Annotated in this window: 57 protein-coding genes and 2 pseudogenes (1 of these 59 running past the window's edge); 39 read left to right on the forward strand and 20 right to left on the reverse strand. The window is 43.5% G+C overall.

The annotated features are described in order from the left end of the window. Positions 1–279: 279 nt before the first annotated feature. The 5 genes from HGG78_RS19295 to hemC form a co-directional block, all read right to left on the reverse strand. A complete protein-coding gene (locus tag HGG78_RS19295) occupies positions 280–606 on the reverse strand; it encodes a helix-turn-helix domain-containing protein (RefSeq protein ID WP_172533169.1) in 327 nt (108 codons plus the stop codon). Between the two features lie 200 nt (positions 607–806). Then, entirely contained in the window at positions 807–1,994 is a 1,188-nt protein-coding gene (locus HGG78_RS13145) for a heme biosynthesis protein HemY (RefSeq protein WP_172533170.1), read from the reverse strand. Further along, positions 1,994–3,184 (reverse strand): uroporphyrinogen-III C-methyltransferase, encoded by a 1,191-nt coding sequence (locus HGG78_RS13150; protein WP_172533171.1) that lies wholly within the window; start codon positions 3,182–3,184, stop codon positions 1,994–1,996. Before HGG78_RS13150 ends, HGG78_RS13145 begins: the two co-directional genes overlap by 1 nt. After that, positions 3,174–3,929 carry a uroporphyrinogen-III synthase gene (locus HGG78_RS13155; protein WP_172533172.1) on the reverse strand — a complete coding sequence of 252 codons (756 nt, stop codon included), beginning with the start codon at positions 3,927–3,929 and terminating at the stop codon, positions 3,174–3,176. Before HGG78_RS13155 ends, HGG78_RS13150 begins: the two co-directional genes overlap by 11 nt. A 3-nt stretch (positions 3,930–3,932) precedes the next feature. Then, complete coding sequence (gene hemC / locus HGG78_RS13160) at positions 3,933–4,871, reverse strand: hydroxymethylbilane synthase (RefSeq protein WP_053311404.1); 939 nt, start codon at positions 4,869–4,871, stop codon at positions 3,933–3,935. A gap of 350 nt (positions 4,872–5,221) precedes the next feature. Here hemC and HGG78_RS13165 point away from each other — a divergent pair, with 350 nt between their 5' ends. Then, positions 5,222–7,750 carry a class I adenylate cyclase gene (locus HGG78_RS13165; protein ID WP_053311405.1) on the forward strand — a complete coding sequence of 843 codons (2,529 nt, stop codon included), beginning with the start codon at positions 5,222–5,224 and terminating at the stop codon, positions 7,748–7,750. Between the two features lie 104 nt (positions 7,751–7,854). Here HGG78_RS13165 and cyaY read toward each other — a convergent pair whose 3' ends face one another. Beyond that, the gene (gene cyaY / locus HGG78_RS13170; protein ID WP_053311406.1) at positions 7,855–8,169 is read right to left on the reverse strand and encodes an iron donor protein CyaY; all 315 of its coding nucleotides are present in this window, start codon (positions 8,167–8,169) and stop codon (positions 7,855–7,857) included. Positions 8,170–8,244: 75 nt separating this feature from the next. On the opposite strand from cyaY, the gene lptM reads away from it, so the two are divergent. The 6 genes from lptM to yigB are packed head-to-tail and all read left to right on the forward strand — an operon-like array spanning position 8,245 to position 12,829. Then, the gene (gene lptM / locus HGG78_RS19300) at positions 8,245–8,364 is read left to right on the forward strand and encodes an LPS translocon maturation chaperone LptM (RefSeq protein WP_412072892.1); all 120 of its coding nucleotides are present in this window, start codon (positions 8,245–8,247) and stop codon (positions 8,362–8,364) included. Between the two features lie 29 nt (positions 8,365–8,393). Next, positions 8,394–9,647 carry a diaminopimelate decarboxylase gene (gene lysA, locus HGG78_RS13180; protein ID WP_168523778.1) on the forward strand — a complete coding sequence of 418 codons (1,254 nt, stop codon included), beginning with the start codon at positions 8,394–8,396 and terminating at the stop codon, positions 9,645–9,647. 11 nt (positions 9,648–9,658) lie between these two features. Beyond that, entirely contained in the window at positions 9,659–10,489 is an 831-nt protein-coding gene (gene dapF, locus HGG78_RS13185) for a diaminopimelate epimerase (RefSeq protein ID WP_053311408.1), read from the forward strand. A 14-nt stretch (positions 10,490–10,503) separates the two neighbouring features. Next, positions 10,504–11,208: a DUF484 family protein gene (locus HGG78_RS13190; RefSeq protein WP_053311409.1), complete on the forward strand. Its 705-nt coding sequence runs from the start codon at positions 10,504–10,506 to the stop codon at positions 11,206–11,208. Next, the gene (gene xerC / locus HGG78_RS13195; protein WP_053311410.1) at positions 11,180–12,112 is read left to right on the forward strand and encodes a tyrosine recombinase XerC; all 933 of its coding nucleotides are present in this window, start codon (positions 11,180–11,182) and stop codon (positions 12,110–12,112) included. The genes HGG78_RS13190 and xerC overlap by 29 nt, the downstream gene beginning before the upstream one ends. Before the next feature lie 3 nt (positions 12,113–12,115). Continuing rightward, a complete protein-coding gene (gene yigB, locus HGG78_RS13200) occupies positions 12,116–12,829 on the forward strand; it encodes a 5-amino-6-(5-phospho-D-ribitylamino)uracil phosphatase YigB (RefSeq protein ID WP_172533173.1) in 714 nt (237 codons plus the stop codon). Here yigB and HGG78_RS13205 read toward each other — a convergent pair. The 4 genes from HGG78_RS13205 to HGG78_RS13220 all read right to left on the reverse strand — a co-directional run bounded on the left by HGG78_RS13205 (position 12,815) and on the right by HGG78_RS13220 (position 16,590). Next, complete coding sequence (locus HGG78_RS13205) at positions 12,815–13,420, reverse strand: tRNA-uridine aminocarboxypropyltransferase (protein ID WP_053311412.1); 606 nt, start codon at positions 13,418–13,420, stop codon at positions 12,815–12,817. The genes yigB and HGG78_RS13205 overlap by 15 nt on opposite strands. A gap of 3 nt (positions 13,421–13,423) precedes the next feature. After that, on the reverse strand, positions 13,424–14,446 hold the full coding sequence (locus tag HGG78_RS13210; RefSeq protein ID WP_172533174.1) for a COG3650 family protein: 1,023 nt from the start codon (positions 14,444–14,446) through the stop codon (positions 13,424–13,426). Positions 14,447–14,625: 179 nt separating this feature from the next. Next, positions 14,626–15,453, reverse strand: a complete 828-nt coding sequence (locus HGG78_RS13215) for a Cof-type HAD-IIB family hydrolase (protein WP_172533175.1) — start codon at positions 15,451–15,453, stop codon at positions 14,626–14,628. A gap of 138 nt (positions 15,454–15,591) precedes the next feature. Next, positions 15,592–16,590: an alpha/beta fold hydrolase gene (locus tag HGG78_RS13220; RefSeq protein WP_172533176.1), complete on the reverse strand. Its 999-nt coding sequence runs from the start codon at positions 16,588–16,590 to the stop codon at positions 15,592–15,594. Between the two features lie 72 nt (positions 16,591–16,662). On the opposite strand from HGG78_RS13220, the gene rhtB reads away from it, so the two are divergent. The 7 genes from rhtB to HGG78_RS13255 all read left to right on the forward strand — a co-directional run bounded on the left by rhtB (position 16,663) and on the right by HGG78_RS13255 (position 22,888). Then, a complete protein-coding gene (gene rhtB, locus HGG78_RS13225; protein WP_172533177.1) occupies positions 16,663–17,280 on the forward strand; it encodes a homoserine/homoserine lactone efflux protein in 618 nt (205 codons plus the stop codon). Positions 17,281–17,314: 34 nt separating this feature from the next. Continuing rightward, a complete protein-coding gene (locus HGG78_RS13230; protein ID WP_172533178.1) occupies positions 17,315–18,541 on the forward strand; it encodes an EAL and HDOD domain-containing protein in 1,227 nt (408 codons plus the stop codon). A gap of 93 nt (positions 18,542–18,634) precedes the next feature. Continuing rightward, on the forward strand, positions 18,635–18,970 hold the full coding sequence (locus HGG78_RS13235) for a metalloregulator ArsR/SmtB family transcription factor (RefSeq protein ID WP_053311418.1): 336 nt from the start codon (positions 18,635–18,637) through the stop codon (positions 18,968–18,970). A gap of 15 nt (positions 18,971–18,985) precedes the next feature. Then, the gene (locus HGG78_RS13240; protein ID WP_172533179.1) at positions 18,986–19,987 is read left to right on the forward strand and encodes an ArsJ-associated glyceraldehyde-3-phosphate dehydrogenase; all 1,002 of its coding nucleotides are present in this window, start codon (positions 18,986–18,988) and stop codon (positions 19,985–19,987) included. Between the two features lie 10 nt (positions 19,988–19,997). Next, positions 19,998–20,492 (forward strand): cyclin-dependent kinase inhibitor 3 family protein, encoded by a 495-nt coding sequence (locus HGG78_RS13245; protein ID WP_053311420.1) that lies wholly within the window; start codon positions 19,998–20,000, stop codon positions 20,490–20,492. Between the two features lie 74 nt (positions 20,493–20,566). Next, positions 20,567–21,784 (forward strand): organoarsenical effux MFS transporter ArsJ, encoded by a 1,218-nt coding sequence (gene arsJ / locus HGG78_RS13250; RefSeq protein ID WP_172533180.1) that lies wholly within the window; start codon positions 20,567–20,569, stop codon positions 21,782–21,784. 90 nt (positions 21,785–21,874) lie between these two features. Next, a complete protein-coding gene (locus tag HGG78_RS13255; RefSeq protein ID WP_053311422.1) occupies positions 21,875–22,888 on the forward strand; it encodes an acyltransferase in 1,014 nt (337 codons plus the stop codon). Here the strand turns inward: HGG78_RS13255 and HGG78_RS13260 are convergent. Further along, positions 22,885–23,214 carry a DUF2500 domain-containing protein gene (locus HGG78_RS13260; protein WP_053311423.1) on the reverse strand — a complete coding sequence of 110 codons (330 nt, stop codon included), beginning with the start codon at positions 23,212–23,214 and terminating at the stop codon, positions 22,885–22,887. The two genes, HGG78_RS13255 and HGG78_RS13260, sit on opposite strands and share 4 nt — an antisense overlap. Positions 23,215–23,432: 218 nt before the next feature. On the opposite strand from HGG78_RS13260, the gene HGG78_RS13265 reads away from it, so the two are divergent. The 3 genes from HGG78_RS13265 (at position 23,433) to HGG78_RS13275 (ending at position 26,016) form a co-directional block, all read left to right on the forward strand. Beyond that, the gene (locus HGG78_RS13265; RefSeq protein WP_172533181.1) at positions 23,433–23,801 is read left to right on the forward strand and encodes a DUF4145 domain-containing protein; all 369 of its coding nucleotides are present in this window, start codon (positions 23,433–23,435) and stop codon (positions 23,799–23,801) included. A gap of 912 nt (positions 23,802–24,713) precedes the next feature. Then, entirely contained in the window at positions 24,714–25,337 is a 624-nt protein-coding gene (locus HGG78_RS13270; protein WP_172533182.1) for a lysoplasmalogenase, read from the forward strand. 91 nt (positions 25,338–25,428) lie between these two features. Then, on the forward strand, positions 25,429–26,016 hold the full coding sequence (locus HGG78_RS13275) for a YhgN family NAAT transporter (RefSeq protein WP_053311426.1): 588 nt from the start codon (positions 25,429–25,431) through the stop codon (positions 26,014–26,016). 86 nt (positions 26,017–26,102) lie between these two features. On the opposite strand, the gene HGG78_RS13280 is transcribed toward HGG78_RS13275, so the two are convergent. Next, positions 26,103–26,369: a DUF1145 domain-containing protein gene (locus HGG78_RS13280; RefSeq protein ID WP_168523750.1), complete on the reverse strand. Its 267-nt coding sequence runs from the start codon at positions 26,367–26,369 to the stop codon at positions 26,103–26,105. After that, the gene (gene rsmD / locus HGG78_RS13285) at positions 26,366–26,965 is read right to left on the reverse strand and encodes a 16S rRNA (guanine(966)-N(2))-methyltransferase RsmD (RefSeq protein ID WP_172533183.1); all 600 of its coding nucleotides are present in this window, start codon (positions 26,963–26,965) and stop codon (positions 26,366–26,368) included. Before rsmD ends, HGG78_RS13280 begins: the two co-directional genes overlap by 4 nt. Positions 26,966–27,171: 206 nt before the next feature. On the opposite strand from rsmD, the gene ftsY reads away from it, so the two are divergent. From ftsY to glpG, 6 genes are all read left to right on the forward strand, one after another. After that, positions 27,172–28,419 (forward strand): signal recognition particle-docking protein FtsY, encoded by a 1,248-nt coding sequence (gene ftsY, locus HGG78_RS13290; RefSeq protein ID WP_172533184.1) that lies wholly within the window; start codon positions 27,172–27,174, stop codon positions 28,417–28,419. 62 nt (positions 28,420–28,481) lie between these two features. After that, on the forward strand, positions 28,482–29,156 hold the full coding sequence (ftsE, locus tag HGG78_RS13295) for a cell division ATP-binding protein FtsE (RefSeq protein ID WP_053311430.1): 675 nt from the start codon (positions 28,482–28,484) through the stop codon (positions 29,154–29,156). Further along, complete coding sequence (gene ftsX / locus HGG78_RS13300; protein ID WP_172533185.1) at positions 29,146–30,114, forward strand: permease-like cell division protein FtsX; 969 nt, start codon at positions 29,146–29,148, stop codon at positions 30,112–30,114. The genes ftsE and ftsX overlap by 11 nt, the downstream gene beginning before the upstream one ends. A 176-nt stretch (positions 30,115–30,290) precedes the next feature. Beyond that, entirely contained in the window at positions 30,291–31,148 is an 858-nt protein-coding gene (rpoH, locus tag HGG78_RS13305; protein WP_053311432.1) for an RNA polymerase sigma factor RpoH, read from the forward strand. 399 nt (positions 31,149–31,547) lie between these two features. After that, positions 31,548–31,868, forward strand: coding sequence for a thiosulfate sulfurtransferase GlpE (glpE, locus tag HGG78_RS13310; protein WP_053311433.1), 321 nt, complete (start codon positions 31,548–31,550; stop codon positions 31,866–31,868). Positions 31,869–31,882: 14 nt separating this feature from the next. Then, positions 31,883–32,716, forward strand: a complete 834-nt coding sequence (glpG, locus tag HGG78_RS13315) for a rhomboid family intramembrane serine protease GlpG (RefSeq protein ID WP_172533186.1) — start codon at positions 31,883–31,885, stop codon at positions 32,714–32,716. Between the two features lie 50 nt (positions 32,717–32,766). On the opposite strand, the gene HGG78_RS13320 is transcribed toward glpG, so the two are convergent. Continuing rightward, entirely contained in the window at positions 32,767–33,174 is a 408-nt protein-coding gene (locus tag HGG78_RS13320) for a flagellar basal body-associated protein FliL (RefSeq protein ID WP_053311435.1), read from the reverse strand. A gap of 250 nt (positions 33,175–33,424) precedes the next feature. Here HGG78_RS13320 and HGG78_RS13325 point away from each other — a divergent pair, with 250 nt between their 5' ends. Both HGG78_RS13325 and ubiA read left to right on the forward strand, forming a co-directional pair. Continuing rightward, positions 33,425–33,976, forward strand: coding sequence for a chorismate lyase (locus tag HGG78_RS13325; protein WP_171980617.1), 552 nt, complete (start codon positions 33,425–33,427; stop codon positions 33,974–33,976). Then, positions 33,976–34,830, forward strand: a complete 855-nt coding sequence (ubiA, locus tag HGG78_RS13330; RefSeq protein ID WP_172533187.1) for a 4-hydroxybenzoate octaprenyltransferase — start codon at positions 33,976–33,978, stop codon at positions 34,828–34,830. Before HGG78_RS13325 ends, ubiA begins: the two co-directional genes overlap by 1 nt. Before the next feature lie 66 nt (positions 34,831–34,896). Here the strand turns inward: ubiA and plsB are convergent, their stop codons facing one another. Next, positions 34,897–37,323: a glycerol-3-phosphate 1-O-acyltransferase PlsB gene (gene plsB / locus HGG78_RS13335; protein ID WP_053311438.1), complete on the reverse strand. Its 2,427-nt coding sequence runs from the start codon at positions 37,321–37,323 to the stop codon at positions 34,897–34,899. A 327-nt stretch (positions 37,324–37,650) separates the two neighbouring features. Between plsB and lexA the strand changes: the two genes are divergently transcribed. The 3 genes from lexA to dinF all read left to right on the forward strand — a co-directional run bounded on the left by lexA (position 37,651) and on the right by dinF (position 40,616). Then, positions 37,651–38,268 (forward strand): transcriptional repressor LexA, encoded by a 618-nt coding sequence (lexA, locus tag HGG78_RS13340; protein ID WP_053311439.1) that lies wholly within the window; start codon positions 37,651–37,653, stop codon positions 38,266–38,268. 99 nt (positions 38,269–38,367) lie between these two features. Further along, positions 38,368–39,183 (forward strand): class I SAM-dependent methyltransferase, encoded by an 816-nt coding sequence (locus HGG78_RS13345; RefSeq protein WP_172533188.1) that lies wholly within the window; start codon positions 38,368–38,370, stop codon positions 39,181–39,183. An 89-nt stretch (positions 39,184–39,272) separates the two neighbouring features. Further along, positions 39,273–40,616, forward strand: a complete 1,344-nt coding sequence (gene dinF, locus HGG78_RS13350) for an MATE family efflux transporter DinF (protein ID WP_171980622.1) — start codon at positions 39,273–39,275, stop codon at positions 40,614–40,616. A 122-nt stretch (positions 40,617–40,738) separates the two neighbouring features. On the opposite strand, the gene sthA is transcribed toward dinF, so the two are convergent. Next, entirely contained in the window at positions 40,739–42,139 is a 1,401-nt protein-coding gene (gene sthA, locus HGG78_RS13355) for a Si-specific NAD(P)(+) transhydrogenase (protein WP_053311442.1), read from the reverse strand. 283 nt (positions 42,140–42,422) lie between these two features. Here sthA and fabR point away from each other — a divergent pair, with 283 nt between their 5' ends. From fabR to HGG78_RS13370, 3 genes are all read left to right on the forward strand, one after another. Next, positions 42,423–43,064 (forward strand): HTH-type transcriptional repressor FabR, encoded by a 642-nt coding sequence (fabR, locus tag HGG78_RS13360; RefSeq protein WP_053311443.1) that lies wholly within the window; start codon positions 42,423–42,425, stop codon positions 43,062–43,064. After that, on the forward strand, positions 43,064–43,441 hold the full coding sequence (locus tag HGG78_RS13365) for a YijD family membrane protein (protein ID WP_172533189.1): 378 nt from the start codon (positions 43,064–43,066) through the stop codon (positions 43,439–43,441). The genes fabR and HGG78_RS13365 overlap by 1 nt, the downstream gene beginning before the upstream one ends. A 439-nt stretch (positions 43,442–43,880) precedes the next feature. Further along, positions 43,881–44,447 carry a YSC84-related protein gene (locus HGG78_RS13370; protein ID WP_168523726.1) on the forward strand — a complete coding sequence of 189 codons (567 nt, stop codon included), beginning with the start codon at positions 43,881–43,883 and terminating at the stop codon, positions 44,445–44,447. A gap of 163 nt (positions 44,448–44,610) precedes the next feature. Here HGG78_RS13370 and HGG78_RS18960 read toward each other — a convergent pair. Next, positions 44,611–44,810 (reverse strand): annotated as a pseudogene (locus HGG78_RS18960) (ISAs1 family transposase); the annotation flags it as partial. Between the two features lie 7 nt (positions 44,811–44,817). Here HGG78_RS18960 and HGG78_RS18965 point away from each other — a divergent pair. Beyond that, positions 44,818–44,963 (forward strand): annotated as a pseudogene (locus tag HGG78_RS18965) (tyrosine-type recombinase/integrase); the annotation flags it as partial. Positions 44,964–44,981: 18 nt separating this feature from the next. On the opposite strand, the gene HGG78_RS13375 reads toward HGG78_RS18965, so the two are convergent. Beyond that, positions 44,982–46,559, reverse strand: a complete 1,578-nt coding sequence (locus HGG78_RS13375) for a BCCT family transporter (RefSeq protein ID WP_172533190.1) — start codon at positions 46,557–46,559, stop codon at positions 44,982–44,984. A 647-nt stretch (positions 46,560–47,206) separates the two neighbouring features. Between HGG78_RS13375 and dhaR the strand changes: the two genes are divergently transcribed. Next, positions 47,207–49,141, forward strand: a complete 1,935-nt coding sequence (gene dhaR, locus HGG78_RS13380; RefSeq protein WP_172533191.1) for a dihydroxyacetone kinase operon transcriptional regulator DhaR — start codon at positions 47,207–47,209, stop codon at positions 49,139–49,141. Between the two features lie 33 nt (positions 49,142–49,174). Here the strand turns inward: dhaR and dhaL are convergent, their stop codons facing one another. Both dhaL and HGG78_RS13390 read right to left on the reverse strand, forming a co-directional pair. Beyond that, a complete protein-coding gene (dhaL, locus tag HGG78_RS13385) occupies positions 49,175–49,816 on the reverse strand; it encodes a dihydroxyacetone kinase subunit DhaL (RefSeq protein ID WP_172533192.1) in 642 nt (213 codons plus the stop codon). A gap of 22 nt (positions 49,817–49,838) precedes the next feature. Then, positions 49,839–50,897, reverse strand: a complete 1,059-nt coding sequence (locus tag HGG78_RS13390) for a dihydroxyacetone kinase subunit DhaK (RefSeq protein ID WP_172533193.1) — start codon at positions 50,895–50,897, stop codon at positions 49,839–49,841. A gap of 310 nt (positions 50,898–51,207) precedes the next feature. On the opposite strand from HGG78_RS13390, the gene HGG78_RS13395 reads away from it, so the two are divergent. The 6 genes from HGG78_RS13395 to HGG78_RS13420 all read left to right on the forward strand — a co-directional run. Beyond that, complete coding sequence (locus tag HGG78_RS13395; protein WP_172533194.1) at positions 51,208–52,290, forward strand: glycerol dehydrogenase; 1,083 nt, start codon at positions 51,208–51,210, stop codon at positions 52,288–52,290. Between the two features lie 56 nt (positions 52,291–52,346). Then, the gene (locus HGG78_RS13400) at positions 52,347–53,975 is read left to right on the forward strand and encodes a dihydroxyacetone kinase subunit DhaK (RefSeq protein WP_172533195.1); all 1,629 of its coding nucleotides are present in this window, start codon (positions 52,347–52,349) and stop codon (positions 53,973–53,975) included. Between the two features lie 154 nt (positions 53,976–54,129). Further along, positions 54,130–55,437, forward strand: a complete 1,308-nt coding sequence (locus tag HGG78_RS13405; protein WP_172533196.1) for an MFS transporter — start codon at positions 54,130–54,132, stop codon at positions 55,435–55,437. Between the two features lie 77 nt (positions 55,438–55,514). Beyond that, complete coding sequence (locus HGG78_RS13410; RefSeq protein ID WP_216835591.1) at positions 55,515–56,660, forward strand: zinc-binding dehydrogenase; 1,146 nt, start codon at positions 55,515–55,517, stop codon at positions 56,658–56,660. A 49-nt stretch (positions 56,661–56,709) separates the two neighbouring features. Next, positions 56,710–57,534, forward strand: coding sequence for a hypothetical protein (locus HGG78_RS13415; protein ID WP_172533197.1), 825 nt, complete (start codon positions 56,710–56,712; stop codon positions 57,532–57,534). A 93-nt stretch (positions 57,535–57,627) separates the two neighbouring features. Further along, positions 57,628–57,671, forward strand: the beginning of a protein-coding gene (locus HGG78_RS13420) for a DeoR family transcriptional regulator (RefSeq protein ID WP_172533198.1). 667 nt of this gene lie beyond the right edge of the window; the window shows 44 of its 711 coding nt (coding positions 1–44); it begins with the start codon at positions 57,628–57,630; the stop codon falls past the right edge of the window.

The following is a 57,671-nucleotide window of genomic DNA, read 5'->3' on the forward strand; positions in this document are numbered from 1 at the left end:
TGTTAGGCACGAACTACCACATTTAAATTATTGAAAGTTATACTAAATATTGAATGGTTAATCAAACTTGAAAACCGGCAACCGTTAATAGCGGTTCTAGGGTTCAAATCCCTATCTCTCCGCCACTATTAAAAAGCCCGCTGATATTCAGCGGGCTTTTTGCTTTTTTGATTCAGCAGTAAGAGAGGGTCCATATAGGTATCAAGGATCGTTTCGAATTTGAATTTTTTAAAATCGTCCAGTATTTCCTGAGATTACTTAGGGTGTTTAGAGCGGGAGTTATCCGTGAAAAGCCCATATGGTCGGGCAGATAATAGATGGAGTCTGGGTGGCATTGCTTGCCAAATTCTTGCACGATCTAAGCGCATCAGTCAGTCGTACACCTTGTGTATTATGAGCTTTGTCTTTGATTCGTTGGCTCCATTGTTTTCTTTGAACAGAAGTTAAAAACGGTGCCATTCCGGTTCTTGGCTTTCCCAACAGTCCTGCCAAGCCTTCCTCCTGAAAGGTTTGAACCCACTTATTGACACTGCTGCCGCTCACCTTTAGAAATTTAGCGATTTGAGTGCGAGAGCGTCTACCTTTGAAATGAGCAAGGGCCAGCAATCTCTCTCATCTGAATGGATTTTTGCTGACTAGTAAGCTTTTTGATGTCGATATTTTGGGGTGGTTTGCTGCATATAAATCCGCACATTGAATAACCTTAATCAGATTATGTTTTACTTAGATTACTCTTACTTAAAGTGATTGATATAAAAAAGCCGATGCTTTGGCATCGGCTTTCAGTTTCGCTCTGCTTAAATGAATTAAGCCTGCTCAGGTTTCAGTAAGCTTAACGCTTTGCGAGAAACTTCTGCTGCCGCTTTCGGGTAGTTTTGTTTCTCTAAACTATCAGCAAGGTAGGCGTAATCAGAAATATTGGTTCGGATAGACAAGGCTTTTTCTAGGTGCTCTTGTGCTTGTGACCATTTTTGTTCGCGCATATAAAATTGAGCGAGAGAGCTATGAGCTTCTGCATTATTACCATCTTTCCTAATGGCTTCTTGCAGAAGCAATATAGCAGGATGACTATCAAGCAAGTTCAGCTCTGCCAGTAATGCATACATTTCTGACGATGGGTGTTTCTTTAGGGTTTCTTTGATGATGGTATAGGCTTCTGAATCGGCTTTTCTTTGAATCAGCAGTTTAACAAAGCACTGAGTTAAGTTGGGTTCAGCTTTGGTTTTTCTCGGAAGTTTATTCCAGTGATTGATCAACCCTTCACTGCCTTGCTGTTGAGCGATATCTGACATTAATCCTGCTTGTGCTTTTTGGGTGAGCAGAGCTAATTCTTGATCGTCTAATTGTTTCGCTTTATGAAGTTTTGGCAGCAAAGTGAGAAGCGGCTGCCATTGATGGAGGTTCAGGTACGTCGTTTTTAGGAGATTAAGCACAATCGTATTGTTAGCATGCTGTTCTTCTAGCGCCGCCAAGGTTACGAGTGCTTTATCGTATTCTTCTTGCCTAACTTGCTGTTTTGCTCGGGTGAGTTCGACAGCGAGGCTTGAGTTTTCTTGCTGACTGGCTAAGTTTAAATAGTGATCACGCTTAGCGGTGTCACCGATACCATGCGCTGCTTCAGAGGCAACAAGATAGCAGAGTAAAGGCATATCATGGTGGTTTGCCCAGCGAGTGACTTTTTTCTCTGCTTGTTTCCAGTCACCTTCAAGAAGTTTTATGATGCCTTGATTGGTATAACGACGAGAGCGTTTCAGTTTACGCACGCTGAACCAATTCCAAGTTGTTGAGCTTGCGTACATCGCTTTTTTCAATAGGTATTCTAGACCGAATAACCCAGCTAAAGCTGCGATTATGAAGATAACTAAAGTTGTGACGCTCATCTCTATAGTTTTGTTCGCAATAGAGATGAGCACATAACCTTGCTGACCTGAGTATTGAGTACCAACAAATAGACCCGCCCCTAAAATCGCAAAGAGGAAAATGATACGAAACATTATTTTTCCTCCGTAATGACGGATGAAACTTCACGGCGCAGACGTTCAGTGATGATATCTGCCAGTTTGTTTTGAGTTTCAAATTTTACAGGGTATTCAACTTGTATGCTCTGCTTACTTAGTTGCAATACCGTATCGTTGAACTGTTTGACGGCGTTGTCATTTTGGTTAAAGAAAGTGGCTGACCATTTGTCTGCGGTGGTTAATGCTGTGGTATAGATCTCTTGCTGTTCGACGTATACCGCTTTGATTGCTGTCTCTAATTTGGCTTTTAGATTTTCTTTTAAATAAAAGTGCTGTTGTGGTGACAGCAAAGGCACGACGTTGCCATCACGAGTTCGGAAGGTAATAAAGTTTTCCGAGAACTCTTTGAGGGAAGTCAGCAGGTTATTTTGCCAATCATTGATGTTTTCTGAGACGTGAGCGACTGGTTCTTGTTGTGCTTCAGGCAAAATGGCGTTCGCTAGAGGTAGTGCATCGACTTGTTGTTGCAAGCTAGTCAAACGTAAAACTAACCCTTCTCGGTCAACAAGAGGTATAACTTTCAGTTTCGTGATGTCATTAGCCATCGCTTTACGCAAAGGAACCAAACTAGGGTCATTTAATGCCGCAATACGTTGGTCTGCACTTTCCATTAGTTGGGTTGCGCTGACAACATCATGCTCTAGAAATAGTTTACGTCCAGCTAGTTTGACCAAGTAGTCTGCTTCGGCAAGTAGCCAATCATTAGGACGACGACCTTTAATATCAGCGACTGCCAACTGCAAGCTCTCAATACTTTTTTGTTGTTGAGCTAAAGAAACTTCTGCTTTATGGGTCGCTTCTGCCGCTTGAGCTATAGTGTCTTGCTTTACTTGGTTGAGTTCAGTTTCTACATTGCGTTGAGTCTGGGTCAGTTGTGTTTTTAACGCTGCAATTTCTGCTTGATAGAGGGCGTCTTTCTGCTGCATTTGAAAGACAATGCCACCGCTAAAAATAACCGATAGAACAATGGCAACAGCGGCCAGTTTCACTCCTCGCTTGCCCTGTTTCTCTTCATTTTGTGTCGGTTGAGTGCTAGTAAGAGGAGGCGATGTTTCTACTTTGGATGAGTCAACATTAGTGGCCGCATCTTTGTCTGGAGAAGAAGATGCTGATGAGGTTAGTTTATCTTCAGGTTCAATATGCGGGTTCTTATTTTTACTTGTCATGCTTAGAGTCCTGTTTATGTTGGCTAAGAGTAGCCACGAGTTCGGTATTGGATGCGCTTTTTACGTTAGTGACACAACTAAACCCCATGAGTAGTGCCGCTTGTCGAATGCGCTCACTGGGGACAAAAAGATGTAAATTAAATAACCATGGCAATGCAATTTCAGACATTTGAGTAACCAAAAACTCTAACTGTTCACCACTGGTTACGACTAATTGGTGAACATTTTGCTGTTGCCAAATTTGAGCGTGTTGGTTGGCCGAGAAAGCCAGCATAGTGCGCTGATACACTTCTTTATAGGTCACCTTTGCACCACGCTCAGTCAACGTATTGTGGAGCAGTTCTCTTCCACCATTACCACGTAAAATCATGATCTTAAGACCTGATATTGACTGTAATAGCGGCATTTCGAGGAGATGCTCACTATCACTCACCGCGGGGTAGTGTACTTTTTGTTGGCTTAGTTTGCTCAAAACATGTGCAGTTTTTTGACCAACGGCAAGGTATCTTGCTTCATTTGGCCAAAAAGATCTGTGATCTTGCAAAAATTGGTGGCTAAATGTGACTGCATGTTGGCTGACCGCGATAATGATGTCGCAGTTGTGAATGTCTGGCAGTAAAAGTGGGAGATCAACTCCCGCTTGAATTTGAATAAGCGGATGGTGTATAGCAGAAATGCCGACCTCCGCGAGCTGTTGGCATAGTTCAAGCCCTTGAATTTCAGGACGAGTGACCAGCACTGCCATGATTTATTCGTGCTCGCAGTAGAGTTTGGTGAGAATTTCTCGAGCTCCTTCATTAAGGAGTTGCTCTGCCAGTGAAATACCTAGTTTTTCAGCATCAGAACGATGGCCTCTAATTTCACCACGTACAATTTTGGAACCATCAGGTTCGCCAACTAAGGCTCTCAGCCATAGTTGGTCACCATCCAGCAGCGCATAGCTACCAATCGGAACTTGGCAACCACCCTCTAGGGTTAAGTTCATCGCTCGCTCACATAAGACGCGATCTGCCGTGTCTTTGTGGTTTAATGGCTCTAGCAGTGTTTTCAAGCGTTGATCATCGATACGACATTCGATACCAACGGCACCTTGACCAACAGCAGGTAGTGATTGTTCTGGTTCGATGAAGCTACGAATACGTTGTTCCAGCTTTAATCGTTTCAAACCGGCGGCAGCAAGAATAATAGCGTCGTATTCTCCAGCATCTAATTTTCCTAAGCGAGTGCCTACATTGCCACGCAATTCTTTGATGACAAGGTCTGGGCGAGCTTCTTTTATCTGACATTGGCGACGTAGGCTACATGTCCCTACGATGGCTCCTTGTGGCAATTCATCAATATTGTTGTAGCCATTGGAAACAAAGGCATCACGAGGGTCTTCACGCTCGCATATCGTGATTAGTCCTAATCCTTCAGGGAAATCGACGGGGACATCTTTCATTGAATGAACGGCAAGGTCGGCACGACCTTCAAGCATCGCGACTTCGAGTTCTTTAACAAAAAGCCCTTTACCGCCAACTTTAGCTAAAGGCGTATCCAAAATGATGTCGCCTTTGGTTACCATGGTCACCAATTCCACCTCTAAGCCGGGATGAGCTGCTTGTAGCGCATCTTTAACATAATAAGCTTGCCATAAGGCGAGTGGACTTTTACGAGTGGCAATTCGAATAGGTGTACTGTGATTCATGATAATCCCGCATGAAAGAAATGAAGGGCTTAATCCTACCATCCCATACTAGAAAGGTTTACTACTAGATCGCATCAGTGAAAAATTGCTAATGACATAGCATAGATTGGGTAAAATAGTGTGATTTAGCTCTCCTTTATATAATGGGCTATTATTACAAAGTCTAGATAGCAACGACACTGTAGCGAGTCACTGAAAGTAGAGTGGTCAATAGAGGTAGCTTTGGTGTGATATGCGCCGAGATTACTTTACCAAAACAAAAGAAAGTGTTAAATTGATCACGTTTTTTCGGCGCTTTAGAATAAAAGATAATCAAGGCGCTTATTAATGTTTCAACCAAGGAATCAACCTTGCAGGCTTACACAAAGACGTTAATCAAACGATTAGATAATCTTAACCAGCAACGAACTGATCGTGCGCTGGCTCTTATGGATTTGCAAAGTCAGCGTGTATTCCATTTTATCCCCGCTTTATTTCACTTTAATCACCCGGTTATTCCTGGCTATTACGATGCTAACGTCCCTTATGGCATACATAACTTCGAACTCAATGATGTTCAGCGCCAACTGATTGAAGATACCGAGCTAACGTTAGGTCAATCATTAAAAACCTCACAAACCCCGGCCATTCTTGGTTTGTATACGATGGGAAGTACCTCTTCGATCGGTCAAAGTACATCCAGTGATTTAGATATTTGGGTTTGTGTCTCATCAGAGATGAGTTGCGATGAACGTGAAAGCTTAAGTAATAAATGCTTATTGATTACCGATTGGGCGAAAAGCCAAGGGGTTGAAGCTAACTTTTTTTTGATGGATGAAAAGCGTTTTCGCAGTAATCACTCCGAGCAAATGACGGGTGAAAACTGTGGCTCTTCGCAGCATCTTTTATTGTTGGATGAGTTTTATCGCTCGGCTGTGCGTCTTGCTGGTAAGCGTTTACTGTGGCAAATTGTGCCGCCTGAAATGGAAGAGTGCTACGACGAATACGTCAATCAGTTGTGTAGTAAAGCTTACATTAACTGCGAAGAATGGATTGATTTTGGTAAGCTCAATCGCATTCCGGCCGAAGAATATTTCGGCGCTAATCTTTGGCAACTGTATAAAAGTATCGACTCGCCCTACAAGTCGGTACTGAAAGCTATTTTGCTTGAGGCGTATTCGTGGGAGTACCCACATACTCAATTACTCAGTATTGATACCAAACGCCGTTTTTTCGCTCACGAGCCTGATCTTTATAGCATGGATGCCTACTATTTGATGCTCGAAAAAGTGACGCGTTACCTCGAACGCATTGGTGACTCCGCTCGTCTTGATTTAGTCCGTCGCTGTTTTTATCTCAAAACACATGAAAAATTATCGCGTGAGCCGGGTATCGGTTCTGTGGCATGGCGTCGTGAAGCGCTAGGTCACATGATTAAACAATGGAATTGGTCTGAGTCGGTGGTACAAGAGTTAGATAACCGCCGCAACTGGAAAGTCGCACAAGTTAAAGTAGTGCACCATGCTCTGCTTGATGCCTTAATGCTGAGTTATCGAAACTTGATTCAGTTTGCACGCCGCAATGACATTACTTCTGCTATCAGTCCACAAGATATCTCTATTTTAGCGCGTAAATTGTATGCGGTATTCGAAGTATTGCCGGGTAAGGTTACGCTGCTGAACCCACAAATTTCTCCAGATCTCCATGAGCCAGACCTCTCCTTCATTGAGGTTCGTGAAGGCCGAACTAACAAAGCTGGTTGGTATCTCTACAAGCAGCCATTAGTTGCTCATCGCCTTATTGGTCAGCCTTTTTTAGAGCATAATGAATACTTGAGTAAGTTGGTTTCTTGGGCATTTTTTAATGGTTTGATCACCGAGTCGACACGTTTGCATTCCGTGGTGCGTGATGCTCATTTGGATATAGACAAGTTCTACCAAATGGTCAGCGATTTACGTAATACCTTTTCGTTACGCAAACGTCGTCCAACGATGCAAGCGTTGGCTAGCCCTTGTGAAATAAGCCAATTGGCAATGTTTATTAACTTTGAAAATGATCCGACCGCAGAATTGAGTGGTAAGTCGTTAAAAGTTGATTTGAAAAATATTGATATTTTCAGCTTCGGCTCAGAACAAAAAAGTTTAGTGGGCAGTGTTGATTTAGTGTATCGTAATTCATGGCACGAAGTGCGTACGCTGCATTTTACTGGTGAAACCGCAATGCTTGATGCGTTGAAAACGGTGCTTGGAAAAATGCACCAAGATGCACTTCCACCGGAATCTGTTGATGTTTTTTGTTACAGTAAAAACTTACGTGGCGTGATGCGTAATATGGTGTACCAATTGCTCGCAGAGTGCATTGAGTTACGCTTAAAACCAGTTGAGCAAGAAAAACGTCGTCGTTTTAAAGCATTGCGCATTGGGGACCAAATGTATGGTTTGTTCTTCGAACGTCGCGGTGTATCGGTACAGAAATTAGAAAACTCGGTCGATTTTTATCGCAGTATTTCAACCAACAAGCTAAAAGGCTCACCACTGTTAATGCTCGATCGCGATCAAGATTATCAGCTCCCTGAAGTGGTTGATGGTTTTGCCAGCGAAGGTTTGGTGCAGTTCTTCTTTGAAGATACTGACAAAGGCTTCAACATTTATGTACTAGATGAGTCTAATCAAATTGAAGTGTATCACCAGTTTAGTGGTGAGAAAGATGAGATGATTGCCAGCGTAAATGGTTTCTATACTTCAGTGCTAGATGATAACAAGCTATCGGCTAAGTTCATTAATTTCAATTTGCCTCAGTATTATCAGATAGTACATCCTGAAGACGGCGAAAGTTATGTTGTCCCTTATCGTAATGATTCAGCTCTTTACTCTCGCCCTTCTAAAGCGGTTAATGCTTAACAGTGATTGAACCAAGCTACCGTTGAAATAGCGCAACTTGGTTCCTTCTTATTTAGATTCCAACGCCTATTTAACGATAGCGCTCTCAACTAGATAGAACCTTATCATCGCCACTCGATACTTTCACCAGCGTGTTTTTCACACTCTTGTTTGACCATCGCAACCAATTCCAAGCCAGTTTTTGAGCAGATCCATTGGCCATCTTGCAGTTTGAAATGAAACCCACCTGATTTAGACGCAAGCCAGATTTCATGCATCGGCTCTTGGCGGTTAATGATGATTTGGCTACGGTCATCAAATTCTAACGTCATGACATTGCCAGACGTTTCGTAATCGATGTCTGCGCCAGCATCATCGATAGCTTGTTCAATAATTTCGAGCTGCTCATCGACTTGTTGATGAAATTCAGTATCGTTCATCCTATCTATCCTATTGCTTTTCCTGATTGTGGTGCGATTATAGGGGGCATTGAATCAATAATCACGATATGCAAAATGAAAAAATCAATCACTGCACTATTTATGTTGTCAGTCCTTGCATTGGCAGGCTGTGGTCAAACCGGCCCATTGTATATGCCAGATGAACCGACGCAGAATGAACAACCTCAGCCATAGTGGTTGATTTAGATTAAGGGAAACTAATTTTGGATTACTTCAATTATCAGGACGATGGCCAACTTTGGGCTGAAAATGTCTCACTCTCTCATTTGGCTGAGCAATTTGGCACGCCGTTGTATGTCTATTCACGTGCGACGTTAGAGCGTCATTGGCATGCTTTTGATGAGTCAGTCGGTGAGCACCCACATTTGGTGTGTTATGCCGTAAAAGCAAACTCGAATTTAGGTGTGCTGAATACTTTGGCGCGTTTAGGCTCTGGCTTCGATATTGTATCGGGTGGGGAACTCGAACGTGTTGTGGCTGCCGGTGGTGACCCATCTAAAGTAGTCTTTTCGGGTGTCGGTAAAACCGAAGCGGAAATGAAGCGTGCGCTAGAACTGAAGATTAAATGTTTTAATGTTGAATCTGAACCAGAGCTGGAACGCCTCAATAAAGTGGCAGGAGAGCTTGGTGTGAAAGCGCCGATTTCTCTGCGTATTAATCCTGATGTTGATGCGCAAACTCACCCTTATATCTCAACTGGTTTACGTGATAATAAATTTGGTATTGCCTTTGACCGCGCGCCAGATGTTTACCGCTTGGCGCAGAGTTTAGAAAACCTCAGCATACATGGTATTGATTGCCATATCGGTTCTCAATTGACAGCGATTGCGCCATTCATTGATGCAACTGACCGCCTGTTGGCATTGATTGATGACCTTAAGCACCAAGGCATCAACATCAAACATTTAGATGTCGGTGGTGGCTTAGGGGTTGTGTATCGTGATGAACTGCCTCCTCAACCATCTGACTACGCCAAAGCTTTGCTTGCCCGTTTAGAAAATCATCAAGATTTAGAACTGATTTTTGAGCCTGGCCGAGCGATTGCTGCTAATGCGGGCGTGCTGCTGACTCGAGTTGAATTTCTCAAACATACCGAACACAAAAACTTTGCCATTATTGATGCTGCAATGAATGATTTAATGCGCCCTGCGCTGTACCAAGCTTGGCAAGATATTGTTCCTGTTGCACCGCGTCAGGGTGAAGCTTCAACCTATGATCTCGTTGGGCCTATCTGCGAAACGGGGGACTTTTTAGGTAAAGACCGTTCTTTAGTCCTTGCTGAAGGTGATTTGTTAGCAGTTCGCTCTGCAGGGGCTTATGGTTTTGTGATGTCTTCAAACTACAATACACGTACTCGCGTAGCGGAAGTGATGGTTGATGGTTCACAGCATCATCTAGTTCGCCAGCGTGAAGAACTATCGAGCCTATGGGCATTAGAGAGTATTTTGCCGGAGTAAATTGAAGCACTATGCATTTCCATTTTTCTAAAATGCACGGTTTGGGTAATGACTTCATGGTTGTTGATTGCATTACACAAAACGTTTTCTTTTCCCCTGATTTGATCCGCCGTTTGGCGGATCGTCATACAGGTGTGGGTTTTGATCAGCTTTTAGTGGTTGAAGCCCCTTATGACCCCGAAAGTGATTTCCACTATCGTATTTTTAATGCCGATGGTAGTGAAGTTGAACAGTGTGGTAATGGGGCTCGATGCTTCGCACGTTTTGTTCGTATGAAAGGGCTGACCAATAAATACAGCATTGGAGTGACGACCAAAAAAGGCAAGATGATTCTAAATATTGAAGAGGATGACCAGATCACCGTCAATATGGGGATCCCTGAGTTTGAGCCAAATAAAATCCCATTCCGCGCTAAGCAAGCAGAGAAGACCTATATTATACGAGTAGAAGATAAAACTATTTTCTGCGGCGCAGTGAGTATGGGCAATCCGCACGTAGTAACCGTGGTCGATGATGTTGCTACTGCTGATGTAGAAACACTAGGTCCGCTACTTGAATCTCATGAACGTTTTCCAGAACGCGTGAATGCTGGCTTTATGCAAATTGTTAACCGCAATGAAGTTAAACTGCGAGTTTATGAGCGCGGCGCGGGTGAAACGCAAGCCTGTGGTAGTGGTGCGTGTGGTGCTGTGGCGGTAGGTATTGTTCAAGGGTTATTAGCTGAAGAGGTCAAGGTACACCTACCGGGTGGTTCATTGCATATTCAGTGGCAAGGTCCAGGCAAGCCGCTATATATGACGGGGCCTGCAACCCATGTGTTTGATGGCCAAGTGTCTTGTTAAGTTAAGGAATTGTTTTGTCGCAAGTTGAAGCGGATGTACTTACAGCTGAAATCGTAGCGGAGTACTTACGAGATCACCCTGATTTTTTCCTCCATCGTTCAGAGTTGGTTGATCGACTTTCTTTACCGCACCATCAACAAGGTGCAGTCTCTTTGGTGCATGTGCAGCTTAATCGTCAGCGTCAGCGTATCGAAGAATTAGAAGAAGAGATCACCGCTTTTATGTCTCTAGCGGCCAATAATGACCGCACTTTTCATGAATTTATGGATCTTCAAGAGCAGATCCTAAAATGCAGTGATATGACGCAAGTGGTAAAAGCGATTGAAAATAAAGCGCAAGCATTAGGCTTGTTAGCTTATGTGCGTTTACTGGCTTCTCCTCAAGCGGATTACCAAATCACACAGGAACAATGGCAGCGTTTTTCAACCAACCATTTCAACGGTAAGGCGGCGTATTTGGGCCGGATGAGAAAGGTTGATCGCCAAGCGTTATTTGGTGATGAAACGCTAGCACCAGAAATGGGTTCTTATGTGGTACTACCATTAACCAAAGCGTCACCGCAAGGTATTTTGGCTTTCGCCAGTGAAGATGGCGGTCATTTCCAACCGAGTATGGATACGCTTTTCCTGCGTCACTTGGCGTTAGTTTTATCTCACCTAATTGATACTCTACCTTGGCAGCCTATTGAGCATGAGCGAATCAGTCATACCTCTGTCTAACGGCTTGCAGCAGCCTTTGAATCGCTTCTATGAATATCTACGAAGTGAGAAAGGGCTGAGCTTGCACACGCAACGTAATTACAAGCAGCAACTTGAAACGATGGCGCAGCACCTAATGCAAATGGGGCTAAAAAATTGGCAGCAGGTTGATGCAGCTTGGGTGCGCCAATTAGCCAGTAAAGGCATGCGAGAAGGCATGAAAGCCAGTAGTTTGGCGACGCGTCTATCTTCATTACGCAGCTTTTTTGATTTTTTGATTTTACGTGGAGAGATCACTGCTAACCCGGCTAAAGGTGTATCGGCTCCGCGCAAAAAGCGTCCATTACCGAAAAACTTAGATGTCGATGAAGTTGCACAACTTTTGGAAGTGAATGCTGATGATCCGCTGTCAGTGCGTGATCGCGCCATGATGGAGCTGATGTACGGGGCTGGCTTGCGTTTAGCTGAATTGGTGAGTATTAATGTCAAGGATATTAACCTTAGCCAAGGTGAAATTCGAGTAGTTGGTAAAGGTGACAAAGAGCGTAAAGCTCCATTTGCTGGCAAAGCAAAAGAGTGGGTCGCGAAGTGGCTAAAGTTACGAGCTCAGTTGGCTAATAGTGATGAAAAAGCGCTGTTTGTTTCTAAACTAGGTGTCAGAATCTCTCACCGCAATGTACAAAAGCGTATGGCGGAGTGGGGACAGAAACAGGCGGTATCTAGTCATATCAGCCCGCATAAGTTACGTCACTCGTTTGCGACTCATATGTTGGAATCAAGCAATAATCTTCGAGCGGTGCAAGAGCTGCTTGGTCATGAAAATATCTCGACCACACAAATATACACGCATTTGGATTTTCAACATCTTGCTCAAGCGTATGACCAAGCGCACCCCAGAGCAAGAAAAAAGAAACAAGACGAGTAACTCATGCATTTTTATCGCAGTATTGGGCCAATTAAAGCAATGAGCTTTGATTTAGATGACACGCTCTATGATAACCGTCCAGTGATACGCCACGTCGAGCAGCAAATGGTGTTATGGCTACATAGTCATCATCCGCTGTCGGCCACACGTTCTTTAGCATGGTGGCAGCAACTCAAATTGCGCTTAGTTCAACAGCAACCTTTGCTGCACCATGATGTTACTCAATGGCGTTTTAAGCAGATTGAACAAGGTTTGATTGAGCTAGGTTATAGTTCGGAACAAGCGCTTGAGGCGGCAAATGCTGCGATTGAAGAAGTATTACGCTTGCGAAACCTTGTGGCGGTGCCGCAAGAGACTCACCGCGTGATGACGGAGTTAGCTAAGCGCATGCCGCTGGTGGCGATCACCAATGGTAATGTGGATCCGCACCGTATCGGTTTGGGTGACTATTTCGAACTGATTTTAAAAGCTGGGCCGGATGGTTTTGCCAAGCCTCATCCTGAATTGTTTGATAAAGCGCGTATCCATTTGGCATTGCCAGCAAACTCAATTTTGCACGTCGGTGATCATTTAGTGACTGATGTGCAAGGCGCGAAATGCAATGGTTTTCAAGCTTGTTGGTACAATGACCAAGGCAATACCTTGCTTGCCAACCGCAAGGCAAAAATCTTACCGGATATTGAAATCAACCAATTGAGTTCGTTACTGTTGCTTTAATGCATGGCCGCTTTTGTCGGCCTGATAAACCTTCATGTAGTAAGCAAAAAAATCTCTCAGTGTGTCAGCATTCGTTGTTTCATTGATATGGTTAAGCAGTTCAAGCCCCACTTCCAAAGTACATAAATTCCCTTCACTTTGGTTACGCCTTAATGTGTAGAGTGACTGGTGATGAGGCGTGAGGTGTACGTGTGGTAACGCTGACAACCAAGGGCTTTTATTGATCATCTTCTTCGCTTCTTGCCAGGTGCCATCAAGAATAATAAACAATGTGTTTTCAATGTTTGCCGAAGACTGACATTGTTGTTCGTCGAGTGGTTTGCTGTATGGTGATGGGAAGATGAGCACAGGCGTGAGTCGTTCGCTTTCAATGAGTATTTGTAATGACTCTGCGGGCGATACACGGCTCCACACATGCACAGAAGCCTGCGGCAAGCTGCACAAGAGTAGCTTGCCAGTATTGGTTGCTCTGCGTTGTTCATTTTCATGCATCAATAATGCAACGCGTAGCTTACTATCGAGTCTCGGATAAGCTTGGCAAACACATTGATGCACGAAACCGCAGCGCGAACAGGGTAATTGGGAATTCATTGATTACTGCGCTGGATCTTCAGTAAACAGCGTTAATCCACCATTACTGATGGGGTAAATAATGTCGCCCACCTTTTCTTTTTCTGCATGGATCTGATTGCCATTACGAGTAAAAATGCGTTCCGCAAGTAGGTATTGTCGCTGATGACGAGTCATCACAACGTGCACTTGTTTATCATTAAGCTGCTGCCAGAATCCTTTTTCAACCATAGATGGGTCACCATTGTTGTAGTCGTAGCTGGTGGTTGCAGAATGGTCAGCATTTAGCTGTAAGCTTACGCTAAAGTTATTGTTTTGCGTTGACGCGGCTTGGTAAACGCCAACCCATTGCAGGGTTGGGTCGCTATTGCCTAACGTCGCACAGCCTTTATAGGTTTTGCCGTCCAGAGTTAAGCTAGAACGCCATCCATAAAAACTATCACTCATCCCATCGTTACAAGCTTGTTGCTTAAGTTGCAGTGAGCCATTTTCAAACTGGTAGTCACGTTGTTGTGCAGATAGTTGGCGTTGAGTGACCGGTAGTTGCTGTTTTTCACCGCTAATGGTTTGAAAAATAACGGTATTGCTATCAAAGCTAGCAGACCATGACGGCTCATTACCGAAAGCTCGTGTTGGTTTGAGTGGTTGGTTGCAACGTTTAGGATTTTCAGCACTGAGTAGATTAATGCTCTTTACTTCTAAGCGTGCATTGTAGTCAGCATCTAATCCGATTTGTTTTGGGGCTGCTAAATAACCTACGACTTCACCGTACATTGATTGGTAGGGTGAACGAGATAATAGTAAGGCTTGTTTAGCTTGCTCTGGGGTTAAAGCCAACCAATACTGTTGGTTGCTGCCGCAAGGCGTAAACGTTCGGGCTTCATGACCGACCACGATTTCACCACGCATCACAAAGGTTTGTGGTGTTATAGTGCTTGGCTTGTCGAGTGTCGCGCTGGTTGTTGCTTCAACAGAAGCTTGTTGCATTGAGCAAGCCTGCAGTGCCAGAGCTGACAATAATAGGATAGGGGTGTTAAACGCCTTCATTGAATACCGTCCTTAAGACAAACAGATAGGACCATATTATGGCACATTGGGTGCTTAGAACTGAACTTAAGCCCACGTTAATTAACAGTCAGCGAACAAAACCTTGGTTTTGGTTGGTATTCGCTACTGCGTTGTGGGCTTCAAGCGGCGCACTCTAGAGAGCATGCAAACGTTGATGATTAGAATAAATGTTCACGCAGATAATGAGCGACAGCATCTTCAGCGTTACTGCCAATAACGGTATTGTTTGGCAGTGCTTTCATCACTTTTGGATGCGATGTATTCATCACTAGCCCTTTGCCTGCCATGGATAGCATTTCGACATCATTCATGCCGTCGCCAAAAGCGATGCAGTTGTCGAGGGTACAACCAAGCGATTCAGCTACCACTTTAAGCGCATCACCTTTTGACACTTCGGCCGCCATGACTTCCAAGCACCAAGGGGTTGAGAAAGCAACGTTGAGCTTATCACCAAATTTTTCGTTCAGACGGTCTTCAAATTGAGTGAGTAGCTCATGATCTTTGCTTGGGTGTGTAAAGAAAACTTTCGCAATGCCATCGGTAGGGGCATGGTCTATATCAAATACTTGATAGTTAAAACCACTCTCTTTATGGAAATTACGCAGGGTTTCGTCTTCTTTATTCAATAGCCAAGATTCATTTCGATAGATATGGACATAGATTTGTGAGTCTTGTTTAACAACGTCAATTATCGCTTGAACGAGATCTTGTGGAACATTCTTGCTGTACATTAAGTTGTCGTTTTGGTCATGCACGCGAGCACCATTTGAGGTGATCATATAAGCGGGGATGCCCGCTAACTGACGAATACCTGCTACATCCACGTGGTGACGACCGGTTGCAAAGATAAAGGTAAAGCCTTTTTGGTGCAGCTCTTTCAGTGTTTGCTTTGTAAAGTCGCTCAACTGATGATTTGGGGCAAGCAGAGTCCCGTCGAGATCGGAAGCGACAATGTGAATAGCGTTATCTTTGCGTTCGGTGGTCATAAAACCCTCATTATCATGGTTATTTTGGTTTGTTCGCTCTGGTCATGGACAAACCTTTAGGTTGCCTAGTCTACGCCATATTAAAGAGGAAAAAGAGGGTAAAACTGCAAATTGAAATTTCCCCATTTCCCCCACCATTTAGGCTTTGCTTTCTATCTGCTGAAACAGTTCAAATATTGCATCAAGAGCCTGGTTTCTGTAGTTATCTTTCTCAAAAAGTAGCTCATGTTTAGCCTCATTAATGGTAACTAATTGGCTATCTGGGTTGGTTTTTGCCAATTTAGTCGCAAAGCGAATTTGATCGGCATTACTGACTATGGTGTCTTGCCCAGCTTGTAGAATTAAAGTCGGTAGTTTTACTTGTCGAGTGAGTAACTGGCATTGTTTGGCTGCCATCAATCCTTGCCATACCCAGCGCGTCGTTGGGCCACCGATTTTCAGCTCTGGTTTGTGTTCATACAGCTCTCTAAACCAACGGTAGCGCACTTCACTTTGTGTTAAGGGATTCATTTCAAAAGGCTTCGGAGTATAAGCCTGATAACCTGGAGCGTAGGTTGGTTTCGAGTAGATTGCTGTTAACACTTGGCTCAGTTGCATTGCCACTGGGCGTAACTGCCAAGGCATATTGACGCCAAACATCGGGGCGCTGAGCGCCATGGCGTCGAAATTATGTTCGGGATGTGTTTGCACATATCGTGTTGCGACGGCTCCCCCCATGGAATGAGCCACAATAAAACGATGCGAATAACGGCTAAGATCAAAATATTGGATCAGATGGTGCAAGTCTTGGACATAGTCATCGAATTCCTCGACATAGCCCATTTGTGGGTTGTCGATTAGGCGTTGAGAAAGCCCTTGGCCACGATGGTCAAAGGAATAAATGTCGTACCCTTGTTGGAAAAGATCATAAAACAGCTCTTGATACTTCCAACATGACTCAATTCTACCGTTCACCACCACAATCGCTTTCGAGTGCTCGGATGAGGTGAACTTGCAGCAATAAATTTTTGTTTTATCAAAAGATTTGATGAAATCTTCTTCTTTAGAATGCCAGAAGTCGGCGATCGTGGTATTGATCACTTGCTCAAAAGATGACTCTTGAGTATAAGGTGGAGTGTTTGGACTCGTCTGATTCATAGATATTCTTTATTGGACAGATTCGAGGGATAATTTATTTACGCTAGATTAGTCTAGTCGAGAGGAATTGCAATGGATACTCATGTTTGGCTCGCTTATGTGCTGACCGCGATTGTGTTTAGTTTGGCGCCCGGTTCGGGCACAGTCAATTCCATTAGCAACGGGCTTAGTTATGGTACTCGCAAATCTCTGGCGGCGATTGTTGGTTTGCAGATAGGGCTAGCGTTCCATATTATTTTGGTTGGCGCGGGAATCGGTGCGTTAGTAGCACAATCAGCGTTGGCATTTAGCATCATCAAGTGGGTTGGTGTGGCTTATTTGGTTTGGCTTGGTATCCAAAAATGGCGAGATCATTCCAGTTTAGTGACCAGTGCTGCCGAACAAGCACTGTCGAGTGGCTCCTTATTGCGTCGTGCGGTATTGATTAACTTGACCAATCCCAAATCGATTGTCTTTTTAGTGGCACTTTTTCCTCAATTTATTGACCCAAGCAAAGATCAACTGACTCAGCTACTTGCATTGGGTGTTACCACTGTGGTGATTGATTCTATTGTGATGTTGGGTTACACCTCATTAGCGGCTCAGATGGGACGTTTTATTCGTTCTGATCGCGTTATGAGTAAAATCAATAAAGTGTTCGGGTCAATGTTTGTTGGGTGCGGTGCGTTACTTGCTGCGGCGAAGTCTTAACGTGTTGCTACTTACTCAAGTCGTCGTTAGTTAGATGTATTATACCTACGTAGCTCGACAACCGATTCTCAACGCGAAGCAACACACGCTTGGTTATGAACTCCTATTTCGAGACGGAGAAAATAATGCTTTCCCTGCTCATATTGAGTCAAATCGTGCCACTTATCGTCTGATTGTTGAAAACTTCCTCTCTGTTGGGATGAATCCTGCAATTGCCAAATCGCGTTGTTTCATCAATTTCCCCTATAAGAGTTTAATTCGTCGTCTGCCACTGACCTTGCCAAGAGATCAAATCGTGGTTGAAGTGTTGGAAACTTGTGCTCCAAGTGATGAGTTATTGGATGTGATTAAAGATCTTTATAAGCGCGGTTATATTGTGGCGTTGGATGATTTTGTGTATTCGCATGAATGGGAACGATTCCTACCTTATGTGCACATCGTTAAACTCGATATTATGGCGCTGGGCTTGGAAGAAGCGTGCGAATTTGTTCGTAAGCGGATTGCAGAGGGAAGTAAGCGACGTTTTTTGGCAGAGCGAGTAGAAACGGAGCATGAATTTAATGTTACGCGCTCCGCCGGGTTTACTTTTTTCCAAGGCTATTTTTTCAGTAAGCCACAGATCATTAAGCAGCGTTACGTTAGCCCCGAGCAAATTATCGCGTTAGAGCTGTTTCGTGAAGTGTGTAAACCTGACGTCGATTTTGAGCGAATTGAGTGCATTATGTCGCAAGATGTTGCGTTGTCATACAAACTGCTCAGATTTGTTAATACCATGTCGGATCGCCTCTCGATGCCGATTTCCTCTTTTCGTCAGGCTCTGGTTTACCTTGGTCAAGACCGGTTGAAAACGTTTGTTTCATTGGCCGTGGCTTCGTTCGTTTCATCTAAGAAGCCGAAAGAGTTGTATAACTTATCGTTGCAGCGAGCTCAGTTTTGTCAGTTAATGGCAAGCCATCACTCGCTATACGAATACCGTGAACAGGCTTTTTTGATCGGTCTTTTTTCAGTACTGGATGCTCTGTTAGATATCTCTATTGAAGAGCTTGTTGAACAATTACCGCTTTCTGACGCGGTGAAAATAGCCCTGCAAAGGCGTGAAGGTCCTATTGGTGAGCTGTTAGCGCTAGAAGAGTGCTTTGAACAAGCCGATTGGCAAGGTGTGGAAGCGCATTGTGATGCGCTTGGTTTGGAGTTCGGCGTTGTCAGTGACGAATTGTCTGCCGCGTTGCGTTGGAGCCAAGATGTGAATCGCTTAATTTAAACGTGAATTTTTTATGACATGAAGAGCACGCGCCTTGACGCGTGTTTTTTTATTTCTAATATATATGGATATGCGTATGTGTGAGATTAAAACATGTTGCCTCATCAGTTTTTTAAAATGTTGTCCGATGAAACCCGCCTGCGGTGCTTGTTGCTTATTGCCCGTGAGGGACGTTTATGTGTGTGCGAGTTAACGGGCGCCCTGCAACAAAGCCAACCGAAGATATCACGCCACTTAGCCCTACTTCGTCAATCTGGGGTGCTGGTGGATGAGCGCCATGGGCAGTGGGTCTATTACCAAGTATCCAATCAATTACCTGGTTGGTTGCGTAAAGTAATTGAAGGACTTAAAAATTCAAATTGTCTGCAGCAGCAATATGCTGCTGACAGCCAACGTTTACAGACAGAAACTCAGCGGCCATGTGCCTGAACAAGAGAGATAATCATGACGATTAAAGTAGGAATTAATGGATTCGGCCGTATCGGTCGTTTGGCAATGCGCGCCGCGTTTGATTGGTCAGAAATAGAATTTGTACAGATCAACGATGTCGCTGGTGATGCTAAGACCTTGGCTCATTTGCTCGAATTTGACTCTGTACAAGGGCGTTGGCAGCATGCAGTTAGTGCAGAAGAAGAGATGATTATCATCAATGGTCAACGCATTAAAACGACTCAAGAGCGTGAAATTGCCAGTGTTGATTGGTCGGGATGTGATGTCGTTATTGAGGCGACAGGCGTGCACCGTAGCCGCTCTTTTTTGAATCAGTATCTTGAGCAGGGAGTAAAGCGAGTGGTCGTTTCTGCGCCTGTTAAAGAGGAGGGTATTGCCAATATTGTTGTCGGGGTCAATGACCATATTTTTGATCCACAGCTGCATCGTATTGTCACGGCGGCTTCTTGCACAACGAATTGTATTGCCCCGATTGTTAAAGTGATTCATGAGCAACTAGGCATTGAGCAATCTTCATTTACGACTATTCATAACCTAACCAACACACAAACTATTTTGGATGCGCCGCATAAAGATTTACGCCGCGCTCGTGCTTGTGGTACCAGTTTAATTCCGACTACCACAGGCAGCGCGACTGCCATTGTCGAAATATTTCCAGAACTGGAAGGAAAAATTAATGGTCACGCGGTACGTGTGCCGCTGGCGAATGCCTCGTTGACCGATATTATCTTTGATGTCAAAAGAGACACCACAGCGGAAGAAGTCAATGCACTGCTGAAAGTAGCAGCACAAGGTGAACTGCAAGGTATTCTTGGTTATGAAGAACGTCCATTAGTGTCGATTGACTATAAAGGCGATCAACGCTCAACCATTGTCGATGCACTGTCAACGATGGTGGTAGGTAAACGCATGGTGAAGATCTACGCGTGGTATGACAATGAAATGGGCTACGCAACGCGCACCGCAGAGCTGGTCCGTAATGTTGGCTTGGTATAGGGAGCTAGAAATGACACATCCAACTTGGGAATTAGCGGTTGATGAAGCGGCATTAATCCTTACACCATGTCCGGGCACGAAGGGCGTAAGCTTGGAAACATCACTGCGTCAGCTAAAAGCGCAAGGGGTAGCCGCGCTTGTGACGGCAATCAATACTAGTGAAATGCAAGAGAAAGGCGTGCTAGCGTTAGGTGAAATGACCCAAGCGCTTGATATGCAGTGGTTCCATCTACCTATTGAAGATGATTGTGCCCCTGATGCTGACTTTGCCTCTCAATGGGCAAGCATTGGACCACAATTGCAGTCACTGTTGGACAACAAGCAAAAAATTGCGCTGCACTGCATGGGAGGCTCTGGTCGAACTGGGTTACTCGCTGCTCATCTTTTGTTAGATCGTGGTTGGGATATCAATACGATCATTGAACGTGTTCAAGTGCTGCGTCCGGGGGCTTTTACCAAGCCAGTTCAATGTGACTATATCCAGGCTGTTGCTCAATCTGCCTAATATGATGAGCTTTGGGACTATGATGTTCTCAAAGCTCATTAACCTCTCCTTTCAATGCTTACAGTGGCTATCTTATGTTTTCAACATTGGAAAAAAGTATCCGACAATACATTTTAGTGACGTTTAATTATTGGAACTTCACACTAACAGATGGTGCTTTACGCATGCTGGTGGTGCTGTATTTTCACGACTTGGGTTACGGCACACTCGCCATCGCTTCTCTGTTTCTGTTTTATGAGTTTTTTGGTGTTGTGACTAACTTGATCGGTGGTTGGCTAGGAGCACGTTTAGGCTTGAATAAAACCATGAACATCGGTTTGCTGATGCAGATTGTTGCGTTGAGTATGTTGGCGGTTCCCAATGAGTGGTTAACCATTGTGTGGGTAATGGCGGCGCAAGCACTCTCAGGCATTGCGAAAGATCTCAATAAAATGAGTGCCAAAAGTGCCATCAAAACGTTGGTGCCTGATGATCAGCAAGGCGCATTATATAAATGGGTCGCCATCCTAACTGGCTCTAAAAATGCGTTGAAAGGGGTTGGTTTCTTCCTTGGTGGAGTACTGCTGTCTTTGTTTGGCTTCCAATATTCAGTGATTTTAATGGCTAGTATGCTTGGTTTGGTGTTGATTGGTAGTTTAATTGGACTCGATACCGATCTTGGCAAAGCGAAAAACAAACCAAAATTTAGCCAGCTTTTTTCTAAATCAGACTCAGTAAATATTTTATCTGCGGCGCGCTTATTCTTATTTGGTGCTCGTGATGTTTGGTTTGTGGTGGCTTTGCCTGTTTATCTTGGCACTGTGTTTGGTTGGGACCATTTGTGGGTAGGTGGCTTTCTTGCTGCGTGGGTAATTGGTTACGGTATGGTACAAAGTATTGCACCGCGCATAACAGGAAAAGCGCAAGGAAAAGTACCGGATGGCAGCGCGGCTGTCAGGTGGGTTGGTTTACTTGCCGTAATCACAGCTTTGATTGCCTATTGTGTACAAATAGGTTGGCAGCCGCAGTGGGTGATTGTCATCGGGCTGATGTTGTTTGGTGCTGTTTTTGCGGTTAACTCTTCGCTCCACTCTTATTTGATTGTCAGTTATGCCAAAGGTGATGGCGTGTCACTGGATGTTGGATTCTATTACATGGCCAATGCCATGGGGCGCCTAATTGGCACTATTCTTTCAGGCTACGTGTTTCAAGTGGCTGGGTTGGCAGCGTGTTTATGGGTATCATTTGCTTTTCTTGCCATCACGACCTTAATTTCTTTCAAATTACCTAAAGCTTCATTACAAACGGTTTAATACTTTTTAACTTAAATTTGACGCAGTGCTTCGCTGCGTCTTTATTTTTATTGCTATAGTCAGACAAGTTTCTTTTCAAATGAGTAGCTTATGAGACAGCGTGTCCTTTTTTTTGATCTTCTCCGTTGTGTGGCAGCGGTTGCTGTTATTGGCATTCATGTTCTGGCTCCTTATCGTCAGCAATTTGGTGATATTCCTTTTGAGCAGTGGCTGACCGCGATTACTGTTAATAGCGTTAGCCGTTGGGCTGTTCCGGTATTCATTCTTATTTCCGGTGCATTAATGCTCAGTGATCGACGCCCTTTTGATGCGAAATATTATGTAAAGCGACGTTTAGGCAAAGTGTTACTGCCATTTTTAATTTGGTCGTTGTTTTACGCTTATTTGTCCGGCTGGAGTGCTGACGGGTTTAATGCTCAAGTGGTGAAAGATGTATTGATCCATAGCCCTGAGCATGCGACTTACTACCATCTTGGCTTTTTCTACTACTTTATTCCGCTCTATTTTGTGATTCCATTTCTGCAAGTCTTGGTGAGACGAGTAGATGATAAAGCCTTGTATGCGTTGGTCGGTGTATGGTTACTTACGACCACCTTATTCCTGTTCGGGATTGATGGCCCCTGGAGTCATGAACTGTGGTTGTTTTCGGGTTACTTGCCTTTAGGTTATATCCTTTATCAAAAAGTGCCGTTAAATCGTCTATCGGTCGCAACGGCCACGCTACTTGGAGGCATTGCTCTATTTGCGACGATATGGATGGTGACGAGCCATAGCATTGCGGCTGGTGAGTATACGATAGGACGCTGGCTTTCTTATAAAACGCTAAATGTGGTGTTAGCTGCCAGCATGGTCTTTATGCTGTGCCGTTATTTTGGTGAGGGGTTATCTGCCCGTACAAATCAAGTGGTGAGTTTTATCAGTCAATACAGCTTGGGCATTTATATTTTACATCCGATTTTCTTATGGCCCGTGAAGGCATATGGATGGGATCAAGGGCATCCAGCTTGGGTTATTCCGTTGTGGATTATCGTCAGTGGTGCGGGATCACTCGCTGTCAGCTGGCTTGTTTCCCGTTCGGCTAAAACGCGTTGGCTACTCCCTTAGCGTTTGAGAGCAAAGTGTAGAAATTTATGACCGCAATAGGTCAGCGTCCCTTGGTCGCCTGGGTTTAATGCATGGTAATAATGTACGCCAACTTGGAATTCTCGTTTAGGGCCTATTTTGCCTTTCTGGACATAAATCCAGAACTCTTGGTCTTCTTCACCGGGGCGAGGGTGGGGGATAGCAATGGATTGTTTGTCGATTATGGTGACATTGGCTGTACGCTCGGGAGCATTCTCACCTTGCATGTGACGACGATAAAAATGGTTAAATGCCCAAGCTGCTGCAATGGCCAGTAAAGCTACTGTGATGATCAAGAAAAATGGCATGATGCACTCCTTAGGGATGAAGTCACTATTTTAACGAGCAACATATATTAAAGAGTTATAAGTCTCAGCAAAGCGTGATCTAGAATTGTTTAGAGAATTTTTTTTCGGCTGATATCACACTTTATTGGCAGGTTAGCCAACTAAAATGAGTCATAACCCTTCGAAAAAGTATGATACAGATAGTTAAGCTCCACTATGATTGGCAAAGGAGGGCGGTCATGTCTGATATTGAACAAGTTGTACTGCGAACGCGTAAATTAGAAACCTTACTAAGAGAGCAGTACCACGCCAACGGTAAAGGCCTTCACCAGTTGATCACTAGTTGTGAAGAGCGTTTGCCACACGATGTGATTAGTAAGCTGCGTTATATTGCGACAATTCGTAATAAGGTGGTACACGAAGAGGGGTACCAATTAGATAATCGTACAGAGTTTTTGAATGTTTGTGGAGAGTGTGAGAAGGAGTTGACCCCGCGGAGTGGCCGTTTTATTTGGCGTGTTGCGATTTCATTGATGACTCTGATTACACTTGCTGCATTGGCGTTTTACTACATGCATTGGGAAGTTTTATCTAAACATTTACAATGAGATAGTTAAAAATTTGATAAAAAAATGGGGATGCATGTGCATCCCCATTTTTTGTATTCAGTACTTAGTACATCATCGGCAGTGTCATTAGTCCAACGATAACTGCGATCATTACAAGTCCCTGTTTTTGAGATGAAGAAATCATAACACTGCTCCTTTAAATTAGTGAATTCATCTTATGTCTTTTACAATAGCACTACTTTAGTGGCTTGATCAACATCAATTTGATGAAGTATCTAAAAATATAACTAAAAGTGGCTTGTATTGACCTATATTGGCTATGTTTAGTTATGTTTTTGAAGTGGTTGTATAGTGTGCTTGTTGGGTTTTATTTAACCTTTTGTTTTTTTATCTTATTGTTTTTGATTGATTTTTAAAGTTTGAATTATTGTTATTGGTATGGTTTTTTCTGGTTTTGGTGCTTGGGGGATCTCGCTCTGTCAAAGTTTGGTGAATTCTCATTTTCTGAGAAAAAATGAATGGTTTTTTAGTGGTGGATGTATTGCTATCTGGTTAGCACGGTATTTATTGATATTAATCTCATGATTATCGCTTTGATTTTGCTTCTGGTTGGGTTGTGTGGTTTTATGATGGCTTGTTTTTTATAGTTATATGTTTTTATTTGATTTTTTATTTCTAATTTAAAAATTATGGTCAGTGATATGTGCGTTTTTTGGTTGGTGTTTCTTTTTAAATTCAATAAAAAACAGTGTTTTCTATGGTGGGGTGGTGCTGGACTGCAAAAGTGTATGTTGTTGGATAAGTATTAGTCAGGGGCTTATTATTTATCTGTTTTAAACAACGCGAAGTGAATCCGTGGATTCGCTATCAAGATCCAACTTTTGTAGTCATATGCTGGACTTCAACGACCACATCCCTACACTGGCGGCAGATTCATAAAGGGGTAATGACATGTGGAGCTGGCTCTCCGTTGCTTTGTCAGGATTCATCAGTATTTCTGCACTTGAAAGTAACAACATAAAACAAGCGGTAATGTTTAAAACATTCAGTATGTTGCTGTTGGTTGTTATCTTATTGAGCCAAACAAGCCAGTTATCTTCTCCGATTTTATGGATTAGTCTCGGTTTATGCGTATCCGCATTCGCTGATAGTTTGCATGTACTACAGCGCTACCCAAGAGTGTGTTTTGCCACCTTTCTTTTAGCGCAACTGATGTACAGCAAAGCATTTTGGTTACAACTCTCAGGAGTGATGGTGTGGTGGTTACCCGCATTGCTGATTGCAGCCAGTATCGTTGCCTTTTTTCTACTGCTTCCTCAAATTGATACATTAATTTTTCCCGTTGCTATTATGGGGTTGATGTTAATCCAATTGGCGTGGGCTTCCGGTGAGCTATGGTTACAAGCTCATACCGTAGGGGCTTTGTGCGGATTTGTGGGTAGCTTAGTGCTAATACTGTCAGCCCTTTTGTTAGCTATTCATGATTACCGTCGTCCTCTGCCATTTGGCCGCTATTTAATTTCGGGCAGCTATCTGTTGGCTCAAGCTTTGATCACCGCATCTGTGGTTTTATAAACGTTAAACACCTCTGGCTGTGACTAGCATCGAAATCTGTAAATTAGGCTGATATACTGCGCCAACTTTGAACTAATGAGAGTTGTGCGAGATGGAAATTCTATCGGCTGCAACCATGCTATTTTTAATCATGGACCCACTTGGCAATTTGCCGATCATGCTATCGATATTGAAGCATCTCGATCCAAAGCGCCGTCGAGTGGTCCTAATTCGTGAGCTTTTCTTTGCACTGATTATTTTGATGCTGTTTCTCTTTGCTGGGAAAAGCATTATGGGCTTTTTGCACGTGCAACCTGAAACCTTGAGCATCTCTGGTGGTATTATTTTATTTATCATCTCAATTAAGATGATTTTCCCAAGCGCAGGCAGCATCACCGGTTTGGCTGCGGGTGAGGAGCCGTTTATCGTGCCGATGGCAATACCAATGATTGCAGGGCCTTCTGTTATTGCCGCGCTGCTTTTACTCTCGACTCAGCATCCCGATAAATTATTAGAGCTCTCTGGCGCGGTACTGCTAGCATGGGGCGGAACCTTCCTCATTCTTATGTTCTATAACTTCTTCCATAAGGTATTAGGTGAGCGAGGGCTGAAAGCGGTAGAGCGGTTAATGGGGCTGCTGTTGGTAATGATTTCGACCCAAATGTTCCTCAATGGCGTGAAAAGCTATATGGGTATGTAGGAAAAAGAATATCGTTAAACTTACCAATGAAAAAAGCCGCACAACTGGCAAGCAGTGTGCGGCTTTTTCCTTTTTATAGCGAGGGGTTACATCATGTGTTTACGGCGAATATCGAGCAGTGAGAAGACTCCAAACACAAGAATTGACCATTTCTCCCAACGGCTCATGTTTATCTTGTCACCGAATGCGCCAATAAAAATCAGCATTTGCAGGCCATGCATGATGAATAAAAATGCCGTCATAATATAAAGCGCAATGGCCGCTTTCCCTGGAAATGGCATAAAAATATTAAGTAATAAAATAAACCAAACAAAAGCAATGGCCGCTTTTGCTAATACGAGTAACACTTTCATTCGGATGTCCTTTCAAAGAGTCGATAGCTCACTTGGCCTGCCGTTTTTTCACGGTGTAGGCGCCAATTGTTTGGGATGCCATCAAGAGGAAGTTCTTTTTCAGTTTCAATATAGATCATTGCATCGTCTGCAAGCCAGCCGTTTTGCTCCAAAAGTGTTACGGTTTCATTCAGTAAACCTTGGCGAAATGGAGGGTCGATAAAGATGATATGTTGAGGTGTGCCAACTTGTTGCAGAAACGTCAGCGCATCGCTATTCACCACTTGCACGTTTGAGGCGCTGAGCGCAGCGATATTTTGCTGAATTTGTTTAAAAGCGGTCGGATTGAGCTCAATCAGTGTCACTGATTCCGCTTGTCTGGATGCAGCTTCAAACCCGAGTCCACCGGAGCCGGCAAATAAATCGAGACATTTTGCACCAGGAACTTCTTGTGCCAACCAATTAAATAGCGTCTCTTTGACGCGATCAGTCGTTGGGCGAAGTCCTTGGGCGTCATGAACTGGCAGTTTACGACCTCTCCATAAACCACTAATAATGCGAACAAAGCCGGTGGATGGCTTATTTTGTGATGAGTTTTGCTGGCGACGTCTTACCATAGATTTTTTGACCGCTAATAAAGTGATACTATGTCCAGTCTACCCACCAAGATGGGTGTTGGCATAGCCATTGAATTTTAATAATGACAAAGTTTACCAAGCTAATTGGAAAGTTTTCACTGCTTTGTCATTTTTCTTTTTCTTAAGAGAGATAATTGTTTAAGAAAAAGGTCGTAGTTAGTTTAGTAAATCTAGGATATCCCCAGATGACGGAAAAAAAGAAACGCGGATTACTCTCTTGGCTAGGTTTTGGTGAAGAAGAATCAAGCAAACCAACCACTGCAAAAGAGCAAACGGAAGATCAATCTGTAGTTGAAGAAACAGTGGTTGAACATGCAGAAACAGCAGAAATTGAAGAAACAGTCGTTGCTGAGGTAATGCATGAGTCTGACACTGTTTTAGCAGAAGCAGAAGCAGAAGCAGAAGCAGAAGCAGAAGCAGAAGCAGAAGCAGAAGCAGAAGCAGAAGCAGAAGCAGAAGCAGAAGCAGAAGCAGAAGCAGAAGTTCGAGTTCAAGAGCAAGAAAAGCCAAGCGAAAGCTTTTTCGCTCGTTTAAAGCGTAGTTTGACTCGTACTAAAGCCAATATAGGCGCCGGTTTTTTTGGCCTCTTTAAAGGCAAAAAAATTGATGACGATCTTTTTGAAGAGTTAGAAGAGCAGTTATTGATCGCCGATGTGGGTATGGACACCACGCTTAAAATTATTAATAACCTAACAGAGAAAGCATCTCGCCAAGCATTAAAAGACGGTGAAGCACTGTATGGTTTACTCAAAGATGAAATGGCAGATATTCTGGCTAAAGTCGAGCAGCCGTTGGTGGTTGATAGCAGTAAAACGCCCTATGTCATTTTGATGGTCGGGGTAAATGGTGTCGGTAAAACGACGACCATCGGTAAGCTTGCCAAGCAATTTCAAGCACAAGGTAAGAAAGTCATGCTGGCTGCGGGAGACACTTTCCGCGCCGCTGCGGTAGAGCAGTTGCAAGTGTGGGGTGAGCGCAATAATGTGCCCGTCATCGCGCAGCATACTGGCGCAGATAGTGCGTCTGTTATTTATGATGCGATCGAGGCTGCCAAAGCGCGTGGTGTTGATGTGGTTATCGCTGATACCGCGGGTCGTTTGCAAAACAAGAGCAACCTAATGGAAGAGTTGCGTAAAATTGTGCGAGTAATGAAGAAAATTGATGATTCCGCTCCGCACGAAATTATGCTGACCTTAGATGCCGCGACTGGGCAGAATGCCATTAGCCAAGCCAAATTATTTAGTGAGGTGGCTCCGGTGACAGGCATTACTTTGACTAAACTTGATGGCACCGCAAAGGGTGGCGTTATTTTTGCCTTAGCGAACCAGTTTGAAATTCCTATTCGCTTCATTGGTGTTGGAGAAGGGATCGATGATCTGCGTCCATTCGAAACGCAGCAATTTATCGAGGCGCTATTTAGCCGCGAAGAATAAGATCGTTAAGGTGCTCCTTGAGCACCTCATTAACCAATAAGGCACTGGTAGGGGAATAGCGAGTGATTAGATTTCAACAAGTGAGCAAAGCGTATCGCGGCGGCCGTCAGGCACTGCAAAAAGTTGATTTTCACTTACGTCGTGGAGAAATGGCATTTTTAGGTGGTCATTCGGGCGCAGGGAAAAGTACTTTGCTGAAGCTAATTTGTGCTATCGAACGTCCAACCGATGGGCGGATAAGCTTTAACGGCCACGATATCACGCGCATTCCAAACCAAGATATTCCATTTTTACGCCGTAATATTGGGATCGTGTTTCAAGATCATCGTTTACTGATGGACAGAACCGTCTTTGATAATGTGGCGTTGCCAATGCGAATTGAATCGATCTCTGAAAGTGAGATTAAACGCCGCGTATCGGCTGCCTTGGATAAAACCGATTTACTTGACAAAGCACGTTGCTTGCCGAGTCAGCTTTCTGGCGGCGAGCAGCAACGCGTTGGTATCGCAAGAGCGGTCGTTAACCGCCCAACATTATTACTCGCTGACGAACCGACCGGAAACTTAGATCCCGAACTTTCTAATCGAGTGCTTAAACTGTTTGAAGAATTTAACCGTGCTGGTGTCTCTATTATTTTGGCAACACACGATATTAGCTTAGTGAATACACGTCCTCAATACCGTCATTTAGAGCTTAATCAAGGATTTTTAAGCGAGGTAGAAGACTATGGCAATTAAGCCAAACAATAAGAAGAATGCGAAAGTGCGTGAGCCAAAACGCGTGAAAACCGATAGTTTTTTCACGGTTCATTTTAAGCAAGCTAAAGCCTCATTTTCATCATTATGGCTACGACCACTCGGTAATATCCTTACCTTGGCTGTAATTTCAATGGCTTTGGCAATGCCAGCATGTATGTACCTATTAAGCAAAAATATTGCCTCTGTTGCGAGCAATGTAACTAGCCCTTCACAAATAAGTGTTTACCTACAAGAAAACACACCAGAAGCTCGGATCATGGTGTTGAAGGATGAGCTAGAAAGCTTAGCGGATATCGCTAGTGTTGAGTATATTTCTTCGCAGCAAGGGCTGGCTGACCTTAGCCAATATGCTGGTTTTGAACAGGCAATAAGCTTATTGGATGATTACGCTTTACCTGGCGTATTGATTATTACCCCTGACGTTGAGCTGCAAGGTCAAATCAAAGCTTTGGCGCAAAAAATACAGACTGAGCAAGACGTAACCGATGTGCGTTTAGATGAAGATTGGCTTGCAAGACTAGATGCAATCCGTGCTTTAGCGACCGTGATCGTTGCTAGCTTATCTGTTTTGATGTTGGGGTCAGTATTTTTGATCGTTGGTAATACATTGCGTTTTAATGTACAGGCCAATAAAGATGAAATCCAAACTATGAAGCTGATTGGAGCCACTGATGGATACATATTACGTCCCTATCTGTACTCAGGGATGTGGTTTGGTTTATTAGGGGCGTGTGCCGCTTGGTTGTTAACCGCTTTCATTACAGTCCTGCTAAACGGCGCGGTGGAAGATCTTGCGTTGCTTTATGACAGCAGTTTTCGCCTAATTGGACTGAGTTGGGATGAATCTTTGTTACTACTTATGCTTGGCACCTTCTTAGGCTGCATTGCTGCAAAAGTTTCTGCTAAGCGCCATTTAAAAGAAATTGAACCAGTTTAGTCGAAGGGGGTCAAAAAAATGGTTAATAACTATGACTTGCCCATACATAGCGGGCTTGTATAGACGATTTGTTTATGCATAATAGCTTCCCCCTGCTTGATTCTTGTTCATTTTGGGTTCAAGATTGGCGGGTTAAAACATCCATTACTCCAGATCAGATATTGATGAGGAATTGAATGACAAACCAAACGTATACAATGGCTCTCGTTTCACAAGATAGCTTAGACAGCTACATTCGTTCAGTGAACAGCTACCCAATGCTGACGCAGGAAGAGGAGCAGTCACTCGCAGAGCGATTACATTACAAAGGTGAAATTGAAGCCGCGAAAGGGTTGATCTTATCGCACCTTCGATTCGTCGTTCACGTTGCTCGTGGTTATTCTGGTTACGGTCTGCCAATGGCTGATCTTGTACAAGAAGGCAATATCGGTTTGATGAAAGCGGTGAAGCGTTTCAACCCTGAAGTCGGGGTCAGATTGGTTTCATTTGCTGTGCATTGGATCAAAGCCGAAATCCACGAATACGTGCTACGTAATTGGCGTATTGTGAAAATTGCCACAACGAAAGCGCAGCGCAAATTGTTCTTTAACCTACGTAAGTCTAAAAAACGCTTAGGTTGGTTCAATAACAGTGAAGTAGAAACTGTTGCTCGTGAGCTAGGGGTTGCCCCTGCTGAAGTGCGTGAAATGGAATCTCGCTTAGCCGCACAAGATCCGACATTTGAAATGTCGGCTGACGATGATGACTCAGGTGCTTCTTACAGTGCACCAATGCTTTATCTTGAAGATAAGCACTCAGATCTAGCTGAAAATGTTGAAGCGGCGAATTGGGAACACCACACCAATAATCGTTTAAGTTTAGCATTAGCAAGCTTAGACGAGCGGAGTCAACATATTGTACGTTCGCGTTGGTTAGATGATCAAAAAGCGACACTGCAAGAGTTGGCAGAAGAGTATGGCGTTTCAGCTGAGCGTATTCGTCAGCTTGAAAAGAACGCAATGAAGAAGTTGAAAGAGGCTGTTGGCGAATTCTAACTTCTTAACGCGATAAGAGTTATTTGAAGGCCGAGATCTTTATGATCTCGGTTTTTTTATGTCCGATCGAAAATAAGTGACACAATTTATCGTTATGAGTTGTGGATAACTCTGTGACAAAATTATTTGCGAGCTGTCATCAAGTCGTTTAAATCAAGGCTTGAACAGCGTTTTATGTTTGGGGATATGTATTACGTTACACACAGAAAAGTAAGGATCATCACTACATGTTGTGGATCAATTTTCACTTTGCTACTTTATCAACGTAATCCACAAGATTATCCACAAATGGCGATAAAGTGTTCAGTGGTGGATAACCTTATAAAGGCTGTGTACTTGATCAATATTGTATAGGTTACAATGAGTGTCTAAAAACAATGCGGATAGAAAGAGAAAGTGATGGATAAATTTCAACATATTGATGCTCATGGAGCACAAGCTTTAATTGAACAAAATAATGCGAAATTGGTGGATATTCGTGATACGCAGTCGTTTACAGTGGCACATGCCCAAAGTGCTTTCCACTTAACCAATGACACTATGGTGGCTTTCATGAACGATACTGAATTTGAGCAGCCAGTTTTAGTGATGTGTTACCACGGTATTAGTAGCCAAGGAGCTGCGCAGTATCTGGTTAACCAAGGTTTTGAACAGGTGTATAGTGTTGATGGTGGATTTGAAGCTTGGCATCGCGCCAACTTACCAATAGTAACCAACTAGGACAATACAAATATATGTTAAGGCTGATCACTCTCAACAACCCCAGAATGGCGCAAGCTTTTATTGATTACATGGCATCTCGACGTATCGAGATCCAAATGATGCCAGAGGGGAGTGGTCAGTTTGTATTATGGCTGCTAGACGACCAATACCAAGTTGAAACGGAAGCTGAGCTGACACAATTTTTGCAAAATCCGAATAACAAAAAATACCAAGCTGCCTCTTGGGATGTCGCTGAAACCCGCAATAACCATTTTCAATACCGTTCCCCGAGCATGTTAGCTATGGTTAAAGCAAAAGCAGGCCCTTTAACTTTGGGTATAATGAGTGTCTGCCTTGTGATTTTTACTCTTCAGCAGTTCGGGTTGGCTAATGAGGTTTTTTCCGCATTACATTTTCCTGCCGTTACTGGCCAGCAATGGCAAATTTGGCGTTGGTTTAGTCACGCGTTGCTTCATTTCTCAGTGCTGCACATTGTTTTTAACCTGTTATGGTGGTGGCAATTAGGTGGGGATATTGAAAAAAAATTGGGCTCTTTCAAACTAGGCCAGTTATTTTTACTATCAGCCGCCTTATCCGGTGCAGCTCAGTACTGGGTTGAAGGCGCCAATTTTGGTGGTTTATCGGGTGTGGTTTATGCGTTGGTTGGATATTTATGGATGCTCGGTTGGAGAGCACCTAATGTTGGTTTGCAAATGCCTAAGCCGCTCATCGGTTTTATGTTAGTGTGGTTAGTTCTTGGTTTTGTACAACCTTTCATGGCGATAGCCAACAGTGCTCACCTAGCAGGGTTAGTTGCTGGTGTTGCTTTGGGGCTTAATGACGCCTCTCGCTATCGCGCTCGTTAGTTGCTTTCAACGGTGAGCAAAGTGGAAAAAATAAAGCGGCTGTTGCCGCTTTATTGGTAAATGTATTTAGTAAACAGTAAATCAGCAATAACGGTTCGTCCCGTTTCTGGTAGCAATACTGCATTTAATTGTTCTACCAGTGACTTTCTTAAGTCTTCACGTCCAGCAAGAGACTTGATGGTTTCTTCTGTCTGCTTACCAAGTAACTCGACTACGGCATCACGTATAAGAGGTTGATGCAGTTCAACGATGGGTAAATCTTTACTATTGGCCACCATGACATCGATACGAACTTGAATATAACCAAGTTTTTTCCCTTTGGTAAAAAAGTTCGTTGTCAGATCCGGTTCCAAGGTAAAGTAAGCGAGTTTAGGTACGCCTTCTTCTTCGGCCTTACTGGGTAGGGCACAAAGTAGGCTCATGGCGATAATTATTTGGGCTACATAACGTTTAAGCATATTTCTATCTTTTCTTTCTTCTGTTCACGATACTCGAATCGCTTTAGTCTTGTTACAATAGAGCATCTAATTGTAATCAAAATGCCTATCTCGTTGTTAGGAATATGCTGTGTCAGCTTCTTCCACCCAGTCATTTTTTTATGGATGGGTTTCTGATTTCTAACCTAATCAGTATTTCTGAGAGAGCGCGTTTTCTGTGGTTATTTTAACTCCAAAATGGATCTTTATTGTATGTTGATAAAGCCACTAATTGAATACTAGTATGAATCAATCAATTTCGCTCTATCTGTCTGCTTTACGTGAAGTAATTTGGCAGCAACCTGACGATTTTTGCTTCCCAGATCAGGTTTCTCAGTCTTGGCTTTTGGAGCAAGGCTCATTATCTCGTGTTTTAGAAAAGCATTGCCAGCAATTGGGTGTCGAGCTACTGCACAATAAAATAGTAAAAGCAGAGCGTTTGCAAGATGATGAAATTGCTTTGTTATCGAAAGAAGAATGCTTGTTACGCAAGGTGGTATTGTGTGGTGATAGCGAACCATGGGTTGTGGGTCGAACCTTGATTCCACAATCTTCCATGCTTGGTCAGCAATATGATTTAACTCGTCAAGGTAAAATTCCTCTTGGGCTGACGGTTTTTAGCGCTGAAAACGTTAAGCGTGATGCATTACAAGTCGGGTGGGCTAAAACGGCTGAGGGGCAATTTCTCGCGCGCCGTTCTCGATTATGGATGAACCACAAACCGATGTTAGTGGCGGAACTGTTTTTACCGTCTTGCCCTATTTACTCTAAGGAGAGAGTCTAATGACCTTAGTTAAGGCCCGTGCTTATTGGCAGTTAATGCGAATGGACCGTCCAATTGGTTCATTATTGCTGCTCTGGCCGACGTTGTGGGCATTGATTATTGCTGCGCAAGGAGTGCCGGATCTTCATGTGTTAGTGGTTTTTGTGCTGGGAGTTTTGTTGATGCGCTCGGCTGGATGCGTGATCAACGACTTTGCCGATCGTAAAGTGGATGGTCATGTCAAACGAACCAAACAGCGGCCACTACCCGCAGGGATCGTCAGCACTAAAGAGGCGATTATCCTATTTTTGGTATTAGGCGTGACCTCGTTTTTGCTAGTACTGACCATGAATCCGCTGACGATTCAGCTTTCATTTGCTGGAATAGTATTAGCGTTTGTGTACCCTTTTATGAAGCGTTATACCCATCTTCCTCAGTTAGTTTTAGCCTTGGCATTTAGCTGGTCGATTCCCATGGCATGGGCAGCACAAGCTAATGAATTGCCGATGGTGATGTGGTTTGTTTTTATGATTAATGCGGTATGGACAGTGGCATACGACACACAATACGCCATGGTTGATCGCGACGATGATATCAAAATTGGCATTAAATCAACGGCCATTTTGTTTGGTCGTTTTGATAAGATGATCATCGGTATTTTACAATTGCTAGTGTTAGTGATGATGATTGCATTGGGGGGATACTATCACCTAGGGGCAAGTTTCTACTGGTGTGTGCTTGCCGCGGCAGCGTTGTTTGTTTATCAGCAACGTTTAATCCGTCATCGTGATCGTGATTTATGCTTTGATGCATTTTTGAATAATAACCATGTTGGTATGGTATTAACCTTGGGGCTTCTAATCGCCTTTTGGTAGAGGTGTGACTTCCACGGGGTAGGTAAAACAAAGGCATCATCATGATGCCTTTGTGGTTTCTTGCCGTTAGTCGACTTGGCAGACGCTTTCTTGAATGGTTAAGCGAATTTCAGGATAGAGCATCGAATAGAGTAAGCGTGCAAGCTGTGTGGTCGGTTCTCGGTTACAGTTGCCATCAAGCTCTAAATAACCTTGTTCTTTTAGCGTGACAAACATTGCAGAGAAAACCCCTTTATCGAAGAACTCTGGTGCGTTGATGCCGTGTAAGCGACCAAGACGCTGAGCAATTTCTTGGCTTTTCTGCTCTAAATCTGATTTGCCTAAGTCTGGGTTTGCAACCAACAGGTTCAATGAAATCGCGTAGCGTTGCAGTGTTTCTGAAATGGTACGGCCTAGCAGCATCAAAACTTGAGTTTTTGCTTGGTTGATGGTGACCATACCGTCATCGTTTACACTGACTAATTGTTGGCGTTGGAGCTCATCAATATAATCGCTGACCACATCGGCTAGTTGATCTTGTGTGTAACTTAAGAACAGCTCTTGTTTTAAGAATGGATAAACCAGTGCCACATTGGCTTTGATTTGATCCAATGACAAACTTTGTTGGCGAATCAGCATTTGTGCAATCATTGATGGGATTGCAAACAGATGAATGATGTTATTGCGATAGTAGGTCATCAAAATCGACTGATTACGATCAAGCGAAATGATTTCACCCATAGTGTCCGTTTCAATCACAAACTTATCGAGCGACTCAGCATGTTTGACCAACTCTTCTGCACTCGCTTTAGGTACGGTACAGGTTTCTGAATAGCGCACATTATTGAGTAGTGATAAATAGCAGTCGATCTGCTTGATTAAGTTATCACGTGAGAGAGCACTTTGACGTGAAGCGAGCAGAGCGGTCGCACAGAGCGTTAGTGCATTCGCAGCGGCCGCATCATTAATGTGTGTCATCATTTTAGTCGCAAGTTGATTGACTACTGGGTTCATCCATTGCGGTTTCGTCGAGCCCATTGGGTCAATATCTTGCGTCCATTCTGGCGCTTGCTCGTTCAAGTATTGGTTGAGTTGAATTGGCTCGCCAAAGTTGACATAACCTTGTCCGAAATTGCGCAGCTTGCGAATGGTACGTAGAACAAGCCCCGCGTTCTCTTTTTCTTTACGTTTACCTCGTAACTCTTTGGCATACGTACTGACTTCCATAACATGTTCATAGCCAATGTATACTGGCACCAGTGTGACTGGTCGGTTAAGGCCTCGCAACATTGCTTGAATTGTCATAGCAAGCATGCCAGTTTTCGCCGGTAATAAGCGCCCAGTACGCGAGCGACCACCTTCGCTGAAATATTCTACCGAGTAGCCTTTAGCAAATAACTCTGCCAAATATTCGCGGAAAATAGTTGAGTAGAGTTTATTGCCTTTAAAGCTACGGCGAATAAAGAATGCCCCGCCACGGCGGAAAATAGGGCCTGCAGGAAAGAAATTGAGGTTAATACCGGCTGCAATATGCGGAGGCACCATGCCTTCATGGTATAGAACATAAGAAAGTAGTAGATAATCCATATGACTACGGTGACAAGGAACGTATACGATTTCGTGTCCATCTTGTGCAAGGCGGCGAACAGTAGCAGCATTGTTAATGTTTAAGCCTTGATAAATGCGGTTCCACAACCAGCCTAAAATACGGTCGCCTTTTTTTACCAGTGAGTAAGAAAAATCAGCCGCAATCTCATCCATAATGTCATGCGCTTCTTTACGCGCTTTTTCGATAGAGATATTTTGTGCTTTGGCTTGATCTTCAATCGCTTTTTCAATCGCTTGTGATTTTATCAAGCGGTTAAATAATGCCTGGCGATTCGGTAAGTTTGGACCAGAAGCGGCCAGTTTTTGACGAGAAAAGTGAATGCGAGCCACTCGCGCCAATTTGTGCGCAATGGAGGCATCGGTACCGTGGGCATCTGCCATATAACGTATAGAAACTACTGGGCTGAAACGCACCATACAGTCGCGCCCGGCTAAGATGACGGCTTGCGCTTTTTGTAACCCATTCATGGCTTGTAGGTAAGGTTTTTCTTGACCTTCCTTACCAGGCTTGCGTCCCCAAAGTACTGTCGCAGGGATCACTTGCACATCTAATTCTGTATCAAATTGATGCATTTCAAGCAGTTCAGAAAAGAGCGTAATCGAGTCACTTGGGATGTGTTGATCATTCTGTACTAATGTTGGACGTGCAGAAATAAAGACATAACGTTGAAAGCTTTTGCCGTTTAACTCAAGTGGTTGTAAAGGATCAGGCAGTCCGAGCTGTTTCGCGTGAGTTTGAAGTGTAAGTAAATCAACACTAGAGCGAAAAGGTAAGGCGTATACAATGGGCTTATTAACATCGATGCCGTGATCTTCAATTGGATTTGAAGGAATCGCCGTGCCTTTGACCAAAACTGATAATGGCAGTTTTAGTAATGAACGTGAGAATGATTGTCCAGAAGACATAAAGGTTCATAGCCTCAAGAATATTTCAATAAACCTAAACGCATTTCAATTTCCCAAGTAAAAACAATAAGAAACAAGAAAAATTGATATACGCCTAAGCAGCTAACTATTTTTGAACGGCAAGAATACCAGAAACTGGTCAAACCTTTTAATTTTTATTGATTAGTAAAACATCATTTCGCTCGATGTGGGATGAGCAGAACGGAAAAACACGGAGTCAACAACTTGCCCAATTTCTACAAATAGCTAAAAAATAAACACTTACTCTTCCATTTATCATATTACTGGATATACTCACAGTTAACTGTATAAACAGACAGGTGACTCATGAAGCCGTTAACGCCACGCCAACAACAAGTATTTGATCTTATCCGTAGTAAAATTGATGAGACAGGAATGCCACCAACCCGTGCCGAAATTGCACGAGAGCTTGGTTTTCGTTCTGCCAATGCAGCAGAAGAACATCTAAAAGCATTGGCTCGTAAGCAAGCCATTGAAATTATTCCCGGTGCATCACGCGGTATCCGCATTCTGCTTGAAGCGGCTAATGAAGAAACTGGTTTACCTTTAATTGGTCGAGTCGCTGCTGGTGAGCCGATTTTGGCCGAAGAGCACGTTGAAGCTCATTATCAAGTTGACCCTAGTATGTTTCGACCGCAAGCTGACTTTTTATTGCGTGTTCATGGCGAAAGCATGAAAGACATCGGCATTATGGATGGTGACTTGCTCGCAGTACATAAAACGCAAGATGTGCGTAATGGTCAGGTGGTAGTCGCGCGCGTAGAAGATGATGTCACGGTGAAACGACTTGAGCGTAAAGGTTCAACGGTTTTACTGCATGCCGAAAACCAAGAGTTTTCACCGATTGAAGTTGATTTAAATGCGCAACAATTAACGATTGAAGGCATTGCAGTTGGAATCATTCGTAACACCGACTGGATGTAACCCAACCTTAATCGTATTGGATGTATTGAGATTAATTCTCAATAAATTGATTTTGCAATTGATATTCATTATCATCTTCTTTGCTGATATTCAAGGAAGATGATGATGCCACCTAAATCTTCGGCTTTAAAACGTTACCAGATACCTACCAATTTAGTTCAGCCATTATGGTTTCGTAGCCGTGAAAGCTTGGTTGATAATGGTTTGGTTTATGATCCCATTGCTGCAACGGCTTGTCAGCGCTGCCAGTTAGCACCTGAGTGCTTATCCGGTAATATTGACCAAAAACAGTTACTGCACGCTACGTTAACCCAATTATGTGACCAGCAGGTTCGAGCGTTTATTGAGCGTCACCCCGATGGGGTCATCATTAATGTTGGGGCGGGGTTAGATACGCGTTTTTATCGGGTCGACAATGGACGTTGTCAGTGGATTGAGCTGGATATAACCGAAAATTTATTGTGGCGACAAAAACTGTTTCATCATAGTGAACGTTACCAACATGTGTGCGGTAGTGTTGATGATTTGCAATGGTTAGATACGTTAACCATTACGGATTCTGCACCAGTACTGATTGTATGCGAACATGCGTTATTAGATTGTAATGCACATCAGCTAACACGTTTCATTCGTGCATTAGGTTTGTATTTTTCTCATGCGAGTGCTTGTTTGATGTTAGCTGGCGATAAAACAGCCTCAGCTCTGGGGCAAAGTATGGGTTCAGGCCACTATCAGCACGGTTTTCGTATACCGAGTGAGGCAATATTTAATTGTTTACCCTGGGCTGAATCAGTCAAAACATATTCTCCATTAGACAGTCATTGTGGCCGTTGGAAATGGTGGCAACGTTGGTTGAGCAAAGTGATTGTCTCAAAACAACGTTTGACCCCTGTTTTGGTTCATATCCATTGGTAAATTGAGTAATACGGCTCTCCTTCCTGAGTAAGATCTAGCCGCCACTTTACGGCTCAGTTACACTTTGCTTTCTATTGAGAGAGGTCAACGTGTCGCAATCTATTCTCCAGACTTTGTCTAATCGTGCTGTGCACCAGCAGGTATTATTGCTCGCCATTCCGATGGTGCTTTCCAACATTACTATTCCGCTCTTAGGTTTGGTGGATGCCGCTGTTATTGGCCATCTTGAACACGCTTGGTATTTAGGGGGCGTGGCGCTTGGCAGTACCATGATCAGTGTGGCGTTTTGGTTGCTGGGTTTTCTGCGTATGTCGACCACTGGCTTAACAGCTCAAGCGTATGGTGCACAAAGTTCAAAGCAACTGGCGTTAGTTTTCATTCAAGGCTTACTGATGGCATTGGTCTTTGCTTTGCTATTTTTGTTATTACACCGCGTGTTGGGTGAGGCCATTTTTTCATTCAGTAGCGCCAGTGATGAAGTTAAGCATTACGGTTTACAATATTTTTTGATCCGTGCGTGGAGCGCACCTGCGGCCTTAGCCAATTTTGTGTTGTTAGGTTGGTTGCTCGGTACGCAAAATGCCAAAGCCCCGATGTGGATGGTGATTATTACCAACCTAACTAATATCGTACTTGATATTGTCTTTGTCATCGGCTTCGATTGGAAAGTTGAAGGGGCGGCGTTGGCATCTGTAATTGCCGATTATGCCGGTATGAGCTTTGGGCTATTTTGTGTCTGGCGCTACTGGGTTGCTCAAAAACTGCCTTCACCTTTTACATTATTGTCGACTGCAACTCATGGTATCGCGCGTTTTGTAAAATTGAATCGAGATATCTTCCTGCGTTCACTTTGCCTGCAAGCAGCGTTTAGCTTTATGACCTTTCAAGGGGCTGCTTTTGGTGATCAAACCGTCGCAGCAAACGCAGTATTAATGAGCTTTTTGATGATGATTTCTTACGGCATGGATGGTTTCGCCTACGCGATGGAAGCCATGGTTGGTAAAGCTATTGGCGCGAAGAGCGAGCAACAACTCAAAGGGGCTATCATCGGGAGCTTCTTTTGGAGTGCGATCATTTGCTTGCTATTAACTATCGCTTTTGCCGTTGCGGGATCGCAATTGATCACTTTGATCACTGATATTAACAGTGTGCAGTTAGAAGCTCAGCGCTATTTACCATGGCTGGTGGCGATGCCATTAACGGCGATGTGGTGTTTCTTGCTAGACGGTATTTTTATTGGTGCAACCAAAGGTAAAGAGATGCGCAATAGTATGTTTGTTGCTATGTGTTGTTTCTTTGGAGTGTTCTACACATTCTCATTTTTAGATAACCATGCTCTATGGCTTGCGATGCTTAGCTTCATGGCCATGCGAGGTATTGGACTTGGTATTGTATTGCTTTCTCAATGGCGACGTGGTGAATTTTTGCACTAGCCGCAGCAAGATCATCTCATCAATCGCTTAAGCTCTTTTAGTTGCATATATCAATGTGCATTGCTGCACATTGATACTTACTACGTTTCATCCATGCTAATTACATTCCACACACCGCTAATTCAGAATAGGCGGTTAAGCCCATTCAACGCCGCCACACGATAGGCTTCAGCCATAGTTGGGTAGTTGAAGGTAGTATTAACGAAATATTCGATAGTATTCGCTTCGCCTTTTTGCTCCATAATGGCTTGGCCGATGTGGATGATCTCAGCGGCACGCTCACCAAAGCAGTGAATACCTAAAATTTCTTTGGTTTCGCGGTGGAATAGAATTTTCAAACTTCCGATGTCTTTTCCTGCGATCTGCGCGCGAGCTAGGTGTTTAAAAGAAGATCGGCCTACTTCATATGGAATTTTGGCCGCGGTTAGCTCTTGTTCTGTTTTCCCAACAGAGCTAATTTCTGGAATGGTGTAAATCCCGGTAGGAATATCATCAATGAGATGCCCTTGCGCTTGCCCTTGAGTAATCGCTTGAGCAACAAAGCGCCCTTGATCATACGCAGCACTTGCTAAGCTTGGGTAGCCAATCACATCACCCACCGCATAAACATGTTCAACCGTTGTTTGGTAATTGCTATTAATGGCAAGCTGGCCCCGTGAATCGGCACTTAAACCGACGGCGGCCAAGTTTAATTTATCGGTATTACCAGTACGTCCATTAGCGTAAAGCAGACAATCGGCTTTCATTTTTTTGCCAGACTGAAGGTGAATAATGACTCCGTCTTCAGTGCCTTCTACTTTTTCATACGTTTCATCATTACGAATCACAACACCACTGTTCCAAAAGTGGTATGACAAAGCATCGGAGGTTTCGTTATCCAGAAACGACAATAGGCGATCACGGGTGTTAATTAGGTCGGTTTTGACACCTAATCCACGGAAAATCGAAGCGTATTCACAACCGATAACACCAGCACCGTAAATGATGATGTGGCGAGGGTCATGTTTAAGAGAAAGGATAGAATCGCTGTCGTAAACGCGTTCATGGTTGAAATCAACATCCGCAGGTCGATAAGGGCGCGAACCGGTGGCGATGACAAATTTATCTGCCGTATAGTGCTCGATAGTGCCATCGCTTTGCGTGACTGAAACGGTATTACTCCCCGTGAATTTTGCTGTGCCGAAAATCAAGGTACATTCATTGCGATCATAGAAGCCTTGGCGTAAGCGAGTTTGTTTATCAATAACGGTTTTTGCGTGACCTAAAATGTCAGAAAAAGTGGCGTGTAAACTGGTGTTATTGGCACAAAATAGGGGATTGCTGTTAAATTCAATAATACGACTCACCGCGTGGCGTAAAGCTTTGGATGGGATTGTCCCCCAATGCGTACAGCCTCCACCGACACTGCTCTCTTTTTCGATAATGGCGACATTCAACCCGGCTTTGGTTAATCCCATTGCAGCCCCTTCACCGCCAGGGCCGCTGCCAATGACAATGACATCAAAGTGGTTCATGTTAGCCATATCTATTCCTTGTTGTATTTATTTAACATTGCTGTAGCGAGATTTTAACTGATCTTGGAGTGTGGTAAATGATGTTGCAGTGAGAGAGTGGAGAGGATCACGCGGATTATATAAAAACGTTATTTTATGGTGTGACTTTCGCTTATTTCTTTGGAAGTGGTTGAAAATTGTTCATGTTGCCGTGTAATTTGTCACTTCCTTCAAAGAGGTCAGTTTTGTGGCTTAGACAACACTCTTAATCACGCTATAGTATGCTTCAGAGATTAAAAGAGAACCGACTCATATGAAATCAATGGGAATCCGCGCATTACAGAAAGAAAAGACACGTCGTTCATTAATTGATGCGGCATTCAGTCAGCTTAGCGCTGATCGTAGTTTTTCGAACTTAAGTCTACGAGAAGTCGCACGTGAAGCGGGTATTGCGCCAACCTCTTTTTATCGACATTTTAAAGACATGGATGAGTTAGGCTTAACCATGGTTGACGAAGGTGGATTGTTATTACGCCAATTAATGCGCCAAGCTCGTCAACGCATTGTCAAAGAAGGCAGTGTTATCCGTACTTCGGTAGAAACCTTCATGGAATTTATCGAAAGCAGCCCTAACGTTTTTCGCTTATTACTGCGTGAGCGTTCGGGAACCTCTTTTGAATTTCGTGCCGCGGTGGCACGAGAAATACAGCACTTTTCTGCCGAATTAACCGAGTATTTAATGACGACAGGCATGAGCCGAGAAGAGGCATTTACTCAAGCTGAATCATCGGTTACTTTGGTGTTTAGCTCTGGTGCTGAAGCATTAGATTTAGATCGACGTGAGCGAGATGAACTCGCTGAACGTTTGATCATGCAGTTGCGAATGCTAGCCAAAGGGGCGTATTGGTATCGCAAAGAACGTGAACGTAATCGACTAAAAGGCGGGATAGAGTAATGTCGAATGAAAACAGCATGACCAACCGTGGATCAGAAAGAAAGACACTAGTACTGGCTGTCGTTGCTGGTATTTGTGGTGACGCTTTGTTGTCTTGGATAACAATGAGTGGCGTTTCCTTTTCCATTTTCCCTGTGATTGCCTTAGTGCTTTCCGTACAGGCACTTTATCAAGAATACTTGCGAAACCCTGTTGCTGAAGACATTCCTTTGGTGGGGCTAGCGTGTTTCTTTGTCGGCGCATTTGGCCACTCTGCATTTATTAAAGCCCAGTATCCGGATGCTGGCTCAAATTTCTTCGCTATTTTAGTGTCGTTATTACTGCTGTTGTGGGTTGGGAAAAAATTAGGTTTCGTTGGTAAGCCACGAGTTGAATAGTGTTTTAAAATGTTGCGATAGAAATCAATAACGCAACACTAAAGAGCAATAGCCGAGTCGCAGTGTTGACCGTTGTTACGAATTGGTAAGGATCTTGATGTGTTCCTTACCATGGGTGGTGATGCTCATTTCTGTCATTATGCTAGTGCTCTTTGTTTGGTTAGGAGGACTGATGGATAGCGTTGGCATCGATAGTTGCGATGCTACTATTCGAGTGCAATGCAAATAACATTCGTCGTGCTGGTATCCTCAGTCAGTCACACATATCTGGCGGGTTTGGGTCGGCAATTAACCAGTAGCTGAACAGTCTATCTCGGGTTAAGATAGCAGTATTATTTGTAGTAAGAGCAGGGCTATTTAAACTTACTAACCAATGATAAAAACTAACATTTCTTATTGGCAGTCCGCTTTTTCTATCTCTTTTTCGAGGGTCAATACTATGTTCCGTAAACTATTCTCTATTATGGCGATTTTCGCAACCTTAACTTCCACTCAAGCGTTGGCTGATGACTACAGCGATACCGTCGCTAATTTCAAGTCTGCCCCAGAAACTGCGCAGATGTTTTCTACTGCTCGTGCTTATGCGGTTTTTCCAACCATAGGTAAAGGCGGTATTGGGATCGGTGGAGCGCATGGCAAGGGGCGGGTGTTTGTAAATGGTCAATCTATTGGTGAGACGAAGATGTCACAGCTTTCAATCGGTTTACAGCTCGGTGGTCAAGCGTATAGTCAAATCATCTTTTTTGAAAATCAGGCGGCACTTGACAATTTTACCAGCGGTAACTTTGAATTTTCTGCGGGTGCTTCTGCTATCGCCATCACTGCCAGTGCACAAGCCCAAGCCGGAACTTCAGGCTCTTCCGCTAACGCAGGTTCTTCATCAGAAAACTCCAACCAAGCAGGCATCACTTACAACAACGGCATGGCAGTTGTCACCATGGGTAAAGGTGGCTTGATGTATGAAGCATCAATTGCGGGTCAAAAGTACAGCTTCAAAGCTAAGTGATCACTATCTAATTGGGCAATGGTCGAACGACCATTACCCTATCTCTTTCGCTATTATCTACAATGACTTCCCCACTTATTTTTTGCCAAGCAGCGCAACTGAGGGTGTTTTGGCCTTTCGCAAATCAAGCTAGGTCTAGCAGATATCCACAATTGTGATATGGTCAGAGCATTTTAATGCCAGCCTCCCAAAGGATTGAGCGGCACTTACTATCAATAGCTGCTATATTCTTTTTCTCACCATGTTGATGCTTTGGGTTTTATTTTGCTTGAAAAGACTCAGAACGATTTTCCTCAACACGTTGAAAGCTAAAGCTCCTGTGCTTCTACGAATACGTGATTTATCTTCTCTGAACGTCATATCAAACCGTTTCAAACTAGAAGAATTGATAATTCATAAACTCAATAAAGTGTTTGATGCCAAGATTGATTTAGTGGAAAGAGAAAAGCGGGTGCTATTGGTGCATGTCACAAAATCATCAATCAAGTTATCAACCATGCGTTAGCCTTTAAATTAGATCATTTTGAATCCATTTCATTTATGATCAAAATCTCGTTTTTTTTTGGGGGAGGGGGGAATATGCCGGGTTGATGGTTGTAGCTCCGTATAGCTTTGATAGATCCATACTAAAAGGGCTGCATTCATCGTAATCACGACAAATAGCGCAGGAAGCCCTCCAAGATTAGACATCATCTTTATGCCGTCAATACCAGAAAATGCTGTCATGAACCAAGCGATGACTGCAATCATACTTCCCCATAATATTTTAAACTTTGACTTCTGTGTGTTAAATTTTTCTTCTGTTTCGTGTGTGTCAATACAGAGACATGAAATTGCTTCGGTATTGGAGTCTGCTGCTGTGACATATGCTAGGAAGGCAATACAAATAAACAGGCCGATCAATAGGTTTGAAGCAGGTAACTGCTCTAGCAAGCCAAATACCACAGCACCTTCACCACTTTCATTTAATATTGCGTAGAACAAACCATTCTGGTTTAAATCAAGCTCCAATATCATGCCGGAAAAGATGGTCATCCAAATTAATGAGAAACATGCAGGAATGATCATATTGACAACAATAAACGCTCTTACTGAATGACCACGAGCTATCTTGCCCAAAAAGAGTGCCACAATCGGTGCCCATGCTAGCCAGTTAGCCCAATAAAATACAGTCCAACTTTTTGCCCAATCATCTCCTTCTGATAGATGGAAAGAAAAACTGCGAGCGACAAATTCAGACGCGTAATTTGCAAAAGCATTCACACCGTTGGCGATGATCGTTTGGGTAGGTCCAAATATAAAGGCAACTAAAGCGATGAGCACAAAAATTGCGGTATTTAATGCTGAGAGCCTAGCAATACCTTTTTGTAACCCAGATACCGATGAAGCCACGAATGAGATAACAATAAGAGCAATTACTAGACCCAAGAGCATTGGCCCGTTATCTATTCCCATCAAATTGGACACTCCACTGGATAGGACGAGTGCTCCCGTTCCCAGTGATGATGCCATGCCAGCTACAAGTGCAAACATAGAGATCGAATCTACTACACCACCTATATTTTGTGACAAATGGCGACCAAGAACTGGTTGCAGTGATGCACTGATCGAGAAACGATGACTGAGGTTGTAGAATGCCAATGCGAATGAAAGAGCTGGTACTGCGTAGATGGCAAATGGCGTAAAAGTCCAATGCATGTACATTGTAGATAGCGCAAATTCCGCAGCTTCTTTTGAACTTGGTGTGATACCTAAAGATACTGGCGGTGAATAAAGGTGAAATAATGGCTCTGCTGTTGCCCAAAATAGCATGCCAGCAGCCGTGGTTGTGCAAATCGTGATAGAGCCCCAACGCCACTTAGTGAGCAGCGGTTTTGTCTCTTTACCACCAATAGTCACTTTCCCAAGTGGTGAGAAAAACACTACAGCACAAGTCACAACCATGAAAAATGCACCAGCTGAAAACAACCAGTCAAAGGTATTGAGTATCCAGTCATTAATGATCGTTGTGACAGCTAAAAACCCTGTTAGGTTTAAAGAACTGGAGATTACAGCGATAATTAATAATAAAAATGGTGGTATGAAAACTTTATACCGTAAATTACTGTTCATATTTAATCAGGCTTATATAGATAACGTAGGGTTTGTTAAATAGATATAAAATCAATGCTGTTTTTGTTTTTAATTCAATCTATTGATTTTAATGGTCATTCTGTTTTTAAAATACAACCACAAGATTAATGTTCTTTATCTCCTTTCACTTGAAGTAGCAGAGGTGTTGGCTACGCTCATTCACCTCAATTGCATAGTTAGCCTATGCTCACTGTGGGGGCACTTACTTACCTATAACTCCATTTCGGCATATCTAGTCATATGCTCAAAGGAAAGCAGTCCGAGGACGAGCTTTATTGACATTTATCACCTTACCACCATCAGATGGTATGGCTTAATGTTGCTACTAAGCGCGTTGCTGAACTTTGAGCAAGCTTGGAAAAGGGCTGAGTTAGTCACTGCTATACCTACAAAACTATGCTGATGTCACAATGTGTGGATAATTTGCTTATGGTTTGTTTCTAATTGGAACATTGATTGAGCTTTCATTGTTTCAAAGTGAACCATTGGTGTGTGAGTCACCTCACGAATTGAAAGAGTACTTCCGTTCTGTGAGGTCAAAAAGGTATTATTGTGATTTCGGTCAGTAACATGGAGTGGAGTAATTGATAATTTCCTGCCCATGAATCTGCATATTAAGTTTATCCGTGTACTCTTTAGAAGATAGCAAGAGTCGTTGGGAGTTCTTTCAAAAACATCAATGGGTTTCTCCCGAATTTTCTAACTCCCTCGTTTTTCAGTCATGGCAGCGTTGTGTCAGGCTGATGAACGCCTATGAATGGACTAGACCTCATATTGCGTCTGGCTTCACTTTCACCTCAATGAAGCGACGTTCTGAAGCTATTATCAACAGCTCAATACGTGTTTTAGAAGACAGCTATGATGTTTTGGAAGGCGAAAAGCTTTTTTTGTTCGTCACAGATGATAATGGTTGTGTGATGTGTGCTCTTGGCCACGATGAACTGGCTTTAAAAATGAAGGAATTGGGAATAAAAGAGGGCAGTTTCCTGACTGAAGATAAGATCGGGACTAATGCTGTCAGCCTTTGCATTGAAACTTATATGCCAAGTGAGGTGATCGGCTTTGAGCATTTTAAGCGTGAGCTACACGATGTATTAACCGTTGCTTCACCAATCGTCGATGTCTATGGGAAATTATTGGGTACAGTGGCGATGGTTAGATACGTAGATGCTTTCTGTCGTGAAAACATCGTGGTAACGTCTTCATGTGCCAAAGAGATTAGCTTGTACCTCCATATCCTGAGTGAACAAAAGATCATGAATAGCCTTTTGTCTGCTCACAATGCTGCATTGGATTATATGGAAGACGGGGTCATCACCTGGGATAGTGAGCAGATCATATCTTATGTTAGTCCTCAAGTTGGCACTTTGCTCAATGTGGATGGAAATACATTACTAGGGAGAAATATTTTCCGAGCTATTCGATTCGCACCTCATGTGACGCGCAACATTGAGCAAGAAGAGAGCGTACGTCGTCACCAAACTACATTTGAAATTGACGACCAGTTTGTCGAGGCCGTTGTTACTTATCAGTATTCCTCCGATGGAACCAATCTACTCTTTATCCACCCTGTTGAGTTGGTTGAGCAGACTTACCGCCCAGCGGTAGTCAGCGACATACGATATTCTTTCGATAGCTTGAGCTATACCTCACCGCAAATGCAGCACCTAATCTCAGTGGCTCGTCGTCTGATGAACTCTCGAGAACCGATATTGATTACCGGAGATGAAGGGGTTGGAAAAGAGCAGCTCGCTTTGGTAATGCACAATGAGAGCCATTATTGTGGTGGACACTATGTCAGTTTTAATTGCGGTTCATTTGAAAAAACGCAGTTAGTTGAGGAGTTGTTTGGTATAGATGAGCAGCAGTCAAAGTTTGAATTGGCCAACAACGGTACACTTCATATCAGCCAGATTGAAGCATTGAACATGAAGTCGCAGCTTATGTTGCTCAAACTGATTGATTCAGGTGCCACGACCAGAAGTGACAGTTATCAAGCAATAAAAGTCAATCTTCAACTGATCGTCAGTTCGTCGAAAGATCTCAGAGAGTGTGTTGAGCAAGGGCAATTTTCGCGTCAACTCTACTATGCTTTGTCTTCCAATGAGCTACACATTCCGCCCCTTCGTGAGCGAAAAGACGATATTCTGGCGTTAATTGATAAGTTTGTTGGTTTATTTTCTAGTCAACATCAGGTGGCGGTACGTATTGATGAACAGGCGATTGAGTTGCTCGTCAATTATGCTTGGAGTGGCAATGTTTCTCAGTTGAAAAATGCCGTGAATCGCCTGTTGATAAACCGAACGCAAGATACAATTAAGCTGGATGATATCCCAGAATCCATCAAGTCGTTTATGGACGACAGAGGTGAACATCGTGTGGTGAAAACCTTGTCGTTAGAGGAAATTGAAAAGCGCGCTATCATGGATGCGTGGAAAGAATTTGATGGCTGTATGCAAGATATGGCCACCGCACTCAACATCGGACGAACCACGCTTTGGCGTAAAATAAAGAAATACCAACTTGCCCACATGATGAATGAGGATCATAGCGTTGAGTAATTAATGGATCGTGAGATTGGCGATCCATTCGAATTAATCAAGATCGGTTTTTAATGTGTTCACCAATGCTTTGAGCATGAGTAGAGAGGACGTGGCCCCAGGGTCTTGATAACCGATACTCTCTTTGCCGAGTTGGCGCGCTCGTCCTTTTTTCGCTTGCATATCGACGGTGCTAACCACAGATTCTTCGGCTATTTTTTGCATCATTTCTAAAACTTCATTGTCGGCAAGCCCACTCTCAAGATGAGTTTTGCCAGTTTCCAAGGTGGGTAGCCATACGTCGCACATAGTTTTGTCGCCCCGTAGTGCTCTGCCGCGACTGATCACGCCCTCACAACCTTGTCGCAAAGCGTCAAGCAACTGAGAGAGTGTAAGGTGGGTACGACTGCCAACGGCGTTTGATGCACAAAAGAAAAACGTCGAATAAAATATGCCACTAGCCCCACCTGCGTATACACGCAGGGTAAGTCCGGTATTTTTTAAAATGGTTGAAATGCTTTGTTTTTGGAGTTGAGCTGAATGGTTCGCAGCAGAAGAAAAACCGCGAGACATATTGAATCCATGGTCCCCGTCACCAAGGTCAGAGTCCAGTTCATCGAGATATACCTTGTTTTCCTGGTAGGTTTGCGCGCAAAGTTCTATCCAGTGAATAATGTGCTGTTTTTCTATCTGCATAATGAGCTCTAGGCTTAAAAGTTTACCAACGCAGTTCGGCGGTATCGACGGGGGAGTCAAAAAGTTCGATGATTTCTGCATCGGCTTTAAGTAAGGTGAGTGAGAAACCTTGCATGTCAATAGCAGTACAATAATTGCCAACCATATTGCGAGACAGACGATACGATTCGTTTTCGCAATTATTTAGTAGTCGTTTGTAAGCGATATACAGCTGGGATACAGGTGTGCTACCTAACCCATTGACAATGGCAATATAGTCTTGGTTTGGTTCGAAATCGTCAATGCGAGTTATTACCTCATCCCAGCTCCCTTCTTTGCGATTCCATTGACTCAACATGCGTTCATAGCTGATGTTTTCTTTCAACGCCATGAACATCTTGTCTACTAAATCGTCGGCACTCGTATATTTGATTTGCGCCAATCCAGGCTCCCCGTGAATCCCAACGCCGAACTCAACATCATCTGGATTGAGCGTAAAAATCGGCAAACCAGACGCAGGGACGGTACATGGTTGTAAGGCCACGGCAATGCTTCGGCAACGGTTAACGACTCGTTTAGCTAACGCTTCACATTCTGTTAATGAATAGCCTTGTTGTGCCGCTGCACCAACGATTTTCTCTAATAAGACAGTTCCAGCCCCACCGCGGCGGCCTTGCGTATACAAACTGTCAGTAACGGCTACGTCATCATCAATCAATACATAGCCAACGTTTACTCCGTCGGCATGCAATAGTTCGGAGGCCAACTTAAAATTAATAATGTCGCCAACGTAGTTCTGCACAAAGAATAGAACACCCTGATCCGTTTTAACCTTACTAGCACATTCATAAATTTGGTCGGGCGTGACGCGGGTAAATATTTCGCCTGGGCACGCGCCGGTCAACATACCTTTACCTACAAAGCCGGTATGCATTGGCTCATGGCCTGATGCGCCCCCTGAAATCAGAGCGACTTGGTTTGGTGACAGTTCGTGCCATACGTAGCGAGGCTGTTGATTAAGCTTTAGCTCTGGGCGTGACGCGACCAATCCCTCTATTTGCTCTAACGCCACATCATTAGCGCAGTTGATAAGTCCTTTCATTTTTATTCTGTATTAAGTTGAACTTTAGGCCATCTTAAATCAGACCCGATCAACTATCAAAAAAAACAAACCGTTCCATATTGAAACGTATTCCTCCTGGGTTTTTGTTTCGTTTTGGAACCTAGCATTACGATGTTTCTGCTAAATGTGATGAAAATCTAGTTTGAGCTCAGAATTAAATCCATGTGATAGATGATTTGACGAGACAATCAAATAATCACGTCGAAGTTGATAGGGCTTTCTTTTTCTCTGAGGGGATTTTTCTTAATGTGACCACAACGTTGAAACAACACACAAAAGGTTCCCCATTATGGATAAAATCATCATCAGCCCAAGCAAATATGTGCAAGGTGAAAATGTTCTTCGCTCTATTGCAGGTTATGTTAAAGCTCTAGGTGAAAACCCACTTGCCATTGCCGATGGATTTGTAACGGGCTTAGTTGGCGAAAAAGTAAAACAAAGCTTCGCTGATCAAGAGATGGCTCATTCAATGGAGCTTTTCAATGGTGAGTGTTCACGCCAAGAAATCGATCGCATTATCGATATCGCCTCAACTCAAAAAAATGATGTGATTATCGGTATTGGTGGTGGCAAAACGCTAGACACAGCGAAAGCTGTCGCTTTCTACGCTAAAGTTCCTGTCGTGGTTGTACCTACGATTGCCTCTACTGACGCACCAACCAGTGCGCTAGCGGTGATTTACACACCTGAAGGTGAATTTAGCGAGTACTTACTATTCCCGCAAAACCCCAATATGGTTGTTATGGATACAGCAATCATCGCAAAAGCGCCAGTACGCTTGCTGGTTGCGGGTATGGGTGACGCACTATCTACTTACTTTGAAGCTCGTGCAAACATGACTTCGGGTAAAGCAACAATGGCGGGTGGTGCACCAACACGTTCAGCTCAGGCACTGGCTAAACTGTGCTACGAAACACTATTGACTGATGGTCTAAAAGCCAAAGTGGCTGCTGAAAATGGTGTGAGTACCCCCGCTCTAGAAAATATCATTGAAGCGAACACTTACCTAAGTGGCATTGGCTTTGAAAGTAGCGGCTTGGCTGCAGCGCACGCAATTCACAACGGCCTAACCAAGCTAGAAGAATGTCACCACCTATATCATGGTGAGAAAGTTGCCTTCGGTACATTGACCCAACTTGTGCTTGAAAACGCACCAATGGAAGAAATCAAAGCCGTTCTTGAATTCTGCCGCTCTGTCGGTTTACCAACTAACCTATTCCAGATGGGTGTAAAAGAGTTGAACCACGACAAACTACGTGAAGTCGCAGCAGGTGCAACGGCGGAAGGCGAAACTATCCACAACATGCCATTCCCAGTAACGGCGGATGCGGTTTACGCAGCGCTTCTTACTGCGCATCAACTAGGCCAGTAATCTCACGATTAATGCGAACGAATTTATAAGACACCCCCAATTATTAAAGGTTTAAGATGTCTGATCTAATTTTAAATACCAAAGACTCATTTGTTCTAGATTCAATTCATGGAACGCTATACGCAGCAAAAAAAGACAACCTAACACTGCTTGATTTTGACAACGATATTAAAGTCGTAGCGCGCAGCGACTGGAACAAAGACAAAGTTGCTCTAATCTGTGGTGGTGGTTCTGGTCACGAGCCTGCGCATGCTGGCTTCGTTGGTAAGGGCATGCTAACTGCTGCGGTATGTGGAGACCTATTTGCGGCACCAAGTGTTGATGCAGTGCTTAACGCGATTCTTCACGTAACGGGTGATGCAGGCTGTCTGGTTATCATTAAAAACTACACAGGTGACCGTCTAAACTTTGGTCTTGCGGTTGAGAAAGCAAAAGAGATGGGTCGCAAGGTTGATCTTATCGTTGTTGGTGATGACATCTCGATTCCGGGTAACCCACAGCCACGTGGTATAGCGGGTACTCTGTTTGTACAGAAAGTGGCGGGTCACGTAGCTGAGAACGGTGGTTCTCTAGAAGAAGTGAAGCAAGCCGCTGTCGATGCATGTGAAAAAACGGCCTCTATTGGTGTGGCGCTAACAAGCTGTTCACTACCAGGTGAAAGCAATGATCGTATCGCGCTAGGTAAAGCAGAACTTGGTCTTGGCATCCACGGTGAACCTGGCATTGAAACGATTGATCTGCCTAAAGCAAAAGAACTTGTTGCAACGATGGTCAGCAAAATTGTTGAAGCAAAAGCAATCAAAGAAAACGCGATTCTTCTAAATAACCTTGGTGGTCTTTCTCCAATTGAGATGAACATCATCGTGAAAGAGGTTATGGAATCTGAACTGGGTCAAAACACTAAGCTAATCGTTACTGGCTCGTTAGTCACAGCTATCGATATGAAAGGTTTCTCTATCTCTGCTATCCAGCTTGATGATGCGGTTGTTGAAGCATTGACGTCTGATGTTGATGCGGATGCATGGCCAGGTATGGTTGCGCGTCGTGAAGTGCCTATCACTAAGTGTGAAAACTTGATCGCAAAGAAGGTATTTGAACCGTCTTACGATGAAGAAGTGGCGCAAGTATTGCGTAAGGTCTGTCAGTCGGTAATCACTATCGAAGCAGAACTAAACCACCTAGATTCAATTGTTGGCGATGGCGACACAGGCTCTACCTTTGCTGCGGGTGCTCGTAAAGTGCTTGCTCAACTGGAAGCAAACCAACTACCAATGCAAGACAATGCCAAGCTGCTCACGACGATTGCAGATTGTCTAACGTCCGTGATGGGGGGGTCTTCAGGCGTTTTACTATCAATCATGTTTACAGCAGCTGGTCGTGACTTTGAACAAAACGGCTCTTTAGCGAAAGCCATGCAAGAAGGTCTGGCTCAAATGATGGCTTATGGTGGTGCTAAACCTGGTGACCGTACCATGATTGACGCACTGCACCCTGCATTTGAGGCGTGGGTTAGCCAAGGCTTCAACGCAGCGATTGATGCTGCGAAAGCCGGCGCAGAAGCAACCGTAACTATGAACAATGCGAAAGCTGGCCGCTCTTCTTACCTAAATAGCGACAGCCTGTCGGGTACTAAAGATCCAGGTGCTTACGCAGTTGAATCGGTATTTAGCCAGTTCTCTAACTAAGCTTTTCTCCCTACATACCCCAATAATATAAAAATAGGGTTTGTATCAAAAATTAAGGTGCAGTTAATATTAATTGCACCTTAAGGATGACTCTACGTGAAATAAATTAAATCTTTATTTCTGGTGAGCCAGTTTTAGATTTAAGGTCAATAATATGAATAAAGAAAACTTAGCAAGGTATTTTCAGTTCGCACTGGTTATTCTAGCTGGTGGTGCCATATTTCCTTTAGTATATTTAAAAGCACAGTACCAAGAAACTATCTTGGAAGTGTTTAATATGTCCATGGGGCAAATGAACACGATTTACACTATTTTGGGTTTTGTATTCCTGATTGGATATTTTCCAAGTGGTGTTTTGTGTGACAAGTTCTCTGCCAAAAAATTATTAGCAGTTTCATTGTTAGGTACAGCGGCTGGCGGTTTTTGGTTCGCTCAAGTACCTAGCTACACAAGCGTACTAATGATCTTTGCTATTTGGGGATTCTCTTCTGTGTTCACTTTCTGGGGAGCGCATTTGAAAATTACCAAAATGCTGGCAAAAGAAGGTGAAGAAGGGCGCTTCTTCGGTATTCTTGACGGTGGTCGAGGATTAGTTGAAGCCGCATTGGCGAGTATTGCGCTAATGATCTTCACATCTGTACTTGGTGGAAGTATCGACTTTACAGATAAGAAGCTGGCACTCGAATCTGTTGTATACATGTACTCTATCGCATTAGTTATCGTTGCTGTGCTAATTATTATCTTTGTTAAAGAGGATAAACAAGCGGCTGCTGCTGCGAGCTCTAGTGAAGAGAGTAAAATAAAACTTTCAGACATTAGTAAAGTATTTAAAAATAAATTTGTTTACCTGCATGGTATGATTATTTTCACTGGTTATACCATCTTTTGGACAAGCTACTACATTGGTGGCTACCTGCAAACAGGGCTGGGCTTTGATGCTGTAACTGTTGGTTCAATGATGGTGGGCCTACTTTGGATGCGTCCAATTGGTGGTGTGCTAGGTGGTTTTCTTGCCGATAAGCTTGGTCAAGCGAATACCATTGCGGCAGGTATTTTAGGTGGTGTTGTTTGTTTGGGGGCGTTAATAATTATACCTGGCTCAACATCGACTTATTTAATTACTGCTCTTGTCATGGTTACGGGTTTATTCTCTTATATTATTCGTGGTACTTACTGGTCACTACTCGGTCAGTCAAAGATTGACGCTGCAATTATGGGTACAGCAATTGGTGTTATTTCAGTTGTTGGCTATATTCCAGATATTATTATTCCAGAAATGAACACTATTTTATGGGATATGTACGGCAACGAAGGTGGATACCACGCTTACTTTATTGTTAGTATGATGGTCGGATTATTCGGTATTGCGATGACAATGATTTATAAGCGCGAGCAAAAAAAAGCCAGCAAAGATGATTTAAAAGCTGAAGGTAAAGAGTTGTCACAATTATCAGATGGTTAAGTGTTAAGTCTTCACCACAGAAATTAAATTTTAATTAGTCATGATTAAATTCATGAGGAAATAAAGCGAGAAATGTTATGTTTAAAATGAATATTAATAATGATAAGAGCCGTTTTGATATTAAAGATGGTCAAAAAACAATGAAAGCCGTAGTTACTATGGGTAATGGTGGCTATGAAATGCTTGAGTACAAAGATGTACCAATGCCAGTTATTAGCGAAGGTGAAGTGCTAATTAAAGTACTTGCTGCTGGTGTGAACAACACTGAAATCAATACTCGCCTAGGTTGGTATTCATCAAAAGTAACCACAAGCACCAACGATATGTCTGAAGACGACAATGAGAAGGGCGCTGCTGCAAAAGAAGGCGACGGCGGTTGGAGTGAAGCAACACCATTCCCATTCATTCAAGGTACAGACTGCTGTGGTGTAGTGGTAGAAGCGTTCGAAGAAGCAGACAAACACCTAGTAGGTAAGCGTGTTCTAGTTCGTGCATGCATTCGTCATGAAGGTTTTGATTCGCGTGAAAACATCTGGATGGCGTCTGACTTTGACGGTGCCTTCGCTCAATATGTGAAGATTTCTGCAAGCGAAGTATTCCCAGTAGAGTGTGACTGGAGTGATGCAGAGCTTGGCACAATTCCATGTGCTTACGGCACTTCTGAAAACATGGTGCAGCGCTCTGGTGTTAAAGCGGGTGACCGAGTGTACGTTGCGGGTGCATCAGGTGGCGTTGGCTCGGCGGTTGTGCAGCTTGCAAAACGTCGTGGCGCTTATGTTATCGCTGCAGCAGAAGGTGAAGACAAAATTGAACGTGTACGTTCATACGGTGCGGATGAAGTTATCGATTTTGGTAAAAATGCATTAGACGTTCTGGGTGAAATGTCGGTGGACATCATTATTGATAATGTAGCTGGTGATAATTTCGTAAACAACCTAAAACTGCTTAAGCGTGGTGGTCGTTACGCGACTTCTGGTGCTATCGCAGGGCCAATCGTTGAATTGGATTTCCGTACAATGTACCTACGCGACTTAACTCTTGTTGGTTGTACAGGTTGGGATGAGCCAGTATTCCCAAGCGTCATTGAAGCAATTGAAAAAGGTGAAATTAAACCTGCTCTTTCAAAAACCTTCTCTCTTTCAGACATCGTTGAAGCGCAACAAGAACTCGTGAGCCGCAAGCATGTTGGTAAGCTTGTTCTTATTCCAAACCACGAATATTAATTTAGCCGAGTCGGGGTTAGCTTAACCCCGACTTTTAGAGGAAATCACAATGTCAATTTTCGAAAAAGTTCATGACATTAAGCACCCTACGTTGACTAAAGAAAATTGGGGTATTGAACAACCACTTGTCCGCTACAATATCCTAGGCAAAGAAGTCGATATTAGCCAACCATCATCTACGTTCTGGGTATATCTACTGGGTGTTATCGTTACATTGGTCGGTGTTCAGTTCCTAGTAATGCAAGATGGCCAGATGTCTCGCTTCTGGTGGGGTATTTCGATGATCCTTTGGGGTGTCGGCGCGATTATTGCTGGTACCAGTTACCAAGCGTTCGGCTACGAGCTCAAAGCCAAATACCGTGAAGAGTGTTCATGGACCACATGGTGGGAGGTGATTTACTTAATCTTTCAACAAGTGAGTATGAATGCGATGACGGTTGCCATTGCGTACTCCTCGATACCACAAGAGTCAATTTGGTTTGATATCTTCATTTGGTACGCCGCGATCTTGACTGTGGGTTACACCATCCTCACGCTTTGGGGTGGAGTTACTGCGACTAAGTCGGTGATCACCTTTGAGTTTATGTGTGCGGCGTGTCTGCCAGCCTTTATCGCTTTTATTGGTATTAACGCAGTCACCTTTGTCAAAACCGGTGCTACGTATGATTTGCTTTGCTTGATCTCTTGGGCGCTAATTTACGCTTCATACTACTTCTACGATAAGTACTGGAAGGCAGGTATTGGTGAGGTACTGTGGAAACAGAAGAAAATCTGGTTCTCTGAGAATGATGTCCTGCACGTAATTTTGGTTGCATGGGGGTTGTTTATGATTGCCTTACCATTCTTCACATTCGATTACGTAGTTTTTAATTAGTAATATCGATTAGATGTAAAGTTAAATTTTTCTTGAGGGGATATTATTCCCCTTTATTTTTATCTTTTTTGTTATTGAAAGTTGGTATTCTATATGGATGATTTATGTAGAAAGTCGAAGATAAAATCTCGAAGAGA

It is taken from the genome of Vibrio aestuarianus (assembly GCF_012395185.1).
Classification (GTDB): Bacteria; Pseudomonadota; Gammaproteobacteria; order Enterobacterales; family Vibrionaceae; genus Vibrio; species Vibrio aestuarianus.

Coding starts and splice junctions, on each gene's coding strand:
- HGG78_RS13145 (WP_172533170.1), bottom strand. CDS start 1,994: ATGTTTCGTATCATTTTCCTCTTTGCGATTTTAGGGGCGGGTCTATTT.
- HGG78_RS13150 (WP_172533171.1), bottom strand. CDS start 3,184: ATGACAAGTAAAAATAAGAACCCGCATATTGAACCTGAAGATAAACTA.
- HGG78_RS13155 (WP_172533172.1), bottom strand. CDS start 3,929: ATGGCAGTGCTGGTCACTCGTCCTGAAATTCAAGGGCTTGAACTATGC.
- hemC (WP_053311404.1), bottom strand. CDS start 4,871: ATGAATCACAGTACACCTATTCGAATTGCCACTCGTAAAAGTCCACTC.
- cyaY (WP_053311406.1), bottom strand. CDS start 8,169: ATGAACGATACTGAATTTCATCAACAAGTCGATGAGCAGCTCGAAATT.
- lptM (WP_412072892.1), top strand. CDS start 8,245: ATGAAAAAATCAATCACTGCACTATTTATGTTGTCAGTCCTTGCATTG.
- dapF (WP_053311408.1), top strand. CDS start 9,659: ATGCATTTCCATTTTTCTAAAATGCACGGTTTGGGTAATGACTTCATG.
- xerC (WP_053311410.1), top strand. CDS start 11,180: ATGAGCGAATCAGTCATACCTCTGTCTAACGGCTTGCAGCAGCCTTTG.
- yigB (WP_172533173.1), top strand. CDS start 12,116: ATGCATTTTTATCGCAGTATTGGGCCAATTAAAGCAATGAGCTTTGAT.
- HGG78_RS13205 (WP_053311412.1), bottom strand. CDS start 13,420: ATGAATTCCCAATTACCCTGTTCGCGCTGCGGTTTCGTGCATCAATGT.
- HGG78_RS13210 (WP_172533174.1), bottom strand. CDS start 14,446: ATGAAGGCGTTTAACACCCCTATCCTATTATTGTCAGCTCTGGCACTG.
- HGG78_RS13215 (WP_172533175.1), bottom strand. CDS start 15,453: ATGACCACCGAACGCAAAGATAACGCTATTCACATTGTCGCTTCCGAT.
- HGG78_RS13220 (WP_172533176.1), bottom strand. CDS start 16,590: ATGAATCAGACGAGTCCAAACACTCCACCTTATACTCAAGAGTCATCT.
- rhtB (WP_172533177.1), top strand. CDS start 16,663: ATGGATACTCATGTTTGGCTCGCTTATGTGCTGACCGCGATTGTGTTT.
- HGG78_RS13230 (WP_172533178.1), top strand. CDS start 17,315: ATGTATTATACCTACGTAGCTCGACAACCGATTCTCAACGCGAAGCAA.
- HGG78_RS13235 (WP_053311418.1), top strand. CDS start 18,635: ATGTTGCCTCATCAGTTTTTTAAAATGTTGTCCGATGAAACCCGCCTG.
- HGG78_RS13240 (WP_172533179.1), top strand. CDS start 18,986: ATGACGATTAAAGTAGGAATTAATGGATTCGGCCGTATCGGTCGTTTG.
- HGG78_RS13245 (WP_053311420.1), top strand. CDS start 19,998: ATGACACATCCAACTTGGGAATTAGCGGTTGATGAAGCGGCATTAATC.
- arsJ (WP_172533180.1), top strand. CDS start 20,567: ATGTTTTCAACATTGGAAAAAAGTATCCGACAATACATTTTAGTGACG.
- HGG78_RS13255 (WP_053311422.1), top strand. CDS start 21,875: ATGAGACAGCGTGTCCTTTTTTTTGATCTTCTCCGTTGTGTGGCAGCG.
- HGG78_RS13260 (WP_053311423.1), bottom strand. CDS start 23,214: ATGCCATTTTTCTTGATCATCACAGTAGCTTTACTGGCCATTGCAGCA.
- HGG78_RS13265 (WP_172533181.1), top strand. CDS start 23,433: ATGTCTGATATTGAACAAGTTGTACTGCGAACGCGTAAATTAGAAACC.
- HGG78_RS13270 (WP_172533182.1), top strand. CDS start 24,714: ATGTGGAGCTGGCTCTCCGTTGCTTTGTCAGGATTCATCAGTATTTCT.
- HGG78_RS13275 (WP_053311426.1), top strand. CDS start 25,429: ATGGAAATTCTATCGGCTGCAACCATGCTATTTTTAATCATGGACCCA.
- HGG78_RS13280 (WP_168523750.1), bottom strand. CDS start 26,369: ATGAAAGTGTTACTCGTATTAGCAAAAGCGGCCATTGCTTTTGTTTGG.
- rsmD (WP_172533183.1), bottom strand. CDS start 26,965: ATGGTAAGACGTCGCCAGCAAAACTCATCACAAAATAAGCCATCCACC.
- ftsY (WP_172533184.1), top strand. CDS start 27,172: ATGACGGAAAAAAAGAAACGCGGATTACTCTCTTGGCTAGGTTTTGGT.
- ftsX (WP_172533185.1), top strand. CDS start 29,146: ATGGCAATTAAGCCAAACAATAAGAAGAATGCGAAAGTGCGTGAGCCA.
- rpoH (WP_053311432.1), top strand. CDS start 30,291: ATGACAAACCAAACGTATACAATGGCTCTCGTTTCACAAGATAGCTTA.
- glpE (WP_053311433.1), top strand. CDS start 31,548: ATGGATAAATTTCAACATATTGATGCTCATGGAGCACAAGCTTTAATT.
- glpG (WP_172533186.1), top strand. CDS start 31,883: ATGTTAAGGCTGATCACTCTCAACAACCCCAGAATGGCGCAAGCTTTT.
- HGG78_RS13320 (WP_053311435.1), bottom strand. CDS start 33,174: ATGCTTAAACGTTATGTAGCCCAAATAATTATCGCCATGAGCCTACTT.
- ubiA (WP_172533187.1), top strand. CDS start 33,976: ATGACCTTAGTTAAGGCCCGTGCTTATTGGCAGTTAATGCGAATGGAC.
- plsB (WP_053311438.1), bottom strand. CDS start 37,323: ATGTCTTCTGGACAATCATTCTCACGTTCATTACTAAAACTGCCATTA.
- lexA (WP_053311439.1), top strand. CDS start 37,651: ATGAAGCCGTTAACGCCACGCCAACAACAAGTATTTGATCTTATCCGT.
- HGG78_RS13345 (WP_172533188.1), top strand. CDS start 38,368: ATGATGATGCCACCTAAATCTTCGGCTTTAAAACGTTACCAGATACCT.
- sthA (WP_053311442.1), bottom strand. CDS start 42,139: ATGGCTAACATGAACCACTTTGATGTCATTGTCATTGGCAGCGGCCCT.
- fabR (WP_053311443.1), top strand. CDS start 42,423: ATGAAATCAATGGGAATCCGCGCATTACAGAAAGAAAAGACACGTCGT.
- HGG78_RS13365 (WP_172533189.1), top strand. CDS start 43,064: ATGTCGAATGAAAACAGCATGACCAACCGTGGATCAGAAAGAAAGACA.
- HGG78_RS13370 (WP_168523726.1), top strand. CDS start 43,881: ATGTTCCGTAAACTATTCTCTATTATGGCGATTTTCGCAACCTTAACT.
- HGG78_RS13375 (WP_172533190.1), bottom strand. CDS start 46,559: ATGAACAGTAATTTACGGTATAAAGTTTTCATACCACCATTTTTATTA.
- dhaL (WP_172533192.1), bottom strand. CDS start 49,816: ATGCAGATAGAAAAACAGCACATTATTCACTGGATAGAACTTTGCGCG.
- HGG78_RS13390 (WP_172533193.1), bottom strand. CDS start 50,897: ATGAAAGGACTTATCAACTGCGCTAATGATGTGGCGTTAGAGCAAATA.
- HGG78_RS13395 (WP_172533194.1), top strand. CDS start 51,208: ATGGATAAAATCATCATCAGCCCAAGCAAATATGTGCAAGGTGAAAAT.
- HGG78_RS13400 (WP_172533195.1), top strand. CDS start 52,347: ATGTCTGATCTAATTTTAAATACCAAAGACTCATTTGTTCTAGATTCA.
- HGG78_RS13405 (WP_172533196.1), top strand. CDS start 54,130: ATGAATAAAGAAAACTTAGCAAGGTATTTTCAGTTCGCACTGGTTATT.
- HGG78_RS13410 (WP_216835591.1), top strand. CDS start 55,515: ATGTTTAAAATGAATATTAATAATGATAAGAGCCGTTTTGATATTAAA.
- HGG78_RS13415 (WP_172533197.1), top strand. CDS start 56,710: ATGTCAATTTTCGAAAAAGTTCATGACATTAAGCACCCTACGTTGACT.